Genomic DNA, 55,230 nt, shown 5'->3' with positions numbered 1-55,230 from the left:
TGCTCGAACTTGCCGGGCAGCGCCTGCGCCGCGCCCGTGAAGGCGCCCTTCTCGTGGCCGAACAGCGTCGATTCCAACAGGTTTTCCGGGATCGCCGCGCAGTTGACCGCCACGAACGGCCCGGCCGCGCGGCGCGAGTGGCGGTGGATGTAGCGCGCCAGCACCTCCTTGCCGGACCCGCTGGGGCCGGAAATCAGCACGGTGGCGTCGCTTTGCGCAACCCGGCTCGCCAGCGAGAACAACTGGCGCATGGCGGCCGACTCCGCCACCACGCCGTCGCCCTGCTCGGCCGGCATGCGCAACAGATGCTTCTCGACCTCGGCGATCAGGCTGGCCGGCTCGAACGGCTTGAGCAGGTAGTGGGTGGCCCCGGCGCGCAACAACTCGATGGCGCGCTCGATCACGCCGTAGGCCGTCATCAGGATGAAGGGCAGGCCGGGGTGGCGCTTCTTCACCTCGTCGAACAGCGCGTAGCCGTCCATCGGCTGCATCTGCGCATCGGACACGATCAGCCCTACGATTTCCTTCTCCAGTACCGCCAGCGCCTCCCGGCCATCGCCGGCCTCGAGCGTGGGATAGCCGGCGAGACTCAGGGTATCGACGATGGCTTCGCGCAGGTCGGCATCGTCCTCGACCACCAGAATGGGTAAAAACGTCATGATTATCCTGTTATAACTGCGGCGGGCGCTGCTGGGCCAGCGCCACCAGACGGCCGGCGATGGCGGTCAGCGGCAGCACCTCGTGCGCCCCGCCCTGCGCAATCGCCTCCTTGGGCATGCCGAACACCACGCAACTGGCTTCGTCCTGGGCGATGTTGTAGGCACCCGCCTGCTTGAGCTCGGCCATGCCGTTGGCACCATCCCGCCCCATGCCGGTGAGGATGACGCCGATGCAGTTCTTGCCGACCAGGTTGGCGGCGGAGCGGAACAGCACGTCGACGGAGGGGCGGTGGCGGTTCACCGGCGGGCCGGCGTTGAGCGAGGTGAACAGGCCGACGCTCGGGCCGGCCTTGAGCAGCAGGTGCGAGTGTCCCGGCGCGATATAGACGGTATTGGCCTGCAACCGCTCGTTATCCTCGGCCTCCTTCACCGCCAGCTTGCACAGCGAATCGAGCCGGGCGGCGAACGACTTGGTGAACATCTCCGGCATGTGCTGGGCAATCAGAATCGGCGGCATGCCCTCCGGCAATGCCGTCAACAGTGCGCGCAGGGCTTCGGTGCCTCCTGTCGAGGAACCGATGACGATGACGGTCTGCTGCGCCAGCGACGAGCGCCCCGGCTGCCGCGCCAGGATGACGTCGGCCGAGTGGCAGGGGGCGACTTCTATGGTTGGTTTGCCGTTAACCACTTTCGGCGGAGTCCCCATGGGTTTCCTTTTTTTATGATTCTAGGGCGTGTTCACCGTAGCACGAGCCAAGTGGGTGGGGTTGGCCGAAGCAGAGCATCGGGGCACTCCGCCCCGGCGTTTTTCTCACTTGATGATAGCAGCATCATGCCGTCTCTGGCTGCACGCCGGCCGGTTCAACGCGGCAACGGGTCCTGCTGCAGCCGCTCGAGCCAGCCGTCACAGGCGGCCTCCAGCAGGTCGAGCACGTGATCGAAGCCGCTCTCGCCGCCGTAATAGGGATCGGGCACTTCCCGGTTGCCGCCCAGCGGGGCCAGCATCAGCGCCAGCTTGTGCCGCAAGGCGGGGGGGCAATGCTGGCGCAACGCGGTGAGGTTGCGCAGGTCGGCCGCCAGCACCAGGTCGAAGCGCTCGAAATCCGCCAGGCAAACCTGGCGCGCGCGCTGGGCCGACAGGTCGTAGCCGCGCCGTCGCGCCGCCTGCTGGCTGCGCGGGTCCGGTGCTTCGCCGACATGGTAGTCATGGGTGCCGGCCGAATCGACCTCGATCTGCAGCGAGAGGCCGGCCTCTTCCAGCTTGGCGCGCATCACACCTTCGGCGGTGGGGGAGCGGCAAATGTTGCCGTGGCAGACGAACAAAATGGAACGGAATGTCATGCGGTGTTATCTCGTGAACGTTACAGCTCGTTGATCCAGGCCTTTTCCTTCAGCGCCTTGAGTTGGTCGCGCAGCACCGCGGCTTTTTCGAATTCCAGGTTGCGCGCCGCCTCGAGCATCTCTTTCTCGAGGCTCTTGATTTCCTTGGCCAGCGCCTTCTCGTCCATCATCGCCACGCGCGCGGTATCGACCAGTTTCTTTTTCTCGGCCTCGGCGCTGTACACGCCGTCGATGATGTCCTTGATCTTCTTCTCCACCCCCTTGGGCACGATGCCGTGCTCGGCGTTGAAGGCGAGCTGCTTGGTGCGGCGGCGTTCGGTCTCGTCGATGGCGCGCTGCATCGAGTTGGTGATGCGGTCGGCGTAGAGGATGGCCTTGCCGTGCAGGTTGCGCGCGGCGCGGCCGATGGTCTGGATCAGCGAGCGGTCGGAGCGCAGGAAGCCTTCCTTGTCGGCGTCGAGGATGGCCACCAGGCTGACCTCGGGGATGTCGAGGCCCTCGCGCAGCAGGTTGATGCCGATCAGCACGTCGAACATGCCGAGCCGCAGATCGCGGATGATCTCGACACGCTCGACGGTGTCGATGTCGGAGTGCAGGTAGCGTACCTTGATGCCGTGCTCGGTGTAGTAGTCGGCCAGTTGCTCGGCCATGCGCTTGGTCAGCGTGGTGACCAGCACGCGCTCGTTGCGCTGCACCCTGAGTGTGATCTCGGACAGCAGGTCGTCGACCTGGCTCGCCACCGGACGGATCTCGATCTCGGGGTCGACCAGGCCGGTCGGGCGCACCACCTGCTCCACCACCTGGCCGGCATGCTGGGCCTCGTAATCGGCGGGCGTGGCCGAGATGAATACCGTCTGCGGCATCATGCGCTCGAACTCGTGGAACTTGAGCGGCCGGTTGTCGGCGGCCGACGGCAGGCGGAAGCCGTAGTCGACCAGGTTCAGCTTGCGCGCGGCGTCTCCCTTGTACATGCCGCCGATCTGCGGAATGGTGACGTGGCTCTCGTCGATGAACATCAGCGCGTTCTTCGGCAGGTAGTCGATCAGCGTCGGCGGCGGCTCGCCCGGACCACGCCCGGAGAAGTGCCGAGAGTAGTTCTCGATGCCCTTGCAGAAGCCCATCTCGTACAGCATCTCGAGGTCGAAACGGGTGCGCTGCTCGATGCGCTGCGCCTCGACCAGCTTGCCTTCGCGCTGGTAGAACTCGATGCGGTCGCGCAATTCCTGCTTGATCTGCTCGCAGGCGCGCAGCACGGTGTCGCGCGGCGTGACGTAGTGGCTGGACGGGAACACCGTGAACCGGCCCACTCTTTGCTTGGTGACGCCGGTCAGCGGGTCGAACAGCGTGAGCGTTTCCACCTCGTCGTCGAACAGGCTGACGCGCAGCGCGAGTTCGGCCGATTCCGCCGGGAAGATGTCGATCACGTCGCCGCGCACGCGGAAGGTGCCGCGCGTGAAGTCGAGGTCGTTGCGCTCGTACTGCATGGTCACCAGCCGCGAGATGATGTCGCGCTGAGGGATGGTCTCGCCGTCCTTCAGGTGCAGGATCATCTGGTGGTAGTCGGACGGGTCGCCGATACCGTAGATCGCCGACACCGTGGCGACGATCACGCAGTCGGGGCGCTCCAGCAGGCTCTTGGTCGCGGACAGGCGCATCTGTTCGATGTGCTCGTTGATGCTGGAGTCCTTTTCGATGAACAGGTCACGGCTGGGGACGTAGGCCTCCGGCTGGTAATAGTCGTAGTACGAGACGAAGTACTCGACCGCGTTCTCGGGGAAGAACTCGCGCATCTCGGAGTAGAGCTGCGCCGCCAGTGTCTTGTTGTGCGCCATGATGATGGCCGGCCGGCCGGTGCGGGCGATGACGTTGGCCATGGTGAAGGTCTTGCCGGAGCCGGTGACGCCGAGCAGGGTCTGATAGGAGAGGCCGTCGGACAGCCCTTCGACCAGTTGCTCGATGGCCACCGGCTGGTCGCCGGCCGGCGGGAACGGCTGATGGAGCTTGAACGGACTATCGGGGAAGGTGACGATCATGCTGCTCTCGGTCTGGGCGCTTGAGACGTCCATTTTACAAGAGTGCGCAGAGAAACTCCCGTCGTGCCGACGGGTCAGTATTTTTTGGCAATTTACCGTCACAAGGCCATGGCGGATTGTTTAAAATAAAAGTATTCGTTCCACCCCATCATGACGTACGGGAGCAGTTGATAATGTTGAGGAATTTTGCGGGCTGGCTGGTCGCCGCCGCATTGGCCCTGCCGTTTGCCGCAAGCGCCGAAAGCCAAGGGATTCGGGGCATTCAGGTTGCGGCCAATATGCCGAGCGCACCGCATCTGAAGTCGCACTCGGTGCTGGTGCTCAACGGTGCCAATGGCGAAGCCTTGTATCAGAAGAATACCGATCTGCCGCTGCCGATCGCGTCGATCACCAAGCTGATGACGGCGATGGTCACGCTGGATGCCGGTCTGTCGATGGATGAGCCGATCACCATCACCGAGAACGAGATAGACCGACTGAAGAACACCTCGTCACGTCTGGCCGTGGGCACCACGCTGCCGCGCCGCGAGATGTTGTTGCTGGCGCTGATGTCGTCGGAAAACCGCGCCGCCGCCGCACTGGCCCGTACCTATCCCGGCGGTACCCAGGCCTTCGTGGCGCAGATGAACCGCAAGGCGCGCGCGCTCGGCATGCACAACACGATCTTCTACGATGCGACCGGCCTCGAGGTGCGCAACACCGCGACCGCCATGGATCTGGCGCGCATGGTGCGGGCCGCCAACAACTACCCGCTGATCCGCACCTTCTCCACCACGCACGAACACGACGTCGTATCGGGCTCGCGCCGGCTGCTCCATTACAAGAACAGCAACTCGCTGGTGCGCGCGGGCGACTGGGACATTTCCCTGCAAAAGACCGGCTACATCCAGGAAGCGGGACGCTGCATGGTGCTGCAGACCACCGTCGGCTCCCAGCCATTGATCATCGTGCTCCTGGCCGCCAACGCCCCCTCGGCACGCATCAGCGATGCCCGCGCCATCCGCAACTGGCTGGAACGCCATCCGGGCACTTGGCTCGCGGGCTGAGTCAGGCCAAAGCGAGGCTTCGAGCGGCGGCATGCCGCTCGCGATGCCGACCGCTTAAAAAAAAAGCATCGTGCTCCCGATCAGGGAAACGATGCTTTTTTTATGGTTTCAGAACGTTTTCGACGCCCAAAACAGGGTGCAAGCCGCCATCTCGGCGCATCTTGAGCGCATTTTTTTTTCACACTCCCTCCAGGGCTCGATCCCACTATGGTGGATCGCCGAACGTTTCCAGCAGGAAATCGACGGGAGAGCCGAGCCATCCGCTAGGACGCATCGGCTATCCGCCGTGATGGAAGGCGATCAGGTGATCGAGCTCCAGGCGGATGCCGATCGGCTCGCCCACGGCGTGGTTGTGGTGGCTCGGCACCTGCGCCAGCACACGCTGGCCTGATGGCAGCACCAGCGTGTAGTGGAATTCGGCGCCACGGAACACCTTGGATTCGACCGTGGCGGTCATCGGACTGCTGTCGTCATGCTGCACGTCGTCCGGGCGCAACAGCACGTCCACCCGGTCGTTTACCTCGAAGCCCAGCGGCAGTATGCCGCAGAATTCGCCGATCTCCATGCTGATGCACTGCGGCCCGCTGACCCGGCCGGGCAGGAACACCCCCTGGCCGATGAAGTCGGCGACGTAGCGCGTGGCCGGTTCGTGGTAGAGCCGGTACGGCGTGTCCCACTGCAGCAGCCGCCCGCCCTGCATCACCCCGACCTGGTCGGCCATGGCGAACGCCTCGTTCTGGTCGTGCGTCACCAGGATGGCGGTGGTGCCTTCGTGCTTCAGGATGTCGCGTACCTCGCGCGAGAGGCGCTCGCGCAGGTCGACGTCGAGGTTGGAGAACGGCTCGTCCATCAGCAACAGCCGCGGGCGCGGCGCCAAGGCGCGCGCCAGCGCCACGCGCTGCTGCTGGCCGCCGGACAGCTCGTGCGGGTAGGACTTGGCCAAGCCGGCCAAGCCGACCACCTCGAGCATCTCCTGCACGCGCGCCGCACTGTCCTTGCGTCCGAGGGCGCGCAGGCCGAAGGCGACGTTGCCGGCCACGGTCAGGTGGGGGAACAGCGCGTAGTCCTGGAACACCATGCCGATATGGCGCTCATGCGCCGGACACAGGTAGTCCCGGCTGCTGATGACCTTGCCGTCGAGACGGATCTCGCCGGCGTTGACCGGCTCGAAACCGGCAATGCAGCGCAGCACCGTGGTCTTGCCGCAACCGGAACTGCCCACAAGGCAGGCGATCTCGCCCTTCTGCAGCGTGAAGCTCATCGCCTCGACCACCGTGGTGGTACCGTAGGCTTGGCTGACGGAATCCAATTCGAGCAATGCAGTCATGATTCAGGCATGATCTTTCTGGCGGGACAGCACGATGACCGGCAACAGGCCGGCCAGGACGATGGCCACTGACGGCAGCGCGGCGTGCTCCCACTGCCCTTCGGTGGTAAACGAAAACACCCGGACGGCCAGGGTGTCCCAGTCGTACGGGCGGGTCATCAACGTGATCGGCATCTCCTTCATCACGTCGACGAACACCATCAGCATGGCGGTGAACAGGCCGCCCTTGAGCAGCGGCAAGTGCACGTGGCGCAGCAGGCTCCAGCCGGAATAGCCGAGGTTGCGTGCCGCCTCTTCCTGGCTGCGGGTGATGCGCCCCATCGCCGCGTCGATGGCAGAATGGCCGACCGCCAGGAAGCGCGAGACATAGGCCAGCAGCATTACCAGCAGCGTGCCCTTGAGAATGGAAGTGGTGCCACTGCCCAGCGCGCCGCCGAGCCAGCCGAGCAGCAGGTTGTCGAGCCAGGCCACCGGCACGAACACCCCCACCGCCAGCACCGTGCCGGGGACGGCGTAACCGAGCGTCGCCAAACGGGCGAAGAAACGCGTGGCCGGCTGCGGGTCGCGCCGCTGGGCGTAGGCCAGCGCCAGCGCCACCACGGCCACGGCCAGGGCGGCCATCAGCGACAGCAGCACCGAGCGCAGCGCGTAGCCCAGCAGCTCGGTGTTGAAGTCCTCCACTCCGGCCTGCCAGGCCCACCACAGCAGTTGGCCGAACGGCAGCACGAAGGCCAGCAGCAGCACCAGGGACGCCCACAGCGTAGCCGCCCAGCGTTGCCAGCCGGCGAGCCGCAAGCGCGGCAACGGTGCGGCGCGGCCGGTCTGGGTATAGGCGCGGCGGCCGCGCGCACGCTGCTCGAGCCATACCAGCACGAACACCATCAGCACCAGCAGCGATGCCAGCTGTTTGGCCGCCTGCAGCGAGAACAGGCTGAACCAGGCCTTGTAGATGGCCGAGGTGAAGGTGTCGTAATTGAAGATGGCGACGGTGCCGAAATCGGCCAGCGTTTCCATCAACGCCAGCGTCACGCCGCCGATGATCCACGGCCGCGCCATCGGCAGCGCCACGTGCCAGAAACCCTGGACTCGCGACAGGCCGAACGACTGTCCCACTTCCAGCGCGCGCCGCCCCATGCTGGCGAAGGCGTTGCGCGCCAGCAGATAGACATAGGGATAGAACGCCAGCGTCATGACCAGCGCCACACCGCCGGTGGAGCGGAGCGACGGCACCCAGCTGGAGTCGCCGGTGGTGGCGCGCAGCCAGCTCTGCAGCGGGCCGGTGAAGTCGAACAGGCCGAGTTGGGAAAACGCCATGACGTAGGCCGGCATGGCAAGCGGCAGCATCAGCGCCCAGTTGAACAAGCGCCGTCCGGGAAACTCGTAGAGTGCGATCAGCCAGGCCAGCGGCACCCCGACCAGCAGCACCCCGCCACCGACCCCCAGCACCAGCCAGAAGGTATTGCGCAAGAGCTCGGGCAACAGGTAATGCTGCAGGTGGGCCCAGATGGCCCCGTCCGGCGCGGCCAGGGCCGCCAGGATGACCGAGAGCGGAATGACGGTGACGAGGCTGACCAGGGCAGCCACGGGACGCCAGCGACGCGCAGAGTGCGGCATGAAAACGATAGAAGAATGATAAAAGCTTGCAATTATGCGGCGAAAGGCCCGCGCAGGATACCCGCGAGTGCAAAGCGCCGCGTCAAAGGCAAAAAACCGGCGGAGAAACCTCCACCGGTTTTTTCCCAATCCGACTGCCGCCGGAAGCTTACTTGTAGCCGACCCGGTCCATCAGCATCACCGCCTCGGCCTGCTTGGCGCCGGCGTTGGAGACGTTGATCAGGTTCTGCTTGAAGCTGCCCCAGGCCGCCACTTTCGGGTCCGGCTTCACCTTCGGGTTGACCGGGAATTCCATGTTGACGTCGGCGAACAGGTTCTGTGCCTTGTCGGACGACAGCCATTCGATGAACTTGATCGCGCCCTGCTCGTTCTTGGCATACTTGGCCACGCCGGCGCCGGAGACGTTCACGTGGGTGCCCTTGCCCTTCTGGTTGGCCCAGAAGATGCCGATCGGCAGGTTCGGGCTCTTCTCCATCAGGCGGCCGTAGTAGTAGGTGTTGGCGAGGCCCACCTCACACTGGCCGGCGCCGATCGCCTCCAGCATCTTGGTGTCGTCCGGGAACACGTCGGCCGCCAGGTTGTCGACCCAGCCGCGCACGATCTTCTCGGTCTTCGCCGGACCATGTTCGCTCAGCATCATCGCCACCAGCGACTGGTTATAAACCTTCTTGGAAGTGCGCAGGCACAGCTTGCCCTTCCACTTCGGATCGGCCAGGTCTTCATAGCTAGACAGCTGAGCCGGCTTCACTTTCTGGGTGTTGTAGAAGATGGTGCGGGCGCGGATCGACAAGCCGAACCATTCGTTCTTCGGATCGCGCAGGTGGGCCGGCACGTTGGCTTGCAGCACCTTGGACTTGACCGGCTTGAGCAGGCCCATGTTGGACGCTTGCCACAGGTTGCCCGCGTCCACGGTCAGCAGGATGTCGGCCGGGCTGTTGCTGCCTTCGGCGCGCATGCGCTCCATCAGCGGGCCTTCCTTGTCGGACACCAGCTTGACGTCGACGCCGGTTTCCTTCTTGTAGGCCTCGATCAGCGGCTTGACCAGTTGTTCGGCACGTGCGCTGTAGACCACGATTTCTTCCGCCATGGCCGAACCGGCAAACGCCGCCAGTACCGCGGCAAACATCAGCTGCTTCTTCAAGATCGAGCTCCTATCCAAGTCAAGTATGAGTGAGAATCGCTATCAGCTGTGTACTATATACGTGCTAGGAATGATTATCAACTCAGCGTGTATCAAGCTTGATCCAAGACAACGTTTGGGCATAAAAACTGCGCCGGTTTCATCGAACAGGCCGGTCGACGGAACGCCGCCGGGCGAAATGGCCTGGGATAGCGGTGCGGCACCCTCTCCCACCAAAACTCGCTTTTTAGCGCGGCGGCAGGAAGCGCAGGTAGTCGCCCTCTTCCACGCCAAGCCGCGCGTTCTGTACCACGCCGATCGACAGCCCCGGCTGCACCTGGGTCAGCACCACGGTGCCGGACAGGGCTTCGGCGATGCCCAGCTCGCCGGCCGTGCCGGCACCGCGCAACGGGGCAGCCGGCTGCGGCTTGTAAATCAGCAGCCGGTCACCCACCGCGAGGCCGGCCAGGCCGCCGGCGTCGAGGTAGACCCGCTTGCCGCCCTCGACCCGAGCCACGCGCGCCGTGAACGGGATGCAGGCCAGGGTGTCGGCGGTCTGCTGTACCGCGCGGTCGAGCAACTGGTCCACGGCACGGCCGTAATCGCTGCGCCAGAACGCCGCCGAACCGAACGGCCGCGGTGCCGGCGGCGCCACCTGGCCGGTGCCGCTGGTGCTCAGGCGATGATTGACGAGCAGACCGCCGGTCAGGGCATCGTAGACCCAGACCTCGACGTCGAACTGGCGCACGGTCGGGCGGTAGCGCACCGCGCCACCCAGGAGGCCCGAGAACGGCCCATTGTAGAACACGCCCTGCTCGCCGCCGTGGTCGCCATCGAACAGCGAGGCGCGCAGGCCGCTGGCGGCTGGAGCGGTATCCAGCACCCGCCCGCCGATCACGAACTGCACGCCTTCGCGCCGTCCGATCTCGCGCACCATCTCGGCCCCGGCCTGCGGCTCGGCCAGTTTGGGGTCAGCCAGCACCGAGACCCGGCCGGCCTCGCTGGCCAGGAAGCGGCCGCCGGCAGACAGGCGGCGCGCCAGCTCGACCGGCAGCTGCGTGGCCAGCTCCGGCATGTCCGAGGCGTCGGCCGGGCGTTCGACGTTGAAATAGGTCGCCACCACGCGCCGCCGCAGCTCCCTCCCGCCCGCTTGAATGCACTGCTGACCGCCTGCTCGCACGTCGCCGGTGTCGACTTCCACCTCGACGTAGTACAGCCCGTCGCGCTGGTACTCGCGCCGTACCGTCACCTTGCCGGACAGCGGTGCGGCGGAGAGCCGCGTACTGTCGTTGAGCTGGCCGTTAGCGGCATACTCGGTCGATTGCAGGCTGGCGCCCTGTGCCAGCGCGGCCTGACGGATAGCATCCTGGATGGCCAGCTCGCGTGCCGCCGGTACGCCGTGGTCGAGCGTGGCGATGCCGGTGCCGAGCAGCTTGGCCGCTCCAGCCGGCGCCAGCGGCAAAACAAATGCCGCCACGAGGGCGGCAATGCAACGAAGACAAGGCAGATGCTTCATCACTGGGCTACATAGTAGTTGCTGTCGTAACGGCTGGCGCCGCAGTTGCCGTCGGTGCAGGCCACGCCGTCCACCGCGCTTTCCTGCGCCGCCTTCATCACGCTGCCGCTGCGCTCCAGCGCCTTCTTGTATTCGCGGTAGAAGTCGTGGTCGAGCACGATCTCGGCCACCGCCTCGGTGGTGCCGTCCGGCGCCATGGTGTTGGACAGGATCTTCACGCCGCGCAAGTAGGCATCGACGTAGGTGCGGAAGGCATCGTTGGTGGCCAGCATGTTGGACACCGCGCTATTGCCGACCAGCTTCATGCCCTGCACCTCTTCGGCGACGGCGCGGAAAGCGTCGAGCTTGGCGGCGCGCAGCCCCAGGAGCTTGCGCTGCGACGGGCTCAGGGTGTTGGTGATCGGCGCGGCGCCGACACCGGTGACGCGGATGGTGATCGGCTGATACGGGTTCACTTCCTTGACCACCACCTTGGGCGCTTCCGGCTCGATGCCGGCCCCGACGTAGCCGGTACCACTCATCGGCTCGGTGCTGGCGGCAGCGGCGGGCTGGCGCGGGGCGGCGCAGGCGCTCAGGCCGAGCGCCAGGGTCAACACGGAGAGACGGAGCATCAGGGCAGGTTTCATGGCGATTACCGAGGGTTGTTCTGACAGGATGGTATGAACCAATGTCATAGAGCGTCAACCCGCTTATCGGCCATTGCCCCGAAAACTTGAGCCGGCGTGGGAGTTTACGGTGTGCATTGCCGTTCGGCCCGCCCCAGCTGCCGCGCCGACGAGAAGCCGGCCGACAGTGCCGCCTTCTCGCGCGACAGGCCGGCGGCAAGCCACTGCCGCGCCCGGGCGAGGCGGATCTGCTGCTGGTAGTCGTGCACCGACACCCCGGCATGCTGACGGAACAATCGCGCCAGATGGCGCGGGCTGACATGCACCGCCTCGGCCAGCGCGTCCACGCTCCAAGGTTGCTCCGGCTCGCCGGCGATCAGGTCCTGCGCGCGATGCACGGCCGGATGCAGGTGGTTGCGGTGGCTGAGCCAGGGCGATAGTTCCGGGTCCTGCGGCGAGCGGCGGAAGTACACCACCATGTGGCGCGCCACGTCGCGCGCCAGCGCCGGGGTGGCGAGCCGGGCGATCAGGTGCAGCGCGAGGTCGATGCCGGCGGTCACCCCGGCGCTGCTGAACACCGCGCCGTCCTCGACGAACACGCGGTTCTCGCGCACCTTGGCGCTCGGGTCGAACTGGCGCAGGTGCTCGAGATGGACGTGGTGGGTGGTGCAGTCACGCCCGGCGAGCAGGCCGGCACGCGCCGCCAGCAGGGCGCCGGAGCAGACCGTCGCCAGCAGGTGGCGGCGCGGGTCGACATGGCTGGCGAGCCAGCGCGCGATCCGGCGCGCCTCGTCGCAGTCGTACACCTCGGCCGAGCCGGTCACGCCGGGAATCACCAGCAGCGTGCCGTCGGCCAGGGTCTCGGGCAGCGGCTCGATACCGCCCAGCGGCAGGCCGAGCGAGGAGGTCACGCTGTCGCCAATACCAAGGTGGCGCAGGGTGAATTCGGCACCGAACTGGTTGGCGATGCGGAACGCCTCGGCCGGCCCGGCCAGGTCGAGCAGCAGAAAGCCTGGCGTCAATACGAAACAGACCTCACGCACGGGCCGCCTCCTTCTGGCGCCAGAACTGGCGCAGGCGCTCGCCCAGCACGTTGACCGCCAGCCCGCCCAGGAGCAGCAGGCTACCGGCCGCCTGCCAGACGCTCAGCCGCTCGCCCAACAGCAGGCTGGCGGCGATCAGCCCCACCACCGGCACCAGCAGCGAGAACGGCGCCACCTTGTTGGCGGCGTGGCGCGCCAGCAGCCGGCTCCACAGGCCGTAGCCGAACAGCGTGGCGACGAAGGCGAGATAGGCCACCGCCAGCAAGGACGACAGCGAGAAATGGCCGAGCGCGTCGGCGATGCGCTCGCCGCCCTCCAGCCAGTACGACAGCAGCAGGAACGGCACGGGCGGGACCAGGCTCGACCACACCACCAGGCCGAGCGGCTCGACGCGATAGCCGGCGCGGCCGATCAGCCGCACCACCACGTTGGAGGCGGCCCAACTCAGCGCCGCCGCCACCGTCAGCGCGAAGCCGATCGCGCTCATGCTGCCGCCCTTGCCGATGCCGATCAGCGCCAGCCCCGCCAGCGCGCACAACAGGCCCACCAGTTGCGCCGCCTTCCAGCGCTCGCCCAGCACCAGCGAGGCCAAGAGCAGCGTGAAGAAGGCTTGCGCCTGCAGGACGACGGAGGCGAGGCCGGCCGGCATGCCGAGCTTGATGGCGGAGAACAGCAGGCCGAACTGACCGACGCCGACGGTCAGCGCGTAGACCGCCAGCCAGCGCCACGGCACGGACGGACGGCGCACGAACAGCACCGCCGGCAGCGCGGCCAGGGTGAAGCGCAGCGCGCCCAGGAGCAGCGGCGGCACATCGGCCACGCCCCACTTGATCACCACGAAATTGACGCCCCACACCAGCACGATGGCCAGCGCCTGGGCGATGTCGGTCAACGGCATGTCGCCTCCAGTCGATTGATCACAGAGTATCGGCGAGATACCCGTCCACGTCCGGCGCGTCGGCCAGCAGATGGCGCACACAGGCCTCGCGTTCGTGCCAGATCACCTGCAAGGTCCCACACGCAGAACGACTCGCCGCATGCTGCACGCCAGCCGTTCTCGTCGCGCACCCAGACCCGGACCAGGCACTCGTTCTCGTTATCCCAATAGACTAACACCAGATAGGCCATACCGCGCCCGGCGTGACGGATCAGCGCACCGACGCCGGGGCGCTGCGCCGTCGACGCCGGCTGCGGCAACCCGGCCAGAGCGCCATCCACGCCGGCGGCAAAGCGGGCCTCATCGAGCGGCAGGGCATCGTAAGCGATGTCGTACAGCTTGAGACGCCAGCCGCCCGGCGCCGCCAGCACGCCGCGTACGGCGAGCGGACGGGGTTGATAAGGGGTTGGCTTGAACACGTTCTCTGCCATGGCTTCATCCTCCCTCTAGCGCTGCTCGGGCGGCAGCGTGCGGATCGAGGCGGCGAATTCCGCGTGCGCCGCCACAGCGACCGGACGGTAGACCACCCGCTCGCCCGCCGGGTAGTTGCCGAGATGGTTGCCGCGCCGCCAGTCGCGTGCCGGTCGGATCGGCCGGGGCGCGAAGCCGCCACCGCAGTTCGGGCAGACATTGCCCAGCACCTCGTCGACACAGTGGGCGCAGAAGGTGCATTCGAAGCTGCAGATGCGCGCCTCCACCGAATCGGGCGGCAGCGGAGTATTGCAGTGTTCACAACTCGGTCTGAGTTCCAGCATGATGTCGGCTCCGTATCGGGGTGGACAAGCTCACATCGCCGCCAGCGCGTCGTCGACGCTGGCGATGCGGGCGAAGCGGCCAGAGAGCACCAGCTCGGTCTTCTCGCGGATCTCGGCGGGGCTGTAGGTGCGGCCGCTGACCGGGTGCGTCATGGCGAAGGTCAACGTGGCGTCGGTGACGAAATCCACCTCGTAGCCGAGATCGGACGCCACGCGGGTGGTGGTTTCGCAGCACTGCTCGGTGCGGATGCCGCTGACCACCAGCCGGGTGATACCGCGCTCGTCCAGCCACTCCTGCAGGCCGGAGCCGATGATGGCGTTATGCACGTGCTTGACGAAGGTAGCGGCGGGCGTGTGGCTCAGCCAGTCGAGCGGCTTGACCAGCCCGGAGGCGGCGGAGAATGGGCCGTCGCCGTCCTCGTGCAGGATGTTGACCACCGGCACGCCGCGCGCCTCGGCGCCGGCGATCAACGCCTGCAGGTGATGGCGGAACGCCGGCAGTTCGGTGTCGTCCCAGTACGGACGGTGCAGGAAGGATTGCTGGACGTCGATCACCAGCAGGGCGGTCTTCGGCTTGCTCATGGGCTTGATCTCCAGTGGGAAACAGCCCTCAGCTTAGCGGGCGCCCCGCCTTGCCACGAGGCCGCCCACGGACAACACCCTGCCAAAAACGGACATCGTTCACAGCACGCCGGCGTGGCGGATTTCGTCGGCCAGCAGCCACAACGCCGTGCCGGCCATCAGCACGGCCATGACGGTGTTGAACAGCCGGCGCGCCCGCTCGCCGTCCAGCCAGCGGCGCAGCCGGTCGCCGGTCCAGGCCCACACCCCGATGCAGGGCAGGTTCACCAGCGCGCAGGCCAGGCTCAACAGCGCCGCCGTCCACAGCACCTGACCGGCCTCGGGGGCGAACAGGATGGAGGTGTTGATCACCATCACCCAGGCCTTGGGGTTGAGCCACTGGAACAGCGCGGCGCCGAAGAAACCCAGCGGCCGGGCCTCGCTATCGGCCTCGGGGCGGCCGGCGCGCAGAATGCCCCACGACAGCCACAGCAGGTAGAGACAGCCGGCCACGCCGAGCGGCAGACGCAGCGCGCTCAGACCATTCAGGACGTAGGCCAGCAAGGCGGCGGTGATGAACAGCTGCAGCGCCACGCCCAGGCTGATGCCGAGCATGTGCGGCACGGTGCGGCGGAAGCCGAAGTTGACGCCGGAAGCGGCCAGCATCAGGTTGTTGGGGCCGGGGGTGATCGACATCACGGCGAAATAGGTCAGCAAGGGCAGCTCGGGCATGACAGTGCTCCTTCAGCGATGGGTGGATACACCATGCTACCCAGCACCCACAAGACGATACAGCCTCAACAATGGCAAATTGTCATGGTGACAGTTTCCACTTCCGTAGCATTGTCACCTTCGCCTATCATGGACACTGTCACCGTCTACGCCCCTGCCCCGCCATGGAAACGCTCGCTTCGGCCACTCTCACCCTGTACCAGCAACTGGCGGAAGACCTGTCGCTGGCGATCAGCCGCGGCACGCTGCCGCCCGGCTCGCGCCTGCCGTCGGTGCGGCGCACCGCCGAGAGCCGCCGCCTCAGCCTCAACACCGTGGTGGCGGCCTACCGCGTGCTGGAAGATCGGGGTCTGATCGAAGCGCGGCCGCAATCGGGCTACTACGTGCGCTCGCGCCTGCCGCTGCCGGCGCGCCGCACCGCTCAGGCCGCCGGCCCGGCGCGCGGCACCGACGGCGCGGTGCTCGACCTGATCGGCGCCTCGCTCAAGGCGCAGCAGACGCCCGGCTATATCGACATGGCGCTGGCCTGCCCACGCGGCGGCGAGTTCTACCCCGGCGCCAAGCTGGCGCGGCTGATGGGCCAATTGCTGCGCAAGAACCCCGGCCTGGTCAGCACCTACGCGCTGCCGCCCGGCTCGGAACGGCTGCGCACCCAGATCGCCCGGCGCGGGCTGGAGCTGGGCATGGCGCTGCAGCCGGACGACATCATCCTCACCCACGGCTGCATGGAGGCGCTGCAACTGGCGTTACGTGCCGTCACCCGCCACGGCGACACCGTCGGTATCGAATCGCCGACCTACTTCAACCTGCTGCCGCTGTTCGCCAGCCTCGGGCTGAAGGCGGTGGAGATCCCCACCGACCCGCAGCAGGGGCTGTCGCTCGACGCGCTGGAACTGCTGCTGGCCGAGGGCCGCCTCAACGCCCTCATCGCCATGCCCAACGTGCACAATCCGCTGGGCTGCACCATGTCGCTGGAAAACAAGAAACGGCTGGCGGCGCTGGTGAACCGGTACCGCGTGCCGCTGATCGAGGACGCGCTGTACGCCGAACTGCAGTTCGCGGACTCGCTGCAGCCGGCGGTGAAGGCCTTCGACCGCGACGGCTGGGTGATCGTCTGCGCCAGCTACACCAAGACGCTGGCGCCCGATTTCCGCGTCGGCTGGCTGGAGGGCGGCCGCTTCACCGAGTCCATCCGCAAGCTGAAATTCGCCACCTCGATCGCCGAGCCGCTGGTGCTGAGCGAGACCTTGGGGCTGTTCCTGGAATCGGGTGGCTACGACCACCACCTGCGCGCGCTCAAACGCCGCTACGCCGTCCACGTCGACAAGGTGCGATCGCTGATCGCCGACCACTTTCCCGCCGGCACCCGCGCCACCCGCCCCTCCGGCGGCTTCCTGCTGTGGGTGGAACTGCCGGAGCAGTGCGACACGGTGGCGCTGTTCCACGCCGCCATCACCGAGCGCATCAGCATCTCCCCCGGCCCGCTCTACTCACCCAGCGGGCGCTACCGCAATGCCTTGCGGCTATCGTGCTGCCAGCCGCTGGACGAGCGCTACCTTACGGCGCTGGCGCGGGTGGGCGAACTGGCGACGCAGCTGGCGGGGGGCTGAGCGGCCTTACCTCAGGACGACGGCAGCAACCCGGTCCACAAGGCCATGCGCTGCTGGACCAGGTCGCCCATCAGCCCGCGCACCGCACCGGACCCCTCCAGGTGCAGCATGGCGCGGGTCATGTGCGTCACCCACTCGTCGCTGGCCAGCACCGCATCGAGCTTGGCCGGCTCGCCACGGATCAGGAAGAAGCCGTTCAGGTCGCCGCCGTGCGGCTCGAGGAACACCGGCTCGAAGCTGGTGATGCTGCCGCCTTGCTGCAGGCCGGCGAGGTACTGCACGAACTCCTGGAAATGCTCGGCGCTCAGGCGCTCGCGCCCCGGCAGCGAGCGGTTCCAGCCGAAGAAGATGGCATTGGCACTCATGGTTCTTTTTCCTTGCGTGTTCTTTTGGGAAACCGGCGCGGTGGCCGGTGGATGACGCACGACAGGGGAACCAGAACCGCAACAGGTCGGGCGGCGCGCGTGCGCCCTGAAAATATAGCAAAGGCCCCGGACACTGCCGGGGCCGACTCCCTCCATCCAACCTTGGCCGAAGCCGTCGTCCGCTCACCCCGCTCCGCTCACGGCGAGCCCCGCACCGCCGCCTTAATGCCGCCGCTCGATCAACTCGCGCAACGGCAGCGGCAACGGCTGGCGCAGCCGCTGGCTGATCGCCGTCTCGTGACGCTGCCAGACGATGCCGAGGTAGATCACGCCCAAGCCGAGCAGCGTCAGCACGAACGGGAACAGCATGCTGTCCTTGAACACGTCGTAGGCCAGATGGCCGAGGTAACCGGCCGTGCCCAACCCGCCGAACACCACAAACACCCGGCGCGATAGCACTGCGCCGATTACGATCAGCGCCAGGTTGATGCACAGGTAGAAAAACTTGTTCAGCTCGCTGTCCGAGCGCATCAACGACAACCCGCACCAGAACGCCAGCATGCCGAACAGGTAGAGCCAGAAGGCGAAATCCCGATCGCGCCGGCTACGGATGTCAACCCAGAACGCCAGCAGCAGTACCACCAGGCCGAAATACAGCGACACCAGCTTGCGCAGCTCCCAGTCCGCATCGAGATCGCCGGACAGAAACGGCGTCAGGTCCATGCTCAGATACCACAGCGTGACGGCGATCGGCATCACCAGGAAGGGCAGCTGGTAGCGCCACAAAGCGACGGCGCCGGCGGCGAGCGTGGCCAGTTCCATCATCATCCAGCGCCAGTCGATGAAGACGTGATAATCGCGGTAGGTTCGATCGCCGGCCCACCAGCCCATCCCCTGCTGCAGGCCGTAGACGGCGAGCGGAGTGAGCACAACGACGAAGGTAGCGGTGATGCCGGCCGGAATCGCCAGATGGCGGCGCCGCAACAGGTGTTCCGTCAGCCCGATGCCGGCCGCGGCGTAGGCCAGCGTGATCAGCAGCAGCCCCCAGCCGCCGAAGCGCTCCCAGCCCAGGGTCATGAACAGGCTCATGGCGCCGATGGCGATCAGGCCTCCGAAGTAATACAGGATGTGCGTGGCGCGGAAGCTCGGCGTGTCATGGCCGCGCTCGCGGAAGAACTGCCACAGCCGCTCCGCCTGCTGCTCGCTGATCAGCCCGCTGGCGGCCGCCTCGTTCAGTAGGCCTCGATTCAGTTCCATGCTTGCTCCTCGACCCGGCAGGTACTTGGATGGGCGAAGGCCATGCGCAGTCCATTCTCTCTGCACACCGAGCCCACCGTCACGCCCATCACAAGGCCTTGATCATCTCCCAATGCGGAATCGTCACCTCGATGAAGCGCTCACCCACCTTGCGGTAACCGAGCCGCTCATAAAACGGGACGGCGCTCTCCCGCGCGTGCAGCCACATTTCCCGGAAGCCATGCTGGCGGGCGACTTCTTCCGAGTACGCCACCAAACGGCGGCCAAGGCCCTGCCCCTGGCTCTCCCCGACCACGGCGACTTGCCGCATTTGCACCCGACTGGCGTTGATCGGTTTCAGCAACAGGCAGGCGACCAGCTGCCCGTCGACATAACAGCCAAGGTGATGCGAGTCGAACTCCGCCTGCAACTGCTCGGCACTGAAACTCAGCCCCAGCGGCCGGCGCAGGATGGCGTCGCGCAAGGCGATGGCAACCAGGTACTCCGGCGAATTGTGCCGGATCGTTTTCAGCTCGATCACGTGCTCCCTCCCCGCGCCTTAGCCGATGTCACGGCCGGCCTCCACCAGCCATCTTGCAAGCACTATAGTCCCCGCTCACTCCACCCAGTAACGTTCGTTCACACTGCCCATCCTCAGCCCGGCCAGGCGCCAGCTCTCCCGACCATCACGGCACACGCCATAGCGGAACGGCGGGGTCTGCCCCGGCAGCGTGAACACCAGGTCGCTGTACCAGTAGCAGGCGCCGTCCGCGTCGCGACGGTACACATAGGGATGGGCGGCGAAGCGGCGGAACGGTTCCAGCTGCGGGAGCTGCCACAGCATGTACGCCTCGGCCGAGCCGAAGCGCGGCAGACTCTGCCAGCGCCATTGACCGAGTGGGCGGTAAGCCTCGCTCAGCCCCGGCCACAGCACGCCGCCGGCCCGGGTGTCCAGCCTCACGCGGGCGAGGTGGTAGCGGTCGCCGCGCTGCGCGATCAGCAACCAATGGCGCGGCGACAGCGGCTGGGGATAGGCCGCCAGCTGCGCGTCGGCCAACCCCTGCACCCGCAACACTGCCCGCCCCTGCGCCAGCACCTCGCCCTTGAGCTGTGCCAGCCAGCCGAGGTAGCCCGCCAGCCCGGCAAGCGCCAGCCAGGCGGCGGTACGCCAATACCACGCCAACAGCGCGCCGAGGCCGACGATAGCGCTGAACCATGGGTCGATCACGAAAATCAGGCTCGCACCGGCACGGTAGCGGGACAAGGGATAGAACAACTGGATGCCGTAGGCGGTGATCCAGTCCGAGCCGATGTGCGACGCCAGCGCCAGCGCGCACAGCGCGGCGAGGCGGGGGAACGGCAGCCCGCTGCGGCGGCGTAGCAGCCAGGCCAGCAACGCCGCCCACAGCGGCAGCAACACCAGCGAATGGGTGGGCCCGCGATGCCATTCGGTATGGAAACGATAGGGATCGAGCGGCAACAGTGCGAAGTCGACGTCGGGAAACGCCGCCGCCAGCGCCCCCACCATCATCGCGACGCGGCGCTCGGCCTGGCGCGTCACCGCCCCGCCCAGCACCGCACCCAGCAAGGCGTGGCTGACGGTGTCCATCAGCGCCAGCAGCCCAAGCGATCGGCGCAGGCCAGCTGACGCTCAAGGAAGGCACGAGTATCGGCCTGATCGGCGCTGCGATCCAGCAACCAGTAGCCGCACGTTGCCAGGAACAGGCTGCTCAGTCCCACCTCCTCGACGATGCGTGCCGGCCCGCTCGCCTCCAGCTGCGCCGCTTCGCGCAGCCATTGCACGGTGCGGCTCACGCGCAGCAGGGCGGCGGCCTGCAGATGGATATGGCCGAACTCGGCCTTGTAGCCCAGCATGCCGACGGTGACGGCCTTGTGCCGGGCAAGGGAACCGAGCCAGGCCATCAGGAGTCCGGTCAGGCGCTGCGGCACCGGCAAAGCGGCGATGGCAGGATCGGCCCCCGTCCGGAGCATGGCGGCGTCGGCACGGTCGAGCCAGGCCTCGGCCAGCTCATCCTTCTGGCGGTAACACTGACGCAGCTCGTCGAGGGTGATGCCCAGCGCCGTGGCCACGTCGTAGAGCCGCACCGCCTCCCAGCCCTTGGCCTCGCCCAGTTCCAGCGCCTTGTCGAGGATGACGTCGCGTAGGGTCGGGTACATGGTGGCCTCCTGCTGCTGCTGACGGGGATGCGATGCCGGTCGGGCGAGCATGCCCTCTCGTTCGCCCGCTGACCCTGAAACTATAGCAAGCCCTGCCCCTTCCACCCGACCGAAGCCCCCAACCGCTAGCCGCGCCGGGCGTTCAGCACCACCAGCGCCAGCGTGCCGCCCACCAAGCCCCAGAACGCCGAACCGACGCCGAACAGCGTCACCCCCGAGGCGGTGATCAGAAAGGTGATCAGCGCCGGTTCGCGCTCGGCGTCGTCCCTCATCGCCGTGGTCAAGCCGCCGGCGATGGTGCCGAACAGCGCCAGCCCGGCGATGGCCAGCACCAGCTCCTGGGGAAAGGCCGCGAACAAGGCGCCGACGGTGGCGCCGAACACGCCGAGCAGCAGGTAGAAGCTGCCGGCCGCCACGCTGGCGAGGTAGCGCCGCGCCGGGTCCTCGTGCGCCTCGCGGCTCATGCACAGCGCGGCGGTGATCGCCGCCAGGTTGACGGCGAAGCAGCCGAACGGCGCCAACAGCAGGTTGACCAGACCGGTGCCGGTCATCAGCGCCGAGATCGGCGGACGGTAGCCCGCCGAGTGCAGCACCGCCACGCCCGGCACGTTCTGCGAGGCCATGGTCACCACGAACAGCGGCAGCCCGACGCCGAGCAGCACGCCGGGCGCGAACTGCGGCGTGGTCCACAGCGGCGTCGCCAGTTCCAGCGCCAGCCCGTCCAAATGCAGCCCGCCCTGCCCCGCCGCGATCAGCCCGCCCAGCAGCAGCACCAGCACCACGGCGTAGCGCGGTAATAGGCGTTTGAGCATCAGGTAGGCGACGAACATCGGCAGCACCAGCACCAGATTGGCCTGCATCGCGCCGAACACGTTCATGCCGAACTTGACCAGGATGCCGGCCAGCATCGCCGCCGCCATCGGCAGCGGAATGCGGCTGATGGCGCGCTCGAACAGGCCGGTAACACCGGACAGCGTGATCAGCCCGGCCGAGAACACGAAGGCGCCGATCGCCTGCGGCAGGCTCACCCCGGACAGGCTGGTGATCAACAGTGCCGCCCCCGGCGTCGACCACGCCGTCACCACCGGCACCTTATAGCGCAGCGACAGGCCGATGCAGGTCAGCCCCATCGCCAGCCCCAGCGCCATCAGCCAGGAGCTGATCTCGGCGGGGTTGGCGCCGGCGCTGCGGGCAGCCTGGAACACGATGGCGGCGGAACTGGTGTAACCCACCAGCACGGTCACGAAACCGGCGGTGAGTGCGGGGAGGTCTTGGCGGGTCAGCATGATGGCATCGAAAAAAGCAAAATGCTCAGCCTGCCGTGCCGGCGTCATGATGTCCAGTCCGCTTCACATGCCGGGTGATGCCGAGGGCCGTAGCACGGTTCCCGGTATCCAAGCCGCCTGCCCTCTCGGGGCCCCTGTCGAAACACCGCCATCGGCAGAGTTCCCCCTCCTGCGGCACCGTTCTCTCGGACGGCGCCCCGGCAAAATCAGGTACAACGACGTTGATAGCCGCAACGAAATTGCATAAAACGAAGCTCCACCCTTGCTGGAGCAAACCCACCGTGATGAAGAACATCCTCTCGGCCCTATGCCTGGGCGCGCTGCTCGCTGCCGGGGCGGCGCAAGCCGCCGGGCGCGTCTATTTCGTCGAGCCGCAAGACGGCGCCACGGTAAAGAGCCCGTTCAAGGTTCGCTTCGGCCTGGAAGGCATGGCGATCGCCCCGGCCGGCGACACGAAGCCCGACACAGGCCACCATCACCTGATCATCGACGGCTCCGCCACTCCCCAGGGCGAAGTGGTGCCGACCGACGACAGCCATCGCCATTTCGGCAAGGGACAGACCGAAACCGAGCTGACGCTGCCGCCGGGCGAGCACACGCTGACGCTGCAGTTCGCCAACGGCGCGCACCAATCGTACGGCGAGGCGATGAGCAGCAGCATCAAGGTGATGGTCAAACCTTGATGCCCGGCTCGCCATCCCGTTGAACGAACAAAACCCCCGCCCTCCTTGCGAAGTGGCGGGGGTCGTCGGGCTCGGGGCCAGTGGCCCCTGTGGCCGAGGCCAGCCTCACATCAGGCCGCTCAACGAGCCTGCATCTGTGCACGCGCCGCAACGGCAGTGTCGGTGAAGTCGGAGAACACGCCGTCGAGGCCGGCGGCAAAGTAGGTGCGGTATTCCTCGCCCGGATTGCCCTGGTAGTTGGCCGCCAGCAGCCTGGCCTCGTTGCGGAAAGTGTAGGCGTGCACCAACAGGCCCAGCTTGTGCGCGTCGCGGATCACACTGGACGGTTCCAGCAGCGTCATGTCACGCTGGTCTACCTGCTTGTCGCCGTCCACGTCGGCCGCCTTGCCGGTTTTCGGATCGACCATCGCCTGCCAGCTGATCAGGTACGGCTTCCACGGGCCGATGCCGTCGGCGAAGGTCTTGATCTCCTTCAGGCCGGCCGGCGTCAGCATGTCGGCGTAGGTGCGCTGGTCGCCCGAGACCACGAAGTCATACGGCCGGTTGGCGTCGATGCTGCCGTCCGGGCGCACATCGTTGGCGTCGAGCAGGTACACCAGCTTGTTCGGTGTCAGCTTGCGCAGCGTCTTGAGGTTGGCCGCCTCGAACGACTGGATGAACACCGGCGCGTTCTTGCGGTTCAGCCGGTACTTGGCCAGCAACGTAACCAGCGGCTTCTCCAGCGCCAGCCCCAGTTGCTGGTGATAGGTCGGGTGCTTGGTTTCCGGATAGACGCCGATCTCGCGGCCCACTTCCTTCGACTTCTTCTCGCGCAACGCCAGCACCTCGTCGAAGGTCGGGATCTGGAACTGTCCGTCAAAGGCCTTGCTGCGGTCGGCGCGCGGCTGCACAGCGCGCAGGGTCTTGATCTCGGCCAGCGTGAAGTCGGAGGCGAACCAGCCCTCCTCCTCGACACCATCCACCTTCATCTTGCGCTTGCGGCTGGCGAACTCCGGATGTTTGGACACATCGGTGGTGTCTTTCAGGTTCGGCTCGTGACGGGCGATCAACACGCCATCCTTGGTCATCACCAGATCCGGCTCGATGTAATCGGCCCCCAGTTCGATCGCCTTGGCGTACCCCTCCAGCGTGTGGTCCGGCAGATAGCCGGACGCGCCACGGTGAGCGATCACCAGCGGCGCCTTGCCGTCGAGGGTGGGGAAGATACCTTTCGGGGCGGCCATCGCCGGGGCCGCCAGCGCGGCGGCAAGCGCCGCGGCCAGAACACCATGCTTGCTCACAGACATTGTCCTCAAACGGTTGCGGGAAATCCGCCCGGCAGTGTTCCACAGTTTGATGACAACATTCTGACAACGCGGTTTCGCTGTGCGACCGCGCGACAAGGCACGCTCCGGCCGATACCGGCCGAAGGCAACGGGAATTTCGTGCAGCGATGCTCGTGGGCGGAACGGGTGACACCCCCAGGCGACAGCCGGCGCGGGAATGACGCAGTCTGCCCCGCCGGCTCAGGTCTGCGACTGGATGTAGTTCTGCAGCCCCATCAGCTTGATCAGGCCCAACTGCTGTTCCAGCCAATGGGCGTGGTCTTCCTCGGTGTCGTCCAGCATCCCCTCCAGCAGTTCGCGGCTGACGTAATCGCCCTCCTTCTCGCACACGGCGATCGCCGAACGCAACAAGGCGACGGTGTCGTACTCCAGTTTGAGGTCGTTGGCCAGCATGGACTCGACATCCTTGCCGATGTTGAGCTTGCCGGGGCTCATGCCGGGCGTACCCTCCAGGAACAGGATGCGGCTGATCAAGCCGGCGGCGTGGCCGGTTTCCTCCTCCATCTCATGGTTCAGCCGCTCGAACAGATGCTCCAGCCCCCAATCGTGGTACATGCGGGAGTGGATGAAATACTGGTCGCGCGCCGTCAGCTCACCGGCCAATTGCTTGTTGAGCGCCTCGATAACCGCCTTGTTGCCTTTCATGTTTCGGTCTCCTGACAGATAGCCGGGGAAAACAGCGGGAAGCCAGGACACACCTTCGCTCAAGCTGCCGAGTGAGGCTCCTGGCATTTTCCCACTATAGTCAGCACGCATGGGCACGTCCAAGACAACGCTCGGGGGAGCATGGGGCAGAAGAAAGCCCCTCCTGTTTCGGGCGGAAAGCCGATATCAGCAACCATCACGCTTCACCACTCCCCCAATAGCCTGACCTTGCCCATGGCCTCGTCGTCCCACTTCCCGTACAAGAAGAACGCCACGCTCTCTGTCCCGGGATGGAGATCGCGCATGCCACGATAGATTTCGCGATATTGCGCGTCCGTCCAATGGACATCGAAAGCAGGAACGATCGCGGTGTCCCGCGCTTTGCGCCGGGTTTGCGACAGGATTCCGCTGTCGTTGTACACCCAGCGTGACTCGAACCCCCAGTCGCGGAAATACGCCATCGGGGACACGAAATCGAGGTAATCCTTGAACTTGGCCACGTCTTGCCCGACTTCGCTGAATTCCGGCGGCAGGATATAGACGCCCAGGGAAATGCCCGGCTTGATCTGCTTGATGTCGTCGCGCACCGCCTTGACGTAGTCGCCGATTTGATCGGTCCGCCACTCGCCCCATTGCCTCCGTTCTTCGTTGTCGGTTGTCAGATCGATCGATACCGGATCGACGCCGAAGCGCTGCCGGTAAGCCTCGCGCGTGAGATCACCCATATCCATGTTGAAATCGTCAAACCGCAGCCAATCGAGGACGACACCGTCGACATTGTAACGGCTGACGATCTCCCGGATGATCGAGCGCTGGTACGCCTGCACCTCCGGATGCAACGGGTTGACGAAATACTCCAGACTGCCCGCCCCCTGGAACGGCACGACGTCGCCGTTCACCAGCGACTTCATCTGCCAGGCGCCGTTTATCTCGATGGCGGCCTTGTCGTGAAACTGCGGAATCCATGCCCGTACCTGAATATTCCGTTTGTGCGCCTCGTCGATGACGTCCTGCAGCACGTCAAAGCCATGGTAGCCGGCTGCCCTGGGGGCGATCTTGCTGTCGTAGAACACGTAGCCGGAGGGGATGATGGCTCCATCTTCATCGTTCTTGACGTTCAGATTGATCACGGCCACCTTGCTGCTGGCGGCCACCTCCATGAAGTGGACGATATCGTCATGCGTGTGGAAGTTTTCTGCCGTTCTGACGATGACTTCCGTCGCATACGGCTTTTGTTGAGTAGCGCATGCCGTCAGCCCAGCCAGCACCGCCATCAACAGCAGTGGCCGCAGCAACATGTCCGCCATGTTCTTCATCTTCGAGCCCCCTTGCCTTATTTCACCGGAAACAACGCGTAGCAGACCGATCTTCAAACGGATAAATACTTACAAGGTGTCACTGCGGCATCGCGCCATTGCGGAACGCGTCAGGGAATGCACACGCGGTGCCGCGAGCTGACTTGCATCGACGACCCCGACGGTGGTCTTGACTGGCCACCTCAGTTCCGGTCATGACTTTCAAAGCGATGATCGCAACTCGGGCAACGGCTCGCCGCCTCGAAGGTCCAGTAGACGTGGGTCAGCGTTCTGGAACCGTCCCGGTTGAAGCGTTCGTAAACGGAACTGCGCCCGTTGGCGGACTGGCGCATCAGCGTGCCCCAGCTATTCGGATCGTCGGTGATGTCGACGTCGGACGCGGATGGCGCCGTGGCACTCGAGGCGGCGACGGTGGTGGTGCTATCCCCGTGCGCATAGATGATATTCAGTTCCTCGAAGTCATGCGCGTTCGGCCGTGTGCTATCGCTGTTGGTGGCGTTGGCGCCGGTGTTCGAGAAATAGTCCATGCAGGAATTCTGTGAACTGCCGTCTTCGGATTGATGGTCGAGCCCGAAGGTGTGCGCGATCTCCTGGCACATCACGTGCCGTCTCTCGTTGGTATTGTTATACGTTGAGAGATTGAAGTAACTGTCGTTCATCTTGGCCGCGCCCTGGGTGATGTGGCTACCGCCGGTGATGTTGATCGACGCCAGCCCGAGCCAGCCGTTGAAACCATACTTGCCGTTACAGACCTGGGTGGTGCCCTTGACCATCGAACACGTCCGCTTCGTCGATAGGCCGCCAACGATGGCAGTGAACAGCGGGGTTGTTGCCCCAGAAGGGGGACTGTTCCAGTCGCTGGAGCTCGCCGCGAGGTGGTTCTTCCAATCGAGCGAGGTCAGGTTATCCCCCAGTTTCAGCGTGAACGGGTTACCGGTGCGCGCCCAATGGTAGCCGCCCCAGGAATGCTCCGCCTGGCTTATCCCCGAGAACGCGGCCAAGGCAATCCCGACCAGCAGTGGCAACCGTAAACGTTTATACGCCGTGACGAACATGATGGTTTCCTTTACTCGTGGCATTGGCAGGAACGGGGCACTCCGGGCGCCGGTGGCGAGCGGCCTCGCCCTCATCACTGGAAAACCGATCTTCCAGGTCCTGGACCTTTCGGTTTTCCTTTTCAGTATTTATAGCGTTTGGCACAGCCAAATAAACCCAAACAAGACGCTGAGATAACACGTTGTACTGTTTACCACCCCGTCCTGCAGCGGGAGCAAAGCCCGCACGCGAACAGCTGCGCGGCGACCTCCCGGCCAATACAAAACCCCCGCCCTCCTCTCGGAGCGACGGGGGTTGTTCTGTCGGCCTTTCGGCCGAAGACGTGGCGCCTCAGGCCGGCACTCAGCCCATGCGGCGCAGCACCTCATCCTTGCCGATCAGCGCCAACACGGCGTCGACCGACGGGGTCTGGGTGGTGCCGCACACCAGCACGCGCAGCGGCATGCCGAGCTGGCCCATCTTGATGCCTTCGGCGGCACAGAACGGCTTGAACAGATGGTGGATCGCTGCGGCGTTCCACTCCGGCAGCGCGGCCAGCTGCTCGGCGAAACGCGCCATGCGCGCCTTGCTGTCGTCGGCCAGGTGCTTCTCGACGTCGGCGGCGGCCGGCTCACGCTTACGGTAGAAGTAATCGCATTCGGCGGCCAGGGCGTTGAGATCCTGCACACGCTCCTTGACCAGCGCGATGACGTCGCTCAGGCACGGGCCGCTGGACGGGTCGATGCCGGCCTCGGCCAGCTTCGGTGCGATCAGCTGCGCCAGGCGCAGGTTGTCGGCGGCCTTGATGTGCTGGGCGTTGAGCCACAGGAACTTCTCGTTGTTGAAACGGCTGGCCGAAGGGCTGACGTCCTTCAGGTCGAACCACTCGACGAACTGCTCTATGGTGAAGAACTCGTCGTCGCCGTGGCCCCAGCCCAGGCGCGCCAGATAGTTGAGCAGCGCTTCCGGCAGGATGCCCTTGGCGGCGTAGTCGACCACGCTCACCGCGTCGCGGCGCTTCGACATCTTCTGGCCGTCCTCGTTGAGGATCATCGGCAGGTGGCCGTACACCGGTAGCGGCGCACCCAGAGCCTGCAGGATGTTGATCTGGCGCGGGGTGTTGTTGACGTGGTCGTCGCCGCGGATGACGTGGGTGATGTTCATGTCCCAGTCGTCCACCACCACGCAGAAGTTGTAGGTCGGGCTGCCGTCCGGGCGGGCGATGATCAGATCGTCCAGTTCCTCGTTCTGGAATTCGATGCGCCCCTTGACCGCGTCGTCCCACGCCACGCTGCCGGTCAGCGGGGTCTTGAAGCGCACCACCGGCTGTACTCCCGCCGGCGGCGTCGGCAGGGTCTTGCCTTCTTCCGGGCGCCAGCGGCGGTCGTAGCGCGGCTTCTCGCCCTTGGCTTCCTGCTCGGCGCGCAGCGCTTCCAGTTCTTCCTTGGAGCAGTAGCAGTAGTAGGCGTGGCCAGAGGCCACGAGCTGCTGGATGACCTCTTTGTAACGGTCGAAACGCTGGGTCTGGTAGAACGGACCTTCGTCGTAGTCGAGGCCGATCCAGTGCATGCCGTCCAGGATGGCCTTCACCGATTCCGGCGTGGAGCGCTCGAGGTCGGTGTCTTCGATACGCAGGATGAAGCTGCCGTGGTTCTTGCGGGCATACGCCCAGGAAAACAGCGCGGTGCGCACACCACCGATGTGCAGGTAACCGGTGGGGCTGGGGGCGAAACGGGTGCGGATCATGATGGCCAGGGTCTGACGAAAAGACGAAGGTGCTATTGTACGCTGCCCGCAAAAAAGCCCGCAAACGCGGGCTCGATAGTGAACGTAGGATAGGTGGAGGCACTCGGTGCCGGAACCCATCGTCGATGGGTTCCCTACGCTTCACCCATTCTACGGTCGCATACTACAGGCCGTGAACAGGCTTACACGAACGGCACCATGTCGACCGCCCCCGCCGGCAGCTTGTCCGCCACCAGCCACAGCGCCATGCCGGCCAGCAGGCTCGCCATGAGCCAGTTGAACGCGGCCAGCCGGCGCGGCGAGCGCAGGAAACGCGCCAGCGCCACCCCGCCCCAGGCCCACACCCCGATGCACGGCAGCGCCACCAGGAATGAGACCGCCGCGAACAGGCCGCCTGCCTGCCACAGTGGCATGCCGGAGGGCAGGAACAGCAGCGCCAGGTTGACGCTCATCAGCCAGACGTTGGGGTTGAGCCAGTTGAACAGCACGCCGCCGGCGAACCCCATCGGCCGCGCCGCCGCGCCGGCCTCACCCGGCTGACTGGCACGCGCCATCTGCCACGCCAGCCACAGCAAATAGCCGCCGCCGGCCAGCGCCAACCATAGCTGCAGATCGGTCATCAGCTCCTTGATATGCCCCAGCGCCACCGCCAGGATGGCGATCTGGCAGGCCAAGCCCAGCGCCATGCCGAGCAATGCCGGCAGGGTGCGGCTGAAGCCGAAGCGGACGCCGGACGAGGCCAGCACCAGGTTGTTGGGACCGGGGGTGATGGTCATCACCATCAGGTAGAGCGCCAGCGGGACGAAATTCATGCGAGTTCCAGCAAAAAACGTTGTTTTTCGATGGAGACATCGTAGCGAGCCGGCGGCTACAATAACAGATTCAGAAAAATCTCATTGCAACCATAACAGTTTGGACATTTACCAACTGTTATGGTCGGCTTTACCGCCAACTGTACCGCTTGATGCCAACGGAGCCCCCATGAGCCACGAGCCGCTCTACCAGCAACTGGTCAACGAATGGATCACGCTGATCCAGAACGGCGTGATGCGCCCGGGCGAGCGCCTGCCCTCGGTGCGCCAGGCCTGCTCCATGCACAAGGTCAGCCCGTCCACCATCCTCGCCGCCTACCGCGCACTGGAGGACCGCGGTGTGATTGAGGCGCGGCCGCAATCGGGCTTCTACGTCAAGCAGTCCGCCAACCTGCCGCTGCCGCGCATGCGCCGCCAGAGCACCGCGCTGCCGACCAGCGACGACGTGCTTGACCACATCGAGACCTTCCTGGCCTCACAGAGCCACGCCGATTTCATCGACCTGTCGCTGGCCAGCCCGCGCGGCAGCGACTTCTACCCCACCGGTCGCTTCAAGCAGATCCTCAATCAGTTGATCCGCCAACAGCCAGAACTCGCCACCGACTACCCGTTCCCGCCCGGTTCGGCGCGGCTGCGGCGCCAGATCGCCCAGCGCGTGGTGAGCTGGGGCTGCGTGCTGGCGGCGGAAGACATCCTCATCACCAACGGCTGCTCCGAAGCGCTGTCGCTGGCGCTGCGCGCGGTGTGCAAGCCCGGCGACACCGTGGGGCTGGAATCGCCCACCTACTTCGCGCTGATTCCGCTGCTCAAGAGCCTCGGGCTGTCGGCGATCGAGATTCCCACCCACCCCACCACCGGGCTCTCGCTCGACGCGCTGGAGCTGCTGCTGTCGGAACAACGCCTGAACGCCATCGTCGCCATGCCGACGGTGCACAATCCGCTGGGCTGCAGCATGCCGCTCGAGGCGAAAAAGCGCTTGGCCGAACTGGTCAACCAGTACCGGGTGCCGCTGATCGAGGACACCCCGCACGCCGAGCTGTTCTACGGCCAGGCGGTGCCGGACGCGGTCAAGGCCTACGACCGCGACGGCTGGGTGCTGCTGTGCTCCAGCTACAGCAAGACGCTGGTGCCGGGGTTTCGTATCGGCTGGATCGCGCCGGGGCGCTATCTGAAGGAAGTGACGCGGCTCAAGGTGGCCAGCACGCTGGGCCAGCCGCGGCTATTGGAAGAAACGGTGGCGGAATACCTGGAAAGCGGCGGCTACGACCACCACCTGCGCGGCCTGCGGCGCCATTTCATGAGCCAGATGGAACGGCTGCGCGGCATGGTGGCCAGCCACTTCCCGGCCGGTACGCGCGCCACCTCGCCGTCGGGCGGCTGCCTGTTGTGGGTGGAACTACCCTCCGCCACCGACACCCAGCAACTGTTCCGCGCCGCCCTGGCCGAGCGCATCACCGTGGCGCCCGGCACCATCTACTCGGCCAAGGGACGCTACCGGCACTGCCTGCGGCTGTCGTGCTGCTACCCCTGGAGCGATGCCTTCGAGCGCGCGCTGGTACGCGTCGGCGAACTGGCCGGCCAGAGCCGCAGCACATCGGCATAAAAAAGCCGCAGCCTCGCTGGCTGCGGCCTGTTTCCGAATTCACGCCGGTGTCACACCTTCGCTGGCTTTTTGACCGGATGATGCTCCAGCTTGTTGACCGTTTCCGGCTGCGCCGCCGGTACTGCCGGGACGGCTTCGACCGGCGTCAGCTCGGGCACCTTGTCGTCGCCGCTCAGCCAGCGCAGGGCCGACAGCTCGCCGCTGATGCGCGCCTTGTCGACCGACTTGCAGCTCAGACACACCGGCTTGCCGTTGCGCTCCTTCAGCGCCAGGTCCACCCGCTTGCCGTGCACCGCCACCCGGCGATTGGCCTGCCAGGTCAACAGCACCTGCGCCAGGTGCTCGAACGAGGGATCATCGAGCTTGTAGGGGTTCTTCAGCGCGGTCAGCCACAGCTCCCCGGCCGCGTCCTCGTTCAGCAGCACGGTCTGATACGCCACCGTCACCGCCGCGCCGGGGGCCACCGTGCTGGCCAGCTCGTCGATGTCCTCGTTCTTCAGCCGCACGCAGCCATGGCTGCGGAAGCCCGGCACACTGGCCGGCGCGTTGGTGCCGTGCATGCCCAGGCCCAGGCGCGCCTCGCCGAAGCGTACGAAGGCGTTGCCGAGCGGATTGTCCGGCCCCGGCGGCACCGAGGTCTGCACCGGCTTGCCCTGCTGCTTCATTTCTTCCTGGATCGACTTCGGCACATACCAGACGGGATTGGGGTAAATGCCGGTCACGGCGTAGGTGCCGGTCGGGGTCTGGGTCAGCATCTTGCCCACCGCCACCGGATAGGACTTGAGCAGCGTGCCGTCGCGGTACAGGAACAGCCGGGTCTGCGGCAGGTTGATCACCACGTGCAGCCCGCTGCCGTTGATCAGCACGTCCGGCGCCGGCACCGGCGCCCCTTGCGCCAGCGCCACGGCGCCCAGCATAGCACTAGCGACGACGAGCTTCCCTGTTGCACCTACCATACCATTCCGTTCCGTCAATAAACTGGTCGCGCCATTTTAGCAGAAACCTCGCCACGCACCCCTAGCAAAAAACCCTGCGCGCGACGGCGTATTTTGCGAAAATTACGGTTTTACCGTTTTGATTTGACACGGAAAACGATGAATCAATCCCACCCAGTCGCCCTGGTCGAATCGCTCGACTACGAAGGGCGCGGCGTCGCCCACGTGGAGGGCAAGACGATCTTCATCGATGGGGCGCTGCCTTATGAAACAGTCAGCTACAGCTCCTATCGCAAGAAACCCAGCTACGAGAACGCCGACACCAGCGCGGTGCTGAAGGAAAGCTTCATGCGCGCCACGCCGCGCTGCCCGCACTTCGGCGTATGCGGCGGCTGTTCGATGCAGCACGTCGAGTTCTCCGCCCAGGTCGCCATCAAGCAGCGCGTGCTGGAAGACAACCTCAAGCACATCGGCAAGGTCAGCGCCGAGCGCATGCTGACCCCGATCGCCGGCCCGGCCTGGGGCTACCGCCACCGCGCCCGCCTGTCCGCGCGCCTGGTCGAGAAGAAGGGCGGTGTGCTGGTCGGCTTCCACGAAAAGCGCTCGAGCTACATCGCCGAGATGACCGAGTGCCACATCCTGCCGCCGCACATCTCGGCGCTGATCATGCCGCTGCGCGAAATGATCCTCACGCTGTCGATCAAGGACCGCATGCCGCAGGTGGAAGTGGCGGTCGGCGAGAAGGTCGACATCCTGGTGTTCCGCAACATGGACGCCATCAGCGTCGCCGACGAGGCGATCCTGCGCCGCTTCTCCGACACTCACTCGCAGCCGGGCCGCCCGCTGCAGATCTGGCTGCAGCCCAAGGGACCGGACAGCTGCTACCCGATCTACCCTCTCGACGCCCCCAAGCTCACCTATACGCTGCGCGACTTCAATGTCGAAATGCCGTACTACCCGACCGAGTTCACCCAGGTGAACCCCGAGATCAACAACGTCATGGTGACGCGCGCGCTCAAGCTGCTCGACCCGCAGCCGGGCGAGCGCATCGCCGACATGTTCTGCGGCATCGGCAACTTCACGCTGCCGATCGCCCGCTCCGGCGCCGACGTGCACGGCATGGAAGGCAGCGAGGCGCTGGTCAAGCGCGCCGTCGAGAACGCCCGCCACAACAGCCTCGAGCACAAGGTCAGCTACGAAATGGCCAACCTGTTCGAAGTCACCGAGGAGAGCTTCGCCGCACTGGGCAAGTTCGACAAGATGCTGGTCGACCCGCCGCGCGACGGCGCCGTGCAGCTCTTGAAGGCCCTCACCGACGAAACCGCGCCGCAGCGCATCGTCTACGTCTCCTGTAACCCGGCCACGCTGGCGCGCGACGCCGGCGTGCTGGTGCACACCAAGGGCTACACGCTGAAGGCGGCCGGCATCATCAACATGTTCCCGCACACCGCCCACGTGGAATCGGTTGCCTGGTTCGAGAAGACCGGCCCATGCAAGTCCAAGAAGGAAATGGACGAGATGGAAGCGGCCGAAGCCGCCGCCCGCGAAGCCGCCAAGGCGGCGAAGAAATCCCGCGAAGCCGAAGCCGCCCGGAAAAAGGCCGAGGAAGAAGCCGAACGCGCCGCCAAGAAGGAAGCGCGCCGCCAGCACTACCTCGCCAACAAGGACTACTACGACGCGCGCAACGCGGCGAAGGCCGGCACGGGCAAGTAAGGCATGTGAACAGCTTTAGATGAATTCCTTGTATCACTCGACCCCAGTTGTACCCCAGAGCGAACCATGCGAATTCATCTTACCGATAGCTTCATCGCTAGACTGAAGACCCCGGATACTCGTGTTGAATACAAGGACACGAGGATTCCGGGGTTTACTTTGCGGGTAGGTCGCTCTGCCAAACACCACTACACATCCGCAAACGCGAGCACAACCCAAGCCCCTTAGTTCAGCGGGTCAGTAGCTTGGGAATGGCGGGCTCCAAATCCTCGAACAGGTATTCTTCATCCGTACGCTCCCCTCCCCATTTAAGTTGCCGGCGAGTTCTTAGCCAGTCCTCGCGGACGGCAATACGCCAGACTGGCCGAGCGGAAGCCGCCTCCAATATCGACACCCGATAGGTTATGTACGGTTTTTCCAGCTCGGGATTAGTCAAGAGCTCGTTGAACCCCAGGGTCATGATGCCAAACATGGCACGCTCAGTAGCATTAGCCATGCTGCAGGAGTTATGAATGTGCAAGATCAGCACCCCATCAGCCACTTCCCCTGTACGTAGCCGCTCAAGCAGCCTCCGAGAGGAAGAACCGGGCAGTTGCTCTACTTGGCTATTGACCGACCACGTAGTTATCTCTTGCAGGAATGGCAGGTTCCTGGGAGGCACTAGCCATTCCGGATAACGATCCGGATCGGGAAGGATCAACTCATAACCTTTGCGCTGAGCAAGGTAATCCGCCACCAGCTGGAAAAAACCGTTGTCGTAATCGATCGCGATCTCGTCATTGCCATAGAGGCAAATTTTGGCGGGCTGCTGGACGATGGGGATAGGTGCAAGACGACGTAGCCTGCCAACGGTGCGGGGAATGCCCTCCCGTGCGGATTGGTAGCTGACTGGGCTGACGGGCTGCTTGCTCTCCCACGCGGAACAAGCCGCCAGCAGCCATCCCGCCACAACAAGCAGCATCCGCCCCGGCACAATCATGGCCCAACCTCTTCCAAACGGCTGAGCAGCATGGCGGCCAAGATTTCTGCCATTTCATGAATAGAATAGCGCAGATACACTCCGTCATCCTTGGCAAACTGAGCAAATGAAGCACACACTGGCGGCGGGGCATCCACACTGCTCTTGGCAACATCCAATTCCAGGGTTTCCCGATGCCGTTCCCGCCCTGAACGTAGCACGGCAAATTGCACCCGAGTCACTAGGCACATCTCCGTACCGGACTTGAAAACCGCTGCCGGGGTCGCGGCCCTGGTGACCAGCCCGAAGCGGGTAATCCGTGCCTTGAGGCTGAGAGGGGATTCGATACGGCGAGAAGGCAGTTGTGCGCGGATGGCTGATAGCAAGCGCTCAGGCAGAGGCTCTTCCGAGAAGATGCGTATCAGCATCTTTTGTCTGGCATTGAATACGGCGTTCATGGGTGGACCGATGAATGGATAAAGCACTCCCAGGCCATACACCGGATTGATCGCTGACATGGGGACGGAGATCACCCCAGCACCGACAAACGTCCAGGAACTGGTCGTTCGAGTCTCGATTTCTGCCTGGGTGCCAACAGCAATATCGAAGTCCACCCCGCTAACCTCAGCATGAGCAGGACGGATTTCGATCATCGGAGAGTCAGAAAAGCGGGGGATCGCGACAGAAGAGGAAGCGTCCTCCTTGCCAGAGACAGGCTCGGCAAAACCTGTTGTTGCATACAACAAAGCCATGGCTGACATCAGCGCTTGAACAATGCCCGGTTTTACGGTGTGAGAACTCGATGGCAAGATGGCGCCCTCCCTTCGCCCCTTGCTCCTTATTCATTATTCATTTCAATTTGGCACCCACTTCTTAACGGTATTTCGTGCCGAATGCCAGAAAACACAGAGCGACAGCGATTGGTCGCCGGTATCTCAATCATAGGCCAATCCACCCCCTGACTTATCAACAGACAGGCCCCAGGCCGGTTATCAGCCAGCAAAGACAAATCATTAAAGATGGGCTGAAACGGCCAAGCTTGTCACATTGCTATGCGGCAAACCTTAAAACTGCTCGGCCTGCCATTTTTTTCAGCACATAAATCTGTCGGCAGTACCACTATTTGACCGATAATAGCCCCCTCTGCTCACTCTCACGCCGACCACCATGAGCCACAAACCCCTCACCGACAGCGACTACCAGCGCCTGGGCGCGACGCTGGCCCGCTTCCGCGACCAGCAGTGCATGAGCCTGGAGCAACTGGACGGTTTCTTCGCCGCCTTGCTGTGCGGCCCCGAACCGATCAAGCCCAGCGAAGTGCTGCCGCTGATCCTGGGCGACGCCTTCGACGACGAAGCGGCCTTCAGCTCGCCCAAGGCGCTGGAGCAGTTCGTCGCGCTGCTGATGGGGCACTGGCTCGACATCGCCGACACGCTGCACTCAGGGCGGGAGTTTCACCCCTGGCTGGAGCCCGACGAACACGGCGTGGTGCACGGCAACGACTGGGCGCAGGGTTTCACCACCGGCATGGAGCTGATGAACGAGGACTGGGGCCTGCTGTTCGAGAATGAGGAACAGGCCGAGGCGCTGGTGCCGATCATGGCGCTGGCGTTCGAACACCACCCCGATCCGGACATGCGTCCCTACGTCGACAGCGCCGACGCCGGGCAGCGCGAAGAATGGCTGGCCGGCATTTCGCCCGCGGTTGGGTCGATCTACCGCTTCTTTGCCGCCATCCGCAAGCAGATAGAGCAGGACAGCAGCGACGCCGAGCGGGACGAAACCGCCAAACCCGCCGCCCCAGTTGCGCGTCCGACGCGCCCAGGCAAGCAGGGCAAGGGCGGAGGCCGCCGCTGAGCGGGGATGGGATGCGGACCATCACAAGGCCGCCGGCGAGCGGCCCCGAGATAACCACAGAATCACGAGCGATGACGATATTGGATGCAAGAAAACCGGAGCCGCGGCCCGATCAGCGGTTGTCGCCGACCCTGGCCCGGCGTGCCACGGCGATCATCGAAATGCCGGACGGCGTGCTGGTGGCGGCGACGCGCGGGGGGCGCTACCAACTGCCGGGCGGCAAGGCCAACCGCGGCGAGCTGCGCTCGCAGGCGCTGATCCGCGAGGTGCGCGAGGAAACCGGGCTGCGCATCAACTCGATGCTGTACCTGTTCGACCACATCACGCCGCACGCCGCGCACAAGGTCTACCTGGCGATCGCCCAGGGCCAGGCCAAGCCACAAGGCGAGGTCGAGCGCATCGCGCTGGTGACCTCGCCGGACAGCGAACTCGACCTGCTGCACGATGCGCGCGCCATCCTGCGCCGCTACGCGCGCGTGCGCAGCGACACCTCGCCCAAGGGCGAAGCGCTGCGCGCCTTTCTCGGGCTGGCGCGCTACATCGCCAAGGTGGAATGAACCACGCCACCCTGCCCTGGCTGGAACTGGACGAGTTCCGTTTCCACCACGTCCTACCCACCCTGCCCGGCGCCACGCTGGTGCTGTTCAGCCAGCCGCATTGCGGCGCCTGCCGGTTGTGGCTCGCCCGCTTGCCACGGCTGCTCCCGCCGCCGATCCGCCAGCTTTGCTACGTCGACATCGCCGTCAGCAGCGCGCTGGCGCACGAGTTCGAACTGTTCCACCTGCCGGCGCTGGCCTTATACGACAACGGCGCGTTTCACTCCATGGTGAACGCGCCGTTGGAACGGGACAGTCTGGCCGCAGCGATTCAGATCGCGCTGGCGTCGCCGCCGTCGGAAGCCCCCTGAGCCGGCTCCGACTGGTGCAATTCGATGCCCAGTTCCTCCGGCACCTGCACCCAGTCGAGCGAGGCCGCCAGCGATAGCGTCGACCCCATCAATACCATCGCCAGCGGCGAGAACAGCAGCACGCCGAGCAGAATCCGCCCGCGCGACACCCCCGACACCGTCGCCAGCGAGTGCACCAGCACCAGGATGGTAAACACCGACAGCACAAAGGCACCGGCCAGCGCGGCGTCGTCCGGCAGCCAGCTGGTCAGCGGCTCGAGAATCTGTATCCCGTTGGCGGCGACCACCAGCCCGAACAGCGAGCCGCTGGGCTTCCACTTGCCCAGGCGCAGCCACAGCCCCATGAACTGGGTGAACAGCAAGGTCTCGAGCCAGGTGAACAGCAGGAAGAACGCGACACGCCCCTCGACGTTGTCGCCCAGCCCCTCGGCCCCGGCGCTGGCGATGATGCCGAGCGCGGTCAATAGCAGCGCCGGCTGCCAGAACGCATACTGGTAGTGCTGCAGCGGCCTCACGCGGAAGCGCACCAGGTCGAGGGCATCGTCAAACAGGATACGCATGGCTCAGTCGAATACCACGGTCTTGTTGCTGTAGGACAGCACGCGATCGTCGAGGTGCCAGCGCACCGCGCGCGACAGCACCACCTTTTCCAGGTCGCGCCCCTTCTGCACCAGGTCTTCCACGTCGTCGCGGTGCGAGATACGGGTGACCTCCTGCTCGATGATCGGGCCGTCGTCCAGCACCTCGGTGACGTAGTGGCTGGTGGCGCCGATCAGCTTCACGCCGCGCGCGAAGGCGCGGTGGTAGGGCTTGGCGCCGTCGAACGCCGGCAGGAAGCTGTGGTGGATATTAATCACACGGTTCGGGAAGCGCTCGACGAACTTGTGCGACAGCACCTGCATGTAGCGCGCCAGCACGATCACGTCCACGCCGGCCTCGTCCAGCAGGCGCCACTGCTCGGCCTCGGCCTCTGCCTTGTTGCCCTGCGTCACCGCCACTACGTGGTAGGGGATGCCGTTGAACTCGGCGATGCGCCGGCAGTCCTCGTGGTTGGAGATGATCAGCGGGATGTCGCAGTTGAGCTCGCCGATGCGCCAGCGGTGCAGCAGGTCGACTAGGCAGTGCTCGTACTTCGAGACGAAGATCGCCATGCGCGGCTTGCGGCTCGACAGCGACACGCGCCAGGTCATGCCGTGCTTGTCGGCGATCGGCTGGAACGCCGCGGCGAAGCTTTCCATCGGCAGCGTGAAGCCGTTCAGGTCCCACTCGATGCGCATCAGGAACAGGTTTTCGCTGACATCCTGATGCTGGTCGGCATGCATGATGTTGGCGTTGTAGGTCATCAGGAAGTTGGCGATGGCTGCCACCAGCCCCTTCTTGTCCGGGCAGCTGATCAGCAGCGTGGCCGAGTTCTTGTTATGACTCATGTACCCTCCGAGGGACGAAACCGGTCATTCCAATTCGCCTTAGAAACGATAACTTTGTCGGCGGCGTTGCGCGGACTGCGTGCGAATCTATCGCTGGGCCAATCGAAGATTGGCACGCAGAGATTCGCTCAGCGAGCCCTTGCCGTACTACTTGTACTGTCTGCGGCCCCGCTCACTTGCCTTCGCGTTCTCGTTCCTAATGCTGTTTGGAATCAGGCGTTCAGGTTGGCCGAATCCAGCGTGTTCTGCAGCAGCGTGGCCACGGTCATCGGGCCGACGCCGCCCGGCACCGGGGTGATGAAGGCCGCGCGCTCGCGGGCGGTGGCGAATTCCACGTCGCCGCACAGCTTGCCGCTGTCGAGACGGTTGATGCCCACGTCGATCACCACCGCGCCCGGCTTGACCCACTCGCCCTTGATGAAGTTGGGGATGCCCACCGCGGCCACCACGATGTCGGCCTCGGACACTTCCTTGGGCAGGTCGGTGGTGGCGCTGTGGCACACCGTCACGGTGGCGCGCGCCAGCAGCATTTCCAGCGCCTGCGGGCGGCCGACGATGTTGGAGGCGCCGACGATCACCACCTTCTTGCCCTTCGGGTCGATGCCGTACTCTTCCAAGAGGGTCATCACGCCGCGCGGGGTGCACGGACGCAGCAGCGGCATCTTCACCGCCAGGCGGCCCATGTTGTAGGGGTGGAAACCGTCCACGTCCTTCTTCGGATTGATGCGTTCGATCACCGATTGCGGGTCGATCTGCTTGGGCAGCGGCAATTGCACCAGGATGCCGTCGATGTCGGCGTCGGCGTTGAGCTGATCGATGATCCCCAGCAGTTCTTCCTGCGAGGTGGACGCGGGCAGGTCGTAGGCCACCGAGCGGATGCCGGCCTTCTCGCACGAACGCTTCTTGTTGCCGACGTACACGCTGGAAGCCGGATCGTCTCCGACCAGGATGACGGCCAGCGCCGGAGCACGCTTGCCCGCCGCGAGGCGAGCTTCCACGCCTTCGCGTACGCGCCCGATCAATTTTTCCGCTACCGCTTTGCCATCAATGAGTTGTGCCGTCATGCTGTATCCCGAAACCAAACCAAGCAAAAACGCCATTTTCTCATTTTTCACCCCCTTAGCTCAACGGGTATTGACAGTGATATGACCGATCCGTATAGTTGCGCTCTCTGTCGTCGGGGTGTAGCGCAGCCTGGTAGCGCACCTGATTTGGGATCAGGGGGTCGAGAGTTCGAATCCCTCCACCCCGACCAGAAACTCCGCGCACTCGGTGCAGGATGCGCCCGTAGCTCAACCGGATAGAGCACCGGCCTTCTAAGCCGGGGGTTACAGGTTCGAGTCCTGTCGGGCGCGCCAGTAGTATCTGCAGTATGACAGCGGTGGATGTAGCTCAGTTGGTAGAGTCCCGGATTGTGATTCCGGTTGTCGTGGGTTCGAGTCCCATCATCCACCCCATAAAATTCATGAATGGAGCGATCGCTTCGTTCTCACCGTCTTCGGCGGTGGATGTAGCTCAGTTGGTAGAGTCCCGGATTGTGATTCCGGTTGTCGTGGGTTCGAGTCCCATCATCCACCCCAGTTTTGCAAAAACCGGCCAGCTGGCCGGTTTTTTGTTGCGCCGCAGCCCTCGCCGGCTGCGGTTTCGCTTGTCTACCCTGCAGCGCTCCGTAATAATTGAATACATTTGTATGTATCCGATTGACTGACAGAGCTTCCGCCCATGACCACCCTGCAGCCGATCAAGCGCCAGACGCTGACGAGTGCCGTAACCGAATCCCTGCGCCAACGCATCCTGTCCGGCGAGTTTGCCGACGGCCAGCAATTGCGCCAGGAAGCGCTTTCCAATGAATACGGTGTGAGCCGGGTCCCCGTGCGCGAGGCACTGCGCCAGCTCGAGGCCGAAGGCCTGATCCAGATCATCGACCACAAGGGCGCGTTGGTATCCAAACTGTCGCTGGACGACGTGCTGGAGCTGCTGGAAATCCGCGCCATGCTGGAAAGCTCGCTGCTGCGTGCCGCCATTCCGCGCCAGACCAAGGCCGACCTGGCCATGGCCGCCGACACGCTGAAGCAGTTCGAGATTGCACTGCAGACCAACGACATCCGCCACTGGGGCGAACTGAACTCGCGCTTCCACTTGGCACTCTACCGCGCCGCCAAGCGCCCCAATACGCTGGCGCTGATCGAACAGCTGCACAACAAGACCGACCGCTACACGCGCATGCAGATCCTGTTCACCCAGACCATGGAACGCGCGCACGAGGAGCACACCAAGCTGCTGGAACTGTGCCGGGAAGGTGCCGCCGAGGAGGCTGCCGAGTTCATCCGCGTCCACATCCTGTCGGCCGGCCACGCGCTGGAAAGCTATCTCAAGAATCAGGGCGCGCCGCGCTGACCTCGCGCCGCGGCCAACCCGCCGGCCGGCCAAGCTGAAATCACCGTTCGCCCCAGGCTCGGCGCAGGGCAGGCGGTGATTTTTACCATGCGCCGCGCCCCCATGACCGGGACCGCCTCCCCTCACGCGGCCAGGCCTTAACGCCAGAACCGCCTTGCCCCCACTACTTCGCCCCCCTCAGCCTCTCCTCGCGGTAGGCGTGCACCACCTCACCTCCCGCCACCTTGCCGATCACCGGCACCGTTTCATCGATGGCCTCGTGGTTGTCCGGGCTGAACGGGCGGCGATAGCGCGTGATCACACCGTCGACCGGCTGGCGCAGATGCTCCAGTGCCTGACGGATCGCCGCCCGGTCGGTTGTGCCGGCCTGGCGGATCGCCGCCGCCAACAGCAGCATGGCGTCGTAGCCCTGCGCCGCCGAAGGCGGTGACGCGATGCGCCGGCCACGGCTCAGCGCCAGGTAGGCATCGATGAAGGCCTTGCGCCGGCCGCTGGCGCCATCCGGAATGAAAGTCTGCACCATGCGCGTGCCGTCGGCGTTGGGACCGGCATTGTCGATGAAATTGGACATCGACAGCGTCCAGCTGCCTATCAGCGGCACCTGCCAATCCATCCGCGCCATGCCGTTGGCGATTTCCACCAGCTCCGGCCCGATGGCGTAGGTCAGGATGACTTCGGCGCCCTGCCTCGCCGCCGCGCGCAGCGGCTGCTCCATGTCGCGCGCACGCAGATCGAAGCGCTCCACCACCACCGGCCGCACCCCGTAGCGCGCCAGCGCCGCGGTCAGCTCCATCACCCCCTGCTCACCGTAACGGGTGGTGTCGGCAAAGATGGCGATGCGCCGGTAGCCGGCGCGCTCCACCGCCTCGCGCGCGATCAGCCGCGCCTGCACCGTGTCGGACAGCGCGACGCGGAACACGTAGCCGTTGCGCGCGGGCCGGGTCAGCCCGGCCGCCGTGGCCACCGCGATCACCAGCGGCACGCGTGCCTCCTGGTATAGCCCGACCACCGCCTCGGCGACCGCGGTATTGACGAGACCCACCGTGGCCACCACACCCTCTCCGATCAGCTCGCCGTTGACGCGGCGGCCGCGCAGCGGGTTGCCGCCATCGTCGCGCTCGACCAGTTGCAGCGGTCGCCCCAGCACGCCGCCGGCGGCGTTGATCTCCTGTGCCGCCAGACGGATGCCGTTGCGCATGCTCAAGCCCATCGGTGACGAGCCGCCGGTGAAGGCCCCCGGCACGCCGATGCGAATCGGCTCGACGGCGACGGCCAGCGTTGCCCACAGCAGGCCGGCCAGCACCAGTGAGCACTTCAAAATAATTGTTTTCATTGTCTCTTTTCTCCGGAGCGCAAGCTTAACGGCCCGCCGGCCAATCAACAAGCCCGCTCCGGTTCGGGCTAACCCGACTTATCTTCGGGCCTGGCTTGACCTACACTGGCGTTTCGTTGCCGGCCCTCGCGCCGGCTGTACAGGACCGTCTCGCCGGGACACCTTACGCATGCGTCGCTACCACACTTACGCCCAACGCCAGCGCCCCACCTGGTACCGGCTGTTCCCCAACGCCAGCATCGTGCTGTTCTTCCTGACCATGGCGGTGATGCTGTGGGCGCTGGACTCACGCGAGGCCGAGCAGCTACGCACCGCGCTGGCGCGCGACGCACTGTGGGCCGAGCAGACGCTGCAACTGCACCTGGAAGACAATCTCAACCAGCTCACCGAGCTGGCGCGCGAAGCGGGACGGGGCGATCTCGACGAAAGCGGCTTCCAGATCCAGGCGGCGCAATTCCTCGGCAACACCCCGGAGCTCTTGGCTGTGGTGCGCGCCGACACCGGCATGATCCTGCGCTGGATCGCCCCCTACGAGGAAGGCCCGCTGACGCTGGGCGATGGCCTCTCCGGCGCCAGCGCCGACGCCTTCGTCAAGGCGCGCATCGAGAGCCGGCCGGTCTACAGCCGCCCCTACCAGAGCGCGGACGGCCAATGGCGGCTCGAACTGCAAGTGCCGGTGCTGCGCAACGGCCAGTTCGTCGGCACCATGATCGCCGTGTTCAGCGCCAACACCCTGATCCGCCGACTGCCACCGTCGTGGTTCTCCGAGAAATACCAGTTGGAGCTGATCGACACCGACGGGAGGGAAATCGGCCGCAACGCCCAGAAACGGCTCAGCGGCAAGCTGTCCGAGAAACTGCCGCTGCCCGGGACCGGGCTCGCCATCATCGCCCGGCCGGTCAAGGGCGCGAGCAGCCCGAGCCGGGTGCTGCAGTTCGGCCTGATCGCCGGCCTCACCGTGCTGACGCTGCTCAGCCTGCTCAGCCTCAACCGCCACATCCGCCGCCGCATCAGTGCCGAAGAAGAACGTGACCGGGTCTACCGGCTGTCGCAGGAGCTGCTGGGCGTCATCGGCCAGGACGGCACGCTGCTGGAAGTCAATCCGGCATTCGAGACCGTGCTCGGCTACACGCAGCAGGAACTGGTCGGCACCTCCTTCCTGAGCTATCTGCACCCGGCCGAGCGCGACACGCTGCAGGAAGGCTTCAGCGGCATGCTCCACCACGACCAGAGCCATCGCTACGTCGAGACCCGGCTGCTGACCCGCTCCGGCGAGACGCGCTGGATCGTCTGGGCGCTGAGCCCGCTGCCGGACAGCGGCGTGGTCTACGTCTCGGGGCGCGATATCACCGCCAAGAAGATGGCGGAAGAGGCGCTATGGCACGAATCCACCTTCCGCAAGGCGATGGAGGATTCGTTGGTGGTGGGGCTGCGCGCCATTGACCTGGAAGGCCGCATCACCTACGTCAACCCGGCGTTCTGCGATATCACCGGCTTCAGCGAACAGGAATTGCTGGGGCAGCTGCCGCCCTACCCTTACTGGCGCTCGGGCGAGGCGGCCGAACTGCACCAGCGCCACATGGCGGCGGCGCTGGCCGGCGATGCCCCGAAGGAAGGCCTCGAATCACTGATCCGGCGCAAGGACGGCAAGGAAATCCATGTCTACCTGCTGATCTCGCCGCTGATCGACCACGACGGTCGGCATACCGGCTGGATGACGGCGATGACCGACATCACCGAGCGTCAGGAAGCCCAGCAGCGGCTGGAGGCCTCGCACGAGCGTTTCGTGACGGTGATCGAAGGGCTGGACGCGGCGGTGGCGGTGGTCGACCCGGACAGCCACGAACTGCTGTTCTGCAACCAGCGCTACCGCCAGTGGTTCGACCCCGACAACACGCTGGGGCAGGAAGACGGCGGCTGCTGCGACCTGCGGCTGGCCTTCCTGATGCGCGACGTGGAGCGTCCCGAGCTAGACCTGCAGTTGCAACTGGCCGATCCGCCGCGCTGGCTCTCGGCGCGCCGCCGCCGGGTGCGCTGGGTGGACGGCCGCGCCACGCTGATGGTGATCCTCACCGACATCACCCAGCAGCACGAGGCCGAGCAGCGCTACGAGCAGCAGATGGAGAAACTGCAGGCCACCTCGCGCCTGGTCACCATGGGCGAGATGGCCTCGACGCTGGCGCACGAGCTGAACCAGCCTCTGTCGGCCATCGCCAACTACCAGGCCGGCTGCATCGAGCGCCTGCGTCAGGGCCGCGCCAGCGCCGAGTCGCTGCTGCCGGTGATGGAAAAGATCACCGCCCAGGCCGAGCGCGCCGGCAAGATCGTGCGGCGCGTGCGCGAGTTCGTGAAGCAGAGCGAGCCCGACCGCAAGCCCTGCCAGCTCTCGGACATCGTCGAGGCTACGCTCGCCATCGCCGACATCGAGGCGCGCCGCTACGCCGCCAGCATCGTGCTGCAGCTGCCGCCGCGCCTGCCCGAGGTGTGCGTCGACCCGATTCTGATCGAGCAGGTGCTGCTCAACCTGATCAAGAACGGCATCGAGGCGATGCAGGACACCGAGCCGGCCCGGCGCCAGCTCACCGTCAGCGCCTACGTATTGAACCCGCGCCGGGTCGAAGTGGCCATCGCCGACCGTGGCCACGGCGTGCCGGCGGACCTGAAGGGGCGGCTGTTCGACGCCTTCTTCACCACCAAGAAGGAAGGCATGGGCATGGGACTCAACATCTGCCGTACCATCATCGAATTCCATCAGGGTCAACTCTGGGTGGAAGACAACCCGGACGGTGGTAGTATTTTCCGCCTGACCCTGCCGGTGACCGAAGCATGAACACGAACACGCACGCCCCCATCCACATCGTCGACGACGACGAACCGTTCCGCGACTCGCTGGTCTGGCTGCTGGAAAGCCACGACTACCCGGTGCACTGCCACGGCAGCGCCGAAGACTTCCTGGGCCAGGTGGTGCCGGCCGGCGTCGGCTGCCTGATCGTCGACATCCGCATGCCCGGCATGAGCGGGCTGGAGCTGTTCGAAGAACTGGGACGGCGCGGCAACCCGTGGCCGGTCATCTTCATCACCGGCCACGGCGACGTACCGATGGCGGTGCAGGCGGTCAAGCGCGGCGCGCACGACTTCCTGGAAAAGCCGTTCAACCAGCAGGCCCTGCTCGACGCCGTGGACAGTGCGCTGGCGGCCTGCCGCCAGAAGCTCGACAGCCAGGCCAGCCTCGACCAGATGGCCGAGCGGCTCGATTCGCTCACGGTGCGCGAGCGCGAGGTGCTGGAAAAGGTGGTCGAGGGCAAGATGAACAAGGTGATCGCCGACGATCTGGGCATCAGCATCAAGACGGTGGAAGCGCACCGCGGCAAGATGATGGACAAGATGGGCGCGCGCTCGATCGCCGACCTGGTGCAGGCGGTGGTGGCCTATCGCCAGCAGAAAGGCTGAATGCCGCAGCTCGGCTTAAGCAACTGGAGTCGATGTTTGGTCGGTCCAGAAAAAAAAAGGGCCCGCCCCAACAGACGTGGGGTCCGAGCCCTCAAGGGAGGAGTGGAAATACTTGCCTTTAACTTAAAGGCATCCGCCGCCCTTACTTCACGACGGTCACCGGGACGTCGGTCAGCCGGATCACTTCCGATGTCACCGAGCCGAGCAGCAGATGGCCGAGCCCGGTATGCCCGTGCGAGCCCATCACGATCGTGTCGGAGCCGCGCTCGCGCGCGAAGTGGGCGATGGTCTCCGCGCTGTGGCCCACCGCGACATGAACGGAACAAGGCACGCCGGCCTGCTCCAGCCGCTCCCGGCCTTCTTTGAGCGCCGCCTGGCCCTGCTCGCGGTAATACTCCTGCAGGTCGTCGTGGCTGACGAACATCCGCACGTGGCCGGATTCGAGCGGAATCTGCACGTTGAGCAGGTGAATCTCCAGATCACTCACGGCGGCATGCAGCCGCAGCACGTAGTCGATGGCTTTCAAGGAGGGTTCCGAACCGTCCAGCGCCACCAGAATTCGCATCGTCATGATTTGCCCTCCTGATTAGTCGTTGCCGCTACGCGGCGTGTCGCCCAGAGCGATTTCGTTGACCGGCGCCGGTACCGCCGCGCCGGCCCGTTTCGCCACCAATGTGCCCACCACCACCACGAGCAACGCGCCGGCTGCGGCCGAGGCGTAGTGCAGCCAGTGCGGCGCGTCGGCCAGGTAGGGCTTGACCATCACGTCGCCCAGCACCATGTCGCCGGCGATCCAGCCCAGCAAGGCCGCGCCCAGCGTGATCACCACCGGGAAGCGGTCCATCAGCTTGAGCACGAACTGGCTGCCCCAGACGATGATCGGGATGCTGATGAGGATACCGAACGCCACCAGCCCCAGCTCGCCCTTGGCGGCGCCCGCCACGGCGATGACGTTGTCCAGGCTCATCACGGCGTCGGCCACGATGATGGTCTTGATCGCGCCCCACAGATGGGTGCTGCCCTCGATGTTGCCGTGGCCGTCATCCTCTTCCGGCTGCAACAGCTTGATGCCGATCCACAGCAACAGCAGCGCGCCGACCACCTTCAGGAACGGCAGCGACAACAATTGCAGCGCAAAGAAGATCAGCACGATGCGCAGGCCGATGGCCCCGGCCACGCCCCAGAAGATCCCCTTGCGGCGCTGTGCTTCCGGCAACTTGCGGCAGGCCAGCGCGATCACCACGGCGTTGTCGCCGCCCAGCAGGATGTCGATGGCAACGATCTGCACCACGGCCAGCCAGAACGTTGGGTCGGACAAGAATTCGAGCATCGCTTTATATCCTTAAAGTTAAAAAATGAAACCGGTTCTCGGCAGCAACCCGCTGGTTTGCCCATGCAGCGGCACTCTTGCGAGTCCAGAGCAGGCCGAAATGCAGAATTCTACCCCTGCCAACCTTTCAAACAGCTTGCAACCTGAGCCGTCATCCTCGGCAATCCGGGAAAAACAAAAAAAAAAAACCCGGCCAAACGGCCGGGCGAATCAGAGTGCACACGACTTAACAGTAGGCAAAATGAGCGCGCTTGACGTTGCAGAGCAGCTCGTAGGCAATGGTGCCGGCCTGGGCGGCCACTTCGTTGACGTGGACGGTGTCGCCCCACAGTTCCACCTCGCTGCCGATGCCGGCAGCGGGCAGGTCCGTCAAATCCACGGTGATCATGTCCATCGACACCCGGCCGATGATACGCGAGCGCACACCGTCGATCGCCACCGGGCTGCCGGTGGAGGCCAGCCGCGGGTAGCCGTCGGCGTAGCCGCAGGCGATCAGGCCGACCCGGGTCGGCCGCTCGGTAATGAAGGTGGCGCCGTAGCCCACCGGTTCGCCTACACCCAGTTCGCGCACACCGAACACCTGAGTCGTTAGGCGCATCACCGGCTTGAGTTCGGCGCCCTGCTCGTAGCCGGCCGGCAGCGGGGTGGCGCCGTACAGCATGATGCCAGGGCGGCCCCAGTCGCGCCGGGCGCGCTCGTGCACCATGATGCCGGCGGAGTTGGCGACGCTGACCTCGCCCGGCAGACCGGCGCAGGCGGCGTCGAAGGTTTCAAGCTGCTGCGCGGTGGCGGCACAGGTGGGTTCGTCGGCGCGGGCGAAGTGGGTCATCTTGACGATGCCGTCCACCTTGCCGCTTTCGGCCAGCTGGCGATAGGCCGCGGCGTAGTCCTGCGGGAAGAAGCCGGCGCGGTGCATGCCGGAATCCATCTTCAGCCATACCCGGTACGGTTTGGCCGGCTTGCTCGCCAGCAGCATGTCGAGCTGGTGCTGGCTTTGCACCACCAGCCACAGGCCGTGGCGCCCGACCTCGGCCAGCTCGGCCGGTTCGAATACCCCCTCCAGCAGCAGGATGGGCTGGGTCAGGCCGGCTTCACGCAGTTGCAGCGCTTCTTCCAGACAGGCCACGGCGTAGCCGTCGGCGATGTCGGCCACCGCCTGGGCGCAGCGTACCGCGCCGTGGCCATAGGCGTTAGCCTTGACCACGGCCAGCGAGCGGCCGCCGTGCTGGCGGCGCGCCAGTTCGTAGTTGTGACGGAAATGGTCGAGTCGGATCGAGGCGATCAAGGGACGCATGCGGACCTCAGTGGCTGGTGACGATACGGGTCGTCGGCACGACCAGCTTCTCGCCGCCCTTGGCGTAGCGCTGCATGGACAGGCCGTCGACGCTGATTTCCGGCTGCACACCGGTGATCAGATCGGCCAGCACTTTGCCGGAGCCGGCGCTCATGGTCCAGCCCAGCGTGCCGTGGCCGGTGTTGAGCGACAGGTTGGCGAAGCGGCTGCCGCCGATGATCGGCGTGCCGTCCGGCGTCATCGGACGCAGGCCGGTCCAGAACTCGGCGGCCGGGATGTCGCCACCCTCGGGGAACAGATCGCCCACCACCATTTCCAGGGTCTCGCGGCGGCGCGGGTTGAGGCTCAGGTCGTAGCCGGCCAGCTCGGCCATGCCGCCGACGCGGATGCGGTTGTCGAAGCGGGTGATCGCCACCTTGTAGGTCTCGTCCATCACGGTGGAGACCGGTGCGCCCGAGGCGTTGGTGATCGGCACGGTCAGCGAGTAGCCCTTGACCGGGTAGACCGGAATATCGATGTCCAGGGTTTTCAACAGGTCGCGCGAGTAGCTGCCGAGCGCCACCACGTAGTGGTCAGCGGTATGCTCGACGCCGTTGGCGCGCACGCCGGTAATCTTCTTGCCGTCGTGCCGAATAGCTTCGATGCTGTGGCCGAACAGGAATTTGACGCCCTTGGCGCGTGCCAGTTCGGCAAGGCGGCTGGTGAACAGCTGGCAGTCGCCAGTTTCGTCGTTAGGCAGCTGCAGGCCGCCGACGATCTTCTCCTTGACCCGGGCCAGCGCCGGCTCGGCCTTGACGCAGCCCTCGCGGTCTAGCACGTTGAACGGCACGCCGGTTTCCTTGAGCACGGCGATGTCCTTGGCCATGCCGTCGAGCTGGGCCTGGGTACGGAACACCTGCAGCGTGCCCATCTCGCGGCCTTCATAGGGCAGCCCGGTCTCGGCGCGCAGTTCCTTGATCTTGTCGCGGCTGTACTCGGCCAGCCGCACCATGCGCGACTTGTTGGTGGCGTAGGAGGCTTCGTTGCAGTTGGCAAGCATTTTGCTCATCCACTGCCACTGGTAGAGGCTGCCGTCCGGCTTGATGGCCAGCGGGGCATGGCGCTGGAACAGCCACTTGATGGCTTTCTGCGGAATGCCCGGCGCCGCCCAGGGGGCGGAATAGCCCGGGGAGATCTGGCCCGCATTGGCGAAGCTGGTTTCCAGCGCGACGCCATCCTGACGCTCGATCACGGTCACATCACAGCCGGCCTTGGCCAGATACCATGCAGTGGAAACACCCAGTACACCACCGCCCAGCACGATAACCTTCATGTTTCTCTACGCTCCCGATGTAGGGGTTGAACGTTTAGTGATTTCCGGTAGTATATTTACTTTAATGCAGTTTTATTTACTGTTTTTTTATAAAAAAACAAATAAATTCAACAAAATATTGACGATTAACAGGAAAATATGAGAGACAAGCAAGCTGCGGAACGCCCGCTCGACAAGATCGACTTGAGGATATTGAAGTACCTGCAAAACAACGGCCGCATGTCCATGACCGAGCTGGCCGACAAGGTCGGCCTGTCCACCACGCCCTGTACCGAACGGGTCAGGAAGCTGGAACGCGACGGCATAATTGAAGGGTACTACGCGCGCCTGAATCCGCAAGCGATGAACTCGTCGCTTCTGGTGTTCGTGGAGATCAAGCTGGCCACCAAGTCCGGCGACATCTTCGACTCGTTCCGGCGCGAGGTACAGAAGCTGCCGGAGATCATGGAGTGCCATCTGGTGTCCGGCGAATACGACTACCTGCTCAAGGCGCGCATCTCCGACATGTCGATGTACCGCAAGCTGCTGGGCGACATCCTGCTCAAGCTGCCGCACGCCAACGAATCGCGCAGCTACGTGGTGATGGAAGAGGTCAAGGAAACGCTGGCGCTGCCGATCCCCGATTAACCCCCAGCACGGCTCACAACCAGCCGGCGGCCATCATGCCGCCGGCTCGACTCATCATACCCCCGATTTTCATGCACCAAATGGGTTCGAATGCACCATGTCATGAGCAAATTTGGTGCGACCAGACCGAACCATGTTTGGACTTCCTCTTCACAGTCCGATCACCAATCAATACTTCTTTAAAAACACCACCATGGTGCAGGCATGCCCTGGCATGCATCACTCGCACCATTAACTGGCACCACTTTTGCTACAAAACGGGGCACAAAATCAATTTGGGACCCGTTAATGACTCACTCTTCCACTGCCGACGTGCTGTTCCTGCTGCTGGGCGCCGTGATGATCCTGGCCATGCATGCCGGCTTCGCCTTCCTCGAACTCGGCACCGTCCGCCAGAAAAACCAGGTCAACGCCCTGGTCAAGATTCTCACCGACTTTGCCGTCTCGACCATCGCCTATTTCTTCATCGGCTACGGGGTGGCCTATGGTGTGCATTTCTTTCAGCCCGCCTCCGTCCTCAACGCCGACAGCGGCTATGGTCTGGTGAAGTTCTTCTTCCTGCTTACCTTCGCCGCCGCCATTCCGGCCATCGTCTCGGGCGGCATCGCCGAGCGCGCCAGGTTCCACCCGCAGTCGGCTGCCACCTTCCTGCTGGTGGGCTTCGTCTACCCCTTCTTTGAAGGCATCGCCTGGAACGGCCACTACGGGGTGCAGGATTGGCTGACACAGACCTTCGGCCAGCCCTTTCATGATTTCGCCGGCTCGGTGGTGGTGCACGCGGTGGGCGGCTGGATCGGGCTCGCCGCGGTGCTGAACCTCGGCGCGCGGCGCGGCCGCTACAGCAAGGAAGGACGCGTCTCGGCCCACCCGCCGTCCAGCATCCCGTTCCTGGCGCTGGGCGCGTGGATCCTGATCGTCGGCTGGTTCGGCTTCAACGTGATGAGCGCCCAGAAACTGGAAGGCGTTTCCGGACTGGTGGCGATCAATTCGCTGATGGCGATGGTCGGCGGCACGCTGACCGCGATGTGGCTGGGCAAGAACGACCCCGGCTTCATCCACAACGGCCCGCTGGCCGGACTGGTGGCGGTGTGCGCCGGCTCCGACCTGATGCACCCGGCCGGCGCGCTGGTGGTCGGCGGCATCGCGGGCGTGCTGTTCGTCCAGCTATTCACGCTGACGCAGAACCGTTGGAAGATCGACGACGTGCTGGGGGTGTGGCCGCTGCACGGACTGTGCGGCGCCTGGGGCGGCATCGCCGCCGGCCTGTTCGGCCAATCCTGGCTGGGCGGCACCGGTAATGTCAGCCTGATCTCGCAATGCCTCGGCACGCTGGGCGGCGTGGCGGTCGGCTTCATCGGCGGCTACGTGGTGTACGCCGTGCTGAAGCATACCGTCGGCATCCGCCTCGACGACGAGCAGGAATTCAACGGCGCCGACCTGTCGATCCACAACATCAGCGCCACACCGGAACGCGAGAGCAACTGGTAAGGCACCGGCCAAGGGCGGAGGGGGCAGATAGTCCCCTCCCCGACTATTCCTGCCTGACGTCCAGCAGCTCCTGCAACTGGCGCAGAGTGGAATCGTCCTTGACCACATGCTGCAGCCACTCCTCCAGGCTCATCTCCGCCCAACGGGCCGCCCGCTCGGCCAGTAGAGCCACCGGGCTGTGCGGTTCGTTGTGACGGAAATAGCGTGCCACCTCCGTCAGCATCTGCACGGCCTCCTGGCGACTGCGAATCTGACCGGTAAACGCAGCAAGAGGAGCCGGGGCAGGCGCGGAAACCGGGGAACTGGGGGAGACGGTGGGTTTTTCCATGGCAGACTCGATGACAGTGGAAACGGGGACGGGCGCGTTGCCGCCCAACTGCTGGCGATAGCGCAGCACCAGATCCTGGCAGGCGTAAATGGCATTGCGCACCTCGGCCAGGCTGGGGGCCTCGCTGCCAAAGCGCTGCTCCACCACGGCATCCAGCGCCTCATAGCTGCTCAATGCCGTCAACAGCGCATCAGCCTGCGCCTGGAACCAGGCGTGGCCGGACAGCGCAGCGCTCTTTTCGAACTCCTCCCCCGCCAGCTTGCCCTCGCCAATCGCCGCCTGTTTCGCCTCCGGGTCTTTCAGGCCCAGGTTCTCCACATCCCGCGACTGCTGCCAGTCATTCCAGCCGTACCCGCCGAACTCCGGCTTGACCATGGGCACGCTGCGAATGGCCACGCTCAGCTGCTGGTTCAGCCATTCGAGCTTGCCGACCCGCTCATCGAGATCATGCGGATCGAGCTCCGGATAACCGCTCTCCCAGTAATGCTCCAGCCAGCCCGCCAAGGCCGCCAGCCCCTGCGCCAGGCCGGCAAGGCCATGCACCTGCACCTGCGCCTCGGCATACCAGACCAGCAGTTGCAGGTCCTTGCTGCGCTGGCTCAAGGCCTCCTCGCACAAGCGGATCACCTTGGGCCATTCGGCCACTTTCAAAGTCTGCTCCCAATCGCCTTGGGACAAGGCAGGATCATCGCTGCGACGGGCCTCGCGGATCTGGTCGAACAGCGGGGAATAGACCAGGTCTTCCCCGGCGGGGTTGCCGCCCGGCAAAGGGGCCAGCAAAAGCTCAAGAGAGGAGTTCTGCATCGTGTGATGGTGTCTCGGAAATAAAATCGAAAACAGGCAGGACTAGCCCTTGCCCAACTCCGGCAGGGTGGAAATCAACGTGGCGCCGCAACTGACCTTGTGGCCTTCCAGCGCCACCGGCTTGCCACCGACCAGCCAAGTGCTGTCACCCTCAACGATGGTGCAGTTGCTGTGCCCCTGTTGCGGGCAGGTAACCTTATCGCCCAGCAAGGCCACCGGCTTGCCGAACAGCACCGTGCTGGAGGCGGCGCTGACCACCGTGCCGCCGTGGCTGGTCGGGTCTCCCAGACGAATGACGCGTTTCATGTGGCGTTCTCCGGTAATGCCGGCCGAGCCAGCGCCAGCGCGACGTGATCGTGGTGGAACTGGGTAAGGAGGGCTGGCGCCTGCAACCGGACGCTGTGCGTCACCGCCAGCGCCGCCAGCATGGCAGGCACGGCGGCCCCGACATCGCCCCACTCGCGCACCAGGTTGCTGGCCTCGTCCACCGGGAGCAGGTCGATCTGGTGACGAGTGAGGTTGCTGGCGATGGCGGCCAGGCGCGTGCCGCCGACATCGGCATCGCCGCCGTTGTGCACCAGCCAGGCCACGCTGTCGGCCTGGTTGCGCTGTGGGTCGGCCTCCTCGGGGTCAAACGGATAGTCCAGCAGCGCGGCGTTCACCAGCGCGTTGTCCAGCAAGGGCTGTAGCTGGCGCGTCAACTGCAGGGTGCCCTGCTGCTGCAGCCCGGCGCTGCTGGACTGGGCCAAGCGGGCCAGATGCGGCAAGGCCGCCAGCGCCGCACGGGCGTGTTCCGGCACCCGCCCCCAGCCGGCGGGGGACGGCACGTCCTCGCGCTCCCAATACGGCTGATAAGGATCGCGGCCTGCCGCCAGCGCACTGCCGACCGGCGCGGCCAGGCCGTCGCGCAGGAACAGCAACAGCACCACCGCCGCACCCGGACGGCCCAGTTGCAGCCATTGGGCCCGCACCGCCGCATTCGGCTCTTCTCTCCCAACATCCAGCAAGGCCAGAGGCGCATCCGCAGCCAGCACCACCGCTCCCGGCAGTTCGGGGTCCTGTGCCAGGAACTGCATCACCCGGTCGGCCACGGTGCCGCTGCCGGGCAGGAAACGGCAATCGCTGACGGGCTGGGGCATATCGCCCCGGGCGGCCTGCCAGGCCGCCTCCTGGCATTGCCTGATGCGGTCGACCTGCTCAATGCCCGACATCTGCGGCAGCACTTCCAAGAGCAGCGGCAGCGAAGCGGCGCCCGGCTGTTCGTCGTACAAAGCCTGCAATCCCTCTTCCAGCCACGGCATCAAACCGTCCAGAGCCTCGTTGCCGGGCTCCCATTCATCGCGCGTTCGCGCCGTCCATTGGCAGGCCGGAGGCAGTTCGTCCAGCCAGGCAGGCTCCTCGCGCTGCACCACGGCCTGGACCAGCAGCCAACGGCAGCTCACCATCTGCTGCCGTTCGCGCAGCGCGGCCAGATGCCGCTCACTCGCTTCTTCGCGCCGGGCCTGCTGCGCCGCGGCCTCCGACTCGGCTTGCGCCTGGGCGGCCGCCTGCGCCTGCTTTTCCTGGCGCAGCCGCCAGGCATGACCCAGCGCGGTGAGCAGCATCGGCGGCAGCAGATGCGCCAACAGCATGACGGTGGGACTGACCTGCTGCCAATCCACCGGGATCAGCAACCACAGCGCCACCCACCACAGCAGGGTGATCAGGGCCAGTACGGCCAACAGTTTCAACATCTTGCCGGCCCTCTTAGCTGACGCGAACCTTGAGCTCTTCACCCTTGAGCGCCACGGCGATCTTCTTCACCGGCTTGCCGCTGGCCATGCGGGCGAGCAGGTCGCTGGAAATCTGCGCCAGCAGCGTACGGGTGAGGATGGCGTCGGCGTTGCGCGCGCCGCTGTCCACATCCAGGCAGCGCGCCGCCATGGCCCCCGCCAGTTCGTC

At 65.2% G+C, this 55,230-nt stretch carries 55 protein-coding genes and 4 tRNA genes (2 of these 59 cut by a window edge); 17 read left to right on the top strand and 42 right to left on the bottom strand.

All coding sequences use genetic code 11. The features are described 5' to 3' along the window. The 4 genes from PSEMAI1_RS0105235 to uvrB all read right to left on the bottom strand — a co-directional run. Positions 1-659 carry the beginning of a sigma-54 dependent transcriptional regulator gene (locus PSEMAI1_RS0105235; RefSeq protein WP_024301850.1) on the bottom strand. It extends 721 nt beyond the left edge of the window, so only the first 659 of its 1,380 coding nucleotides appear in the window; its start codon is at positions 657-659; its stop codon lies beyond the left edge, outside the window. Between the two features lie 10 nt (positions 660-669). After that, a complete protein-coding gene (locus PSEMAI1_RS0105230; protein WP_024301849.1) occupies positions 670-1,365 on the bottom strand; it encodes a CheB methylesterase domain-containing protein in 696 nt (231 codons plus the stop codon). Between the two features lie 155 nt (positions 1,366-1,520). Next, on the bottom strand, positions 1,521-2,000 hold the full coding sequence (locus tag PSEMAI1_RS0105225; protein WP_024301848.1) for a low molecular weight protein-tyrosine-phosphatase: 480 nt from the start codon (positions 1,998-2,000) through the stop codon (positions 1,521-1,523). Between the two features lie 20 nt (positions 2,001-2,020). After that, a complete protein-coding gene (gene uvrB / locus PSEMAI1_RS0105220; protein WP_024301847.1) occupies positions 2,021-4,033 on the bottom strand; it encodes an excinuclease ABC subunit UvrB in 2,013 nt (670 codons plus the stop codon). Between the two features lie 173 nt (positions 4,034-4,206). Here uvrB and PSEMAI1_RS0105215 point away from each other — a divergent pair, with 173 nt between their 5' ends. Next, a complete protein-coding gene (locus PSEMAI1_RS0105215) occupies positions 4,207-5,079 on the top strand; it encodes a serine hydrolase (protein ID WP_024301846.1) in 873 nt (290 codons plus the stop codon). Positions 5,080-5,356: 277 nt separating this feature from the next. Here PSEMAI1_RS0105215 and PSEMAI1_RS0105210 read toward each other — a convergent pair whose 3' ends face one another. The 11 genes from PSEMAI1_RS0105210 to PSEMAI1_RS0105160 all read right to left on the bottom strand — a co-directional run bounded on the left by PSEMAI1_RS0105210 (position 5,357) and on the right by PSEMAI1_RS0105160 (position 15,289). Continuing rightward, on the bottom strand, positions 5,357-6,406 hold the full coding sequence (locus PSEMAI1_RS0105210) for an ABC transporter ATP-binding protein (protein WP_024301845.1): 1,050 nt from the start codon (positions 6,404-6,406) through the stop codon (positions 5,357-5,359). A 3-nt stretch (positions 6,407-6,409) separates the two neighbouring features. Beyond that, positions 6,410-8,020, bottom strand: a complete 1,611-nt coding sequence (locus PSEMAI1_RS0105205; protein ID WP_024301844.1) for an iron ABC transporter permease — start codon at positions 8,018-8,020, stop codon at positions 6,410-6,412. 148 nt (positions 8,021-8,168) lie between these two features. After that, positions 8,169-9,161, bottom strand: a complete 993-nt coding sequence (locus PSEMAI1_RS0105200) for an extracellular solute-binding protein (RefSeq protein ID WP_036986203.1) — start codon at positions 9,159-9,161, stop codon at positions 8,169-8,171. Between the two features lie 226 nt (positions 9,162-9,387). Beyond that, complete coding sequence (locus PSEMAI1_RS0105195) at positions 9,388-10,656, bottom strand: flagellar assembly protein T N-terminal domain-containing protein (protein WP_024301842.1); 1,269 nt, start codon at positions 10,654-10,656, stop codon at positions 9,388-9,390. After that, positions 10,656-11,282 carry an LPP20 family lipoprotein gene (locus PSEMAI1_RS0105190; protein WP_024301841.1) on the bottom strand — a complete coding sequence of 209 codons (627 nt, stop codon included), beginning with the start codon at positions 11,280-11,282 and terminating at the stop codon, positions 10,656-10,658. Before PSEMAI1_RS0105190 ends, PSEMAI1_RS0105195 begins: the two co-directional genes overlap by 1 nt. A gap of 104 nt (positions 11,283-11,386) precedes the next feature. Next, positions 11,387-12,304, bottom strand: a complete 918-nt coding sequence (locus PSEMAI1_RS0105185; protein ID WP_024301840.1) for a GlxA family transcriptional regulator — start codon at positions 12,302-12,304, stop codon at positions 11,387-11,389. Beyond that, on the bottom strand, positions 12,297-13,202 hold the full coding sequence (locus tag PSEMAI1_RS0105180; protein WP_024301839.1) for an EamA family transporter: 906 nt from the start codon (positions 13,200-13,202) through the stop codon (positions 12,297-12,299). The genes PSEMAI1_RS0105185 and PSEMAI1_RS0105180 overlap by 8 nt, the downstream gene beginning before the upstream one ends. Beyond that, positions 13,193-13,672, bottom strand: coding sequence for an isochorismatase (locus PSEMAI1_RS20475; protein WP_232219838.1), 480 nt, complete (start codon positions 13,670-13,672; stop codon positions 13,193-13,195). The genes PSEMAI1_RS0105180 and PSEMAI1_RS20475 overlap by 10 nt, the downstream gene beginning before the upstream one ends. A 15-nt stretch (positions 13,673-13,687) precedes the next feature. Next, entirely contained in the window at positions 13,688-13,996 is a 309-nt protein-coding gene (locus PSEMAI1_RS0105170; RefSeq protein WP_024301838.1) for a DUF1272 domain-containing protein, read from the bottom strand. 30 nt (positions 13,997-14,026) lie between these two features. Then, entirely contained in the window at positions 14,027-14,578 is a 552-nt protein-coding gene (locus tag PSEMAI1_RS0105165) for an isochorismatase family protein (RefSeq protein ID WP_024301837.1), read from the bottom strand. A gap of 99 nt (positions 14,579-14,677) precedes the next feature. Next, positions 14,678-15,289, bottom strand: a complete 612-nt coding sequence (locus tag PSEMAI1_RS0105160) for a LysE family translocator (RefSeq protein WP_024301836.1) — start codon at positions 15,287-15,289, stop codon at positions 14,678-14,680. 164 nt (positions 15,290-15,453) lie between these two features. Here PSEMAI1_RS0105160 and PSEMAI1_RS0105155 point away from each other — a divergent pair, with 164 nt between their 5' ends. Next, entirely contained in the window at positions 15,454-16,899 is a 1,446-nt protein-coding gene (locus tag PSEMAI1_RS0105155) for a PLP-dependent aminotransferase family protein (RefSeq protein ID WP_024301835.1), read from the top strand. Between the two features lie 11 nt (positions 16,900-16,910). On the opposite strand, the gene PSEMAI1_RS0105150 is transcribed toward PSEMAI1_RS0105155, so the two are convergent. From PSEMAI1_RS0105150 to PSEMAI1_RS0105125, 6 genes are all read right to left on the bottom strand, one after another. Continuing rightward, positions 16,911-17,264, bottom strand: coding sequence for a hypothetical protein (locus PSEMAI1_RS0105150; protein ID WP_024301834.1), 354 nt, complete (start codon positions 17,262-17,264; stop codon positions 16,911-16,913). A 222-nt stretch (positions 17,265-17,486) separates the two neighbouring features. Then, positions 17,487-18,521 (bottom strand): hypothetical protein, encoded by a 1,035-nt coding sequence (locus PSEMAI1_RS0105145; RefSeq protein WP_024301833.1) that lies wholly within the window; start codon positions 18,519-18,521, stop codon positions 17,487-17,489. A gap of 88 nt (positions 18,522-18,609) precedes the next feature. Continuing rightward, entirely contained in the window at positions 18,610-19,041 is a 432-nt protein-coding gene (locus PSEMAI1_RS0105140; RefSeq protein WP_036986201.1) for a GNAT family N-acetyltransferase, read from the bottom strand. Positions 19,042-19,116: 75 nt separating this feature from the next. Next, complete coding sequence (locus tag PSEMAI1_RS0105135; protein WP_024301831.1) at positions 19,117-20,109, bottom strand: metal-dependent hydrolase; 993 nt, start codon at positions 20,107-20,109, stop codon at positions 19,117-19,119. Then, entirely contained in the window at positions 20,109-20,678 is a 570-nt protein-coding gene (locus PSEMAI1_RS0105130) for a hypothetical protein (RefSeq protein ID WP_036986200.1), read from the bottom strand. Before PSEMAI1_RS0105130 ends, PSEMAI1_RS0105135 begins: the two co-directional genes overlap by 1 nt. Positions 20,679-20,803: 125 nt before the next feature. Next, a complete protein-coding gene (locus PSEMAI1_RS0105125; RefSeq protein WP_024301829.1) occupies positions 20,804-21,964 on the bottom strand; it encodes a benzoate/H(+) symporter BenE family transporter in 1,161 nt (386 codons plus the stop codon). 284 nt (positions 21,965-22,248) lie between these two features. Between PSEMAI1_RS0105125 and PSEMAI1_RS0105115 the strand changes: the two genes are divergently transcribed. Beyond that, entirely contained in the window at positions 22,249-22,647 is a 399-nt protein-coding gene (locus tag PSEMAI1_RS0105115) for a DUF4399 domain-containing protein (protein ID WP_024301827.1), read from the top strand. 119 nt (positions 22,648-22,766) lie between these two features. Here the strand turns inward: PSEMAI1_RS0105115 and PSEMAI1_RS0105110 are convergent, their stop codons facing one another. The 6 genes from PSEMAI1_RS0105110 to PSEMAI1_RS0105080 all read right to left on the bottom strand — a co-directional run bounded on the left by PSEMAI1_RS0105110 (position 22,767) and on the right by PSEMAI1_RS0105080 (position 29,526). Beyond that, a complete protein-coding gene (locus tag PSEMAI1_RS0105110) occupies positions 22,767-23,927 on the bottom strand; it encodes a glycerophosphodiester phosphodiesterase (RefSeq protein ID WP_198019580.1) in 1,161 nt (386 codons plus the stop codon). Between the two features lie 225 nt (positions 23,928-24,152). After that, positions 24,153-24,617, bottom strand: a complete 465-nt coding sequence (gene bfr / locus PSEMAI1_RS0105105) for a bacterioferritin (RefSeq protein ID WP_024301825.1) — start codon at positions 24,615-24,617, stop codon at positions 24,153-24,155. A 203-nt stretch (positions 24,618-24,820) separates the two neighbouring features. Further along, positions 24,821-25,933, bottom strand: coding sequence for a glycoside hydrolase family 10 protein (locus tag PSEMAI1_RS0105100; RefSeq protein WP_024301824.1), 1,113 nt, complete (start codon positions 25,931-25,933; stop codon positions 24,821-24,823). Positions 25,934-26,115: 182 nt separating this feature from the next. Next, a complete protein-coding gene (locus PSEMAI1_RS0105095; RefSeq protein ID WP_024301823.1) occupies positions 26,116-26,988 on the bottom strand; it encodes a hypothetical protein in 873 nt (290 codons plus the stop codon). Positions 26,989-27,331: 343 nt separating this feature from the next. Next, on the bottom strand, positions 27,332-28,717 hold the full coding sequence (gene gltX / locus PSEMAI1_RS0105085) for a glutamate--tRNA ligase (RefSeq protein ID WP_024301821.1): 1,386 nt from the start codon (positions 28,715-28,717) through the stop codon (positions 27,332-27,334). Positions 28,718-28,896: 179 nt separating this feature from the next. Beyond that, complete coding sequence (locus PSEMAI1_RS0105080; protein WP_024301820.1) at positions 28,897-29,526, bottom strand: LysE family translocator; 630 nt, start codon at positions 29,524-29,526, stop codon at positions 28,897-28,899. A 169-nt stretch (positions 29,527-29,695) separates the two neighbouring features. On the opposite strand from PSEMAI1_RS0105080, the gene PSEMAI1_RS0105075 reads away from it, so the two are divergent. Beyond that, entirely contained in the window at positions 29,696-31,129 is a 1,434-nt protein-coding gene (locus tag PSEMAI1_RS0105075) for a PLP-dependent aminotransferase family protein (RefSeq protein WP_024301819.1), read from the top strand. A gap of 50 nt (positions 31,130-31,179) precedes the next feature. On the opposite strand, the gene PSEMAI1_RS0105070 is transcribed toward PSEMAI1_RS0105075, so the two are convergent. Next, complete coding sequence (locus tag PSEMAI1_RS0105070; protein ID WP_029770504.1) at positions 31,180-32,085, bottom strand: L,D-transpeptidase; 906 nt, start codon at positions 32,083-32,085, stop codon at positions 31,180-31,182. A 138-nt stretch (positions 32,086-32,223) separates the two neighbouring features. On the opposite strand from PSEMAI1_RS0105070, the gene rlmD reads away from it, so the two are divergent. Next, the gene (gene rlmD / locus PSEMAI1_RS0105065) at positions 32,224-33,777 is read left to right on the top strand and encodes a 23S rRNA (uracil(1939)-C(5))-methyltransferase RlmD (RefSeq protein ID WP_024301817.1); all 1,554 of its coding nucleotides are present in this window, start codon (positions 32,224-32,226) and stop codon (positions 33,775-33,777) included. Between the two features lie 229 nt (positions 33,778-34,006). Here the strand turns inward: rlmD and PSEMAI1_RS0105060 are convergent, their stop codons facing one another. Together PSEMAI1_RS0105060 and PSEMAI1_RS0105055 are read right to left on the bottom strand one after the other, a co-directional pair. Next, the gene (locus tag PSEMAI1_RS0105060) at positions 34,007-34,756 is read right to left on the bottom strand and encodes a hypothetical protein (RefSeq protein ID WP_024301816.1); all 750 of its coding nucleotides are present in this window, start codon (positions 34,754-34,756) and stop codon (positions 34,007-34,009) included. Further along, positions 34,753-35,544: a hypothetical protein gene (locus tag PSEMAI1_RS0105055; protein WP_156943087.1), complete on the bottom strand. Its 792-nt coding sequence runs from the start codon at positions 35,542-35,544 to the stop codon at positions 34,753-34,755. The genes PSEMAI1_RS0105060 and PSEMAI1_RS0105055 overlap by 4 nt, the downstream gene beginning before the upstream one ends. Before the next feature lie 358 nt (positions 35,545-35,902). Here PSEMAI1_RS0105055 and PSEMAI1_RS0105050 point away from each other — a divergent pair, with 358 nt between their 5' ends. The 3 genes from PSEMAI1_RS0105050 (at position 35,903) to PSEMAI1_RS0105040 (ending at position 37,499) form a co-directional block, all read left to right on the top strand. Continuing rightward, complete coding sequence (locus PSEMAI1_RS0105050) at positions 35,903-36,592, top strand: UPF0149 family protein (RefSeq protein WP_024301814.1); 690 nt, start codon at positions 35,903-35,905, stop codon at positions 36,590-36,592. 71 nt (positions 36,593-36,663) lie between these two features. Continuing rightward, positions 36,664-37,149: an NUDIX domain-containing protein gene (locus PSEMAI1_RS0105045; RefSeq protein WP_024301813.1), complete on the top strand. Its 486-nt coding sequence runs from the start codon at positions 36,664-36,666 to the stop codon at positions 37,147-37,149. Next, complete coding sequence (locus PSEMAI1_RS0105040; RefSeq protein ID WP_024301812.1) at positions 37,146-37,499, top strand: thioredoxin domain-containing protein; 354 nt, start codon at positions 37,146-37,148, stop codon at positions 37,497-37,499. The genes PSEMAI1_RS0105045 and PSEMAI1_RS0105040 overlap by 4 nt, the downstream gene beginning before the upstream one ends. Here the strand turns inward: PSEMAI1_RS0105040 and PSEMAI1_RS0105035 are convergent. From PSEMAI1_RS0105035 to folD, 3 genes are all read right to left on the bottom strand, one after another. Next, positions 37,460-38,059: a hypothetical protein gene (locus PSEMAI1_RS0105035; RefSeq protein ID WP_024301811.1), complete on the bottom strand. Its 600-nt coding sequence runs from the start codon at positions 38,057-38,059 to the stop codon at positions 37,460-37,462. The genes PSEMAI1_RS0105040 and PSEMAI1_RS0105035 overlap by 40 nt on opposite strands. Positions 38,060-38,062: 3 nt before the next feature. After that, positions 38,063-38,926 (bottom strand): formyltetrahydrofolate deformylase, encoded by an 864-nt coding sequence (purU, locus tag PSEMAI1_RS0105030; protein ID WP_024301810.1) that lies wholly within the window; start codon positions 38,924-38,926, stop codon positions 38,063-38,065. Positions 38,927-39,138: 212 nt separating this feature from the next. Then, positions 39,139-39,990, bottom strand: a complete 852-nt coding sequence (gene folD, locus PSEMAI1_RS0105025) for a bifunctional methylenetetrahydrofolate dehydrogenase/methenyltetrahydrofolate cyclohydrolase FolD (protein ID WP_024301809.1) — start codon at positions 39,988-39,990, stop codon at positions 39,139-39,141. Between the two features lie 114 nt (positions 39,991-40,104). Between folD and PSEMAI1_RS0105020 the strand changes: the two genes are divergently transcribed. The 5 genes from PSEMAI1_RS0105020 (at position 40,105) to PSEMAI1_RS0105000 (ending at position 41,323) form a co-directional block, all read left to right on the top strand. Beyond that, positions 40,105-40,181, top strand: a tRNA-Pro gene (locus tag PSEMAI1_RS0105020). A gap of 26 nt (positions 40,182-40,207) precedes the next feature. After that, positions 40,208-40,284: transfer RNA gene (locus PSEMAI1_RS0105015), tRNA-Arg, on the top strand. Between the two features lie 23 nt (positions 40,285-40,307). Then, positions 40,308-40,383, top strand: a tRNA-His gene (locus PSEMAI1_RS0105010). A 47-nt stretch (positions 40,384-40,430) separates the two neighbouring features. Next, positions 40,431-40,506 (top strand) — tRNA-His (locus tag PSEMAI1_RS0105005). Between the two features lie 142 nt (positions 40,507-40,648). After that, a complete protein-coding gene (locus tag PSEMAI1_RS0105000; protein ID WP_024301808.1) occupies positions 40,649-41,323 on the top strand; it encodes a GntR family transcriptional regulator in 675 nt (224 codons plus the stop codon). Positions 41,324-41,486: 163 nt separating this feature from the next. On the opposite strand, the gene PSEMAI1_RS0104995 is transcribed toward PSEMAI1_RS0105000, so the two are convergent. Continuing rightward, positions 41,487-42,656, bottom strand: coding sequence for an ABC transporter substrate-binding protein (locus tag PSEMAI1_RS0104995; RefSeq protein ID WP_024301807.1), 1,170 nt, complete (start codon positions 42,654-42,656; stop codon positions 41,487-41,489). Between the two features lie 169 nt (positions 42,657-42,825). On the opposite strand from PSEMAI1_RS0104995, the gene PSEMAI1_RS0104990 reads away from it, so the two are divergent. Together PSEMAI1_RS0104990 and PSEMAI1_RS0104985 are read left to right on the top strand one after the other, a co-directional pair. Continuing rightward, positions 42,826-45,486, top strand: a complete 2,661-nt coding sequence (locus tag PSEMAI1_RS0104990; protein WP_024301806.1) for a PAS domain S-box protein — start codon at positions 42,826-42,828, stop codon at positions 45,484-45,486. Continuing rightward, positions 45,483-46,106, top strand: coding sequence for a response regulator transcription factor (locus tag PSEMAI1_RS0104985; protein ID WP_024301805.1), 624 nt, complete (start codon positions 45,483-45,485; stop codon positions 46,104-46,106). Before PSEMAI1_RS0104990 ends, PSEMAI1_RS0104985 begins: the two co-directional genes overlap by 4 nt. A 142-nt stretch (positions 46,107-46,248) precedes the next feature. Here PSEMAI1_RS0104985 and PSEMAI1_RS0104980 read toward each other — a convergent pair whose 3' ends face one another. The 4 genes from PSEMAI1_RS0104980 to PSEMAI1_RS0104965 form a co-directional block, all read right to left on the bottom strand. Further along, positions 46,249-46,677, bottom strand: coding sequence for a universal stress protein (locus tag PSEMAI1_RS0104980; RefSeq protein WP_024301804.1), 429 nt, complete (start codon positions 46,675-46,677; stop codon positions 46,249-46,251). Positions 46,678-46,692: 15 nt separating this feature from the next. Then, on the bottom strand, positions 46,693-47,436 hold the full coding sequence (locus tag PSEMAI1_RS0104975; RefSeq protein WP_024301803.1) for a TerC family protein: 744 nt from the start codon (positions 47,434-47,436) through the stop codon (positions 46,693-46,695). A gap of 226 nt (positions 47,437-47,662) precedes the next feature. Continuing rightward, positions 47,663-48,730, bottom strand: coding sequence for an alanine racemase (gene alr / locus PSEMAI1_RS0104970; protein ID WP_024301802.1), 1,068 nt, complete (start codon positions 48,728-48,730; stop codon positions 47,663-47,665). Positions 48,731-48,737: 7 nt separating this feature from the next. Continuing rightward, complete coding sequence (locus PSEMAI1_RS0104965; protein ID WP_024301801.1) at positions 48,738-50,042, bottom strand: D-amino acid dehydrogenase; 1,305 nt, start codon at positions 50,040-50,042, stop codon at positions 48,738-48,740. Positions 50,043-50,180: 138 nt separating this feature from the next. Here PSEMAI1_RS0104965 and PSEMAI1_RS0104960 point away from each other — a divergent pair, with 138 nt between their 5' ends. Continuing rightward, on the top strand, positions 50,181-50,669 hold the full coding sequence (locus PSEMAI1_RS0104960) for a winged helix-turn-helix transcriptional regulator (RefSeq protein WP_024301800.1): 489 nt from the start codon (positions 50,181-50,183) through the stop codon (positions 50,667-50,669). Positions 50,670-50,957: 288 nt separating this feature from the next. Next, the gene (locus tag PSEMAI1_RS0104955) at positions 50,958-52,157 is read left to right on the top strand and encodes an ammonium transporter (RefSeq protein ID WP_024301799.1); all 1,200 of its coding nucleotides are present in this window, start codon (positions 50,958-50,960) and stop codon (positions 52,155-52,157) included. A gap of 43 nt (positions 52,158-52,200) precedes the next feature. Here the strand turns inward: PSEMAI1_RS0104955 and tssA are convergent, their stop codons facing one another. The 4 genes in view from tssA to tssH are tightly spaced (at most 42 nt apart) and all read right to left on the bottom strand, a layout consistent with a single transcriptional unit that may run on beyond the window. After that, on the bottom strand, positions 52,201-53,289 hold the full coding sequence (tssA, locus tag PSEMAI1_RS0104950; RefSeq protein ID WP_024301798.1) for a type VI secretion system protein TssA: 1,089 nt from the start codon (positions 53,287-53,289) through the stop codon (positions 52,201-52,203). A 42-nt stretch (positions 53,290-53,331) separates the two neighbouring features. After that, complete coding sequence (locus PSEMAI1_RS0104945) at positions 53,332-53,595, bottom strand: PAAR domain-containing protein (protein WP_024301797.1); 264 nt, start codon at positions 53,593-53,595, stop codon at positions 53,332-53,334. After that, complete coding sequence (locus PSEMAI1_RS0104940) at positions 53,592-55,022, bottom strand: hypothetical protein (protein WP_024301796.1); 1,431 nt, start codon at positions 55,020-55,022, stop codon at positions 53,592-53,594. Before PSEMAI1_RS0104940 ends, PSEMAI1_RS0104945 begins: the two co-directional genes overlap by 4 nt. 13 nt (positions 55,023-55,035) lie before the next feature. Then, positions 55,036-55,230: the end of a type VI secretion system ATPase TssH gene (gene tssH / locus PSEMAI1_RS0104935; RefSeq protein ID WP_024301795.1), read on the bottom strand. 2,433 nt of this gene lie beyond the right edge of the window; the window shows 195 of its 2,628 coding nt (coding positions 2,434-2,628); its start codon lies off the right edge, out of view; its stop codon occupies positions 55,036-55,038.

The organism is Pseudogulbenkiania sp. MAI-1 (genome assembly GCF_000527175.1).
Taxonomy (GTDB): domain Bacteria; phylum Pseudomonadota; class Gammaproteobacteria; order Burkholderiales; family Chromobacteriaceae; genus Pseudogulbenkiania.
This window is presented reverse-complemented; position numbering and strand designations above follow the sequence as displayed.

Coding starts and splice junctions, on each gene's coding strand:
- PSEMAI1_RS0105230 (WP_024301849.1), bottom strand. CDS start 1,365: ATGGGGACTCCGCCGAAAGTGGTTAACGGCAAACCAACCATAGAAGTC.
- PSEMAI1_RS0105225 (WP_024301848.1), bottom strand. CDS start 2,000: ATGACATTCCGTTCCATTTTGTTCGTCTGCCACGGCAACATTTGCCGC.
- uvrB (WP_024301847.1), bottom strand. CDS start 4,033: ATGATCGTCACCTTCCCCGATAGTCCGTTCAAGCTCCATCAGCCGTTC.
- PSEMAI1_RS0105215 (WP_024301846.1), top strand. CDS start 4,207: ATGTTGAGGAATTTTGCGGGCTGGCTGGTCGCCGCCGCATTGGCCCTG.
- PSEMAI1_RS0105210 (WP_024301845.1), bottom strand. CDS start 6,406: ATGACTGCATTGCTCGAATTGGATTCCGTCAGCCAAGCCTACGGTACC.
- PSEMAI1_RS0105205 (WP_024301844.1), bottom strand. CDS start 8,020: ATGCCGCACTCTGCGCGTCGCTGGCGTCCCGTGGCTGCCCTGGTCAGC.
- PSEMAI1_RS0105195 (WP_024301842.1), bottom strand. CDS start 10,656: ATGAAGCATCTGCCTTGTCTTCGTTGCATTGCCGCCCTCGTGGCGGCA.
- PSEMAI1_RS0105190 (WP_024301841.1), bottom strand. CDS start 11,282: ATGAAACCTGCCCTGATGCTCCGTCTCTCCGTGTTGACCCTGGCGCTC.
- PSEMAI1_RS0105180 (WP_024301839.1), bottom strand. CDS start 13,202: ATGCCGTTGACCGACATCGCCCAGGCGCTGGCCATCGTGCTGGTGTGG.
- PSEMAI1_RS20475 (WP_232219838.1), bottom strand. CDS start 13,672: ATGGCAGAGAACGTGTTCAAGCCAACCCCTTATCAACCCCGTCCGCTC.
- PSEMAI1_RS0105170 (WP_024301838.1), bottom strand. CDS start 13,996: ATGCTGGAACTCAGACCGAGTTGTGAACACTGCAATACTCCGCTGCCG.
- PSEMAI1_RS0105165 (WP_024301837.1), bottom strand. CDS start 14,578: ATGAGCAAGCCGAAGACCGCCCTGCTGGTGATCGACGTCCAGCAATCC.
- PSEMAI1_RS0105160 (WP_024301836.1), bottom strand. CDS start 15,289: ATGCCCGAGCTGCCCTTGCTGACCTATTTCGCCGTGATGTCGATCACC.
- PSEMAI1_RS0105155 (WP_024301835.1), top strand. CDS start 15,454: ATGGAAACGCTCGCTTCGGCCACTCTCACCCTGTACCAGCAACTGGCG.
- PSEMAI1_RS0105150 (WP_024301834.1), bottom strand. CDS start 17,264: ATGAGTGCCAATGCCATCTTCTTCGGCTGGAACCGCTCGCTGCCGGGG.
- PSEMAI1_RS0105145 (WP_024301833.1), bottom strand. CDS start 18,521: ATGGAACTGAATCGAGGCCTACTGAACGAGGCGGCCGCCAGCGGGCTG.
- PSEMAI1_RS0105135 (WP_024301831.1), bottom strand. CDS start 20,109: ATGGACACCGTCAGCCACGCCTTGCTGGGTGCGGTGCTGGGCGGGGCG.
- PSEMAI1_RS0105130 (WP_036986200.1), bottom strand. CDS start 20,678: ATGTACCCGACCCTACGCGACGTCATCCTCGACAAGGCGCTGGAACTG.
- PSEMAI1_RS0105125 (WP_024301829.1), bottom strand. CDS start 21,964: ATGCTGACCCGCCAAGACCTCCCCGCACTCACCGCCGGTTTCGTGACC.
- PSEMAI1_RS0105115 (WP_024301827.1), top strand. CDS start 22,249: ATGAAGAACATCCTCTCGGCCCTATGCCTGGGCGCGCTGCTCGCTGCC.
- bfr (WP_024301825.1), bottom strand. CDS start 24,617: ATGAAAGGCAACAAGGCGGTTATCGAGGCGCTCAACAAGCAATTGGCC.
- PSEMAI1_RS0105100 (WP_024301824.1), bottom strand. CDS start 25,933: ATGAAGAACATGGCGGACATGTTGCTGCGGCCACTGCTGTTGATGGCG.
- PSEMAI1_RS0105095 (WP_024301823.1), bottom strand. CDS start 26,988: ATGTTCGTCACGGCGTATAAACGTTTACGGTTGCCACTGCTGGTCGGG.
- PSEMAI1_RS0105080 (WP_024301820.1), bottom strand. CDS start 29,526: ATGAATTTCGTCCCGCTGGCGCTCTACCTGATGGTGATGACCATCACC.
- PSEMAI1_RS0105075 (WP_024301819.1), top strand. CDS start 29,696: ATGAGCCACGAGCCGCTCTACCAGCAACTGGTCAACGAATGGATCACG.
- PSEMAI1_RS0105070 (WP_029770504.1), bottom strand. CDS start 32,085: ATGGTAGGTGCAACAGGGAAGCTCGTCGTCGCTAGTGCTATGCTGGGC.
- rlmD (WP_024301817.1), top strand. CDS start 32,224: ATGAATCAATCCCACCCAGTCGCCCTGGTCGAATCGCTCGACTACGAA.
- PSEMAI1_RS0105060 (WP_024301816.1), bottom strand. CDS start 34,756: ATGATTGTGCCGGGGCGGATGCTGCTTGTTGTGGCGGGATGGCTGCTG.
- PSEMAI1_RS0105050 (WP_024301814.1), top strand. CDS start 35,903: ATGAGCCACAAACCCCTCACCGACAGCGACTACCAGCGCCTGGGCGCG.
- PSEMAI1_RS0105045 (WP_024301813.1), top strand. CDS start 36,664: ATGACGATATTGGATGCAAGAAAACCGGAGCCGCGGCCCGATCAGCGG.
- PSEMAI1_RS0105040 (WP_024301812.1), top strand. CDS start 37,146: ATGAACCACGCCACCCTGCCCTGGCTGGAACTGGACGAGTTCCGTTTC.
- PSEMAI1_RS0105035 (WP_024301811.1), bottom strand. CDS start 38,059: ATGCGTATCCTGTTTGACGATGCCCTCGACCTGGTGCGCTTCCGCGTG.
- purU (WP_024301810.1), bottom strand. CDS start 38,926: ATGAGTCATAACAAGAACTCGGCCACGCTGCTGATCAGCTGCCCGGAC.
- folD (WP_024301809.1), bottom strand. CDS start 39,990: ATGACGGCACAACTCATTGATGGCAAAGCGGTAGCGGAAAAATTGATC.
- PSEMAI1_RS0105000 (WP_024301808.1), top strand. CDS start 40,649: ATGACCACCCTGCAGCCGATCAAGCGCCAGACGCTGACGAGTGCCGTA.
- PSEMAI1_RS0104995 (WP_024301807.1), bottom strand. CDS start 42,656: ATGAAAACAATTATTTTGAAGTGCTCACTGGTGCTGGCCGGCCTGCTG.
- PSEMAI1_RS0104990 (WP_024301806.1), top strand. CDS start 42,826: ATGCGTCGCTACCACACTTACGCCCAACGCCAGCGCCCCACCTGGTAC.
- PSEMAI1_RS0104985 (WP_024301805.1), top strand. CDS start 45,483: ATGAACACGAACACGCACGCCCCCATCCACATCGTCGACGACGACGAA.
- PSEMAI1_RS0104980 (WP_024301804.1), bottom strand. CDS start 46,677: ATGACGATGCGAATTCTGGTGGCGCTGGACGGTTCGGAACCCTCCTTG.
- PSEMAI1_RS0104975 (WP_024301803.1), bottom strand. CDS start 47,436: ATGCTCGAATTCTTGTCCGACCCAACGTTCTGGCTGGCCGTGGTGCAG.
- alr (WP_024301802.1), bottom strand. CDS start 48,730: ATGCGTCCCTTGATCGCCTCGATCCGACTCGACCATTTCCGTCACAAC.
- PSEMAI1_RS0104965 (WP_024301801.1), bottom strand. CDS start 50,042: ATGAAGGTTATCGTGCTGGGCGGTGGTGTACTGGGTGTTTCCACTGCA.
- PSEMAI1_RS0104960 (WP_024301800.1), top strand. CDS start 50,181: ATGAGAGACAAGCAAGCTGCGGAACGCCCGCTCGACAAGATCGACTTG.
- PSEMAI1_RS0104955 (WP_024301799.1), top strand. CDS start 50,958: ATGACTCACTCTTCCACTGCCGACGTGCTGTTCCTGCTGCTGGGCGCC.
- tssA (WP_024301798.1), bottom strand. CDS start 53,289: ATGCAGAACTCCTCTCTTGAGCTTTTGCTGGCCCCTTTGCCGGGCGGC.
- PSEMAI1_RS0104945 (WP_024301797.1), bottom strand. CDS start 53,595: ATGAAACGCGTCATTCGTCTGGGAGACCCGACCAGCCACGGCGGCACG.
- PSEMAI1_RS0104940 (WP_024301796.1), bottom strand. CDS start 55,022: ATGTTGAAACTGTTGGCCGTACTGGCCCTGATCACCCTGCTGTGGTGG.